This window comes from Microcosmobacter mediterraneus (assembly GCF_031846265.1).
GTDB lineage: Bacteria > Bacteroidota > Bacteroidia > Flavobacteriales > Flavobacteriaceae > Microcosmobacter > Microcosmobacter mediterraneus.
Window position 1 is genome coordinate 344326 of the sequence record NZ_JAVRIA010000003.1, and the last position, 49427, is coordinate 393752.

The following is a 49427-nucleotide window of genomic DNA, read 5'->3' on the forward strand; positions in this document are numbered from 1 at the left end:
CATTCTAAAAATCAAGACTATACTAAGGCCGATTTAATAATTAATGATTTTAAGGAAATCAACTTTAATAAAATTATGCTAAAGCTTTAGTGTCTTTCTTTTGAAGGAGATTAACTATAATAAAAATTATTAAAGCTGGCAATACCCAACCTAGATTCTGATTAGCTAAAGGAATAACTTCTTTAATTCCTGTTAAACTTTCTTTTGGTAAAAATGAACCTAAAAAATCTGGAATACTAAACAAAAAGGTTACAAAAATGACAGCTCTAAAAACAGCTTTTGAGGTGTATTTTTTTGGCACTACGTTCAATACAATAAGAGCTATAGTTAGTGGGTAAATAAACATTAAAGCAGGTATGGCAACAATTATAATATAGTGTACATCAAAGTGACCAACCAATACACCTAACAAACATGCAATAATAGCAGTAACAGTATATGCTAAATTTGACTCTTTAAACAAGCCTTTAAAAAAATCTGCTGTTCCTACTATTACTGAAACAGCTGTTGTAAAACAGGCTAATGAAATTAACACGCTCAAAAATATATTACCAATGTTTCCTAAGGTTTTTAAACCCAAACCTCTTAATAGTTCTGGTCTTGTAATCGAAGCATCGAATTCAGAATTATGGAGTGCACCAACAGCTATCATTCCTGCATAAATAATAAACAATCCAAATGCAGCGACTAATCCAGATTTTGCAATGATAGATTTTCGTTCCTCAAAAGTTGTACTCCCTTCAAGATTGAGTGAAATTATAACAACACCTCCAATTAAAATACCTCCTAATGCATCGTAGGTTTGATAACCCTCTAGCAATCCTGCTATTAAAGCAGGAGCCTCTAAAACTGAAGAATTTATTGTTTCTGGATGCGCAAATATTCCAATGGAAATGATTATCAAAAGAATAACAACAATTAAAGGTGTGAGATACTTACCGAGAATACTTAGAATGCTGTTTCTTTTCATAATAAAAATGAACGCAAGCCCAAAATAAATACTACTAGTTAATAAAGAATTTGTGCTAAAAAAGGGCTCAATTGCCATCTCATGTGTTACAGCTGCAGTTCTAGGAATTGGTAATGCTATAGCGATTAGATAGACACACAAACAGTATATTAAACTGAATAATGGAGATACTTTTTTACCAAAGTCCATCATTGTTCCTTGCAGTCTTGCATGACCAAACAAAGCAAGTAAAGGAATTACTACTGCTGAGACTATAAATCCAATAGCAACTAACCACCATTCTGGCCCTGAGTTAAAACCTAATTGTGGTGGCAATATTAGATTTCCTGCACCAAAAAAGCTAGCAAATATTGCAAAGCCAATTATTAAGATGGTCTTTTTATTATTCATTTATTAATTAGTTTTTCGTTTTAACTCTAAATCATGAAAATCAAAACTAAAATCGGTAATTGGTGCAATGTACTTCATACTTGCAGAAACGGCATCGCCTTTTTCATTGAATGTAAATTGTACAAAAACATCTGCATCAAAACTTCTGTTGTTCCATTTTGCCACATATGTTGTCGCATTATAAGGTAATAATTCACCGAACAATGCTGGTGAACGTTTACATTCAATTCTGTATTTGTAACCATTTACATGAGTGATAGTAACATCTCCAAACCAATCATCTGCATATGTTCCTTCAATTGATTTAGGTATAGGAAAGGTAGTGCTTTGCATTTGCTTAACTTTATTGTAAACGACTCTTTTTATACTATCATTATACTTAATATAATCTGCATTACGAGTTCCATATCTATCTAACCAATTTCTGTTTTCATAACCTAAGTAACTATCTTTAATAGTATTGGTTATGGTATTGAACGCAGACCCATTCATTTGGTTTGTTAAAACTACAATAGCTAAATCTAGCTCAGGAATCATCGTAAACTGGGTAACTGTTCCTAATAATCCTCCTGTATGATGCACTTGTTTATAGCCTCCTTTTACATCAGACACAAACCAACCCAAACCATAACCTCTAAAATGAGTGTTGTACCAATCTCCTTTTCTAACAGATAATGGTGTTTGTAATTGCCATAACTCATGAAATAAATCAGTGTCTAAAAGACGCTCTCCATCTTTGGTAACAGCATCATTCATTAAAAATTCCGCCCAAGTTAGCATATCTTCAATATTGCTCATAATACCTCCTGCTGCATTTGCTGTTTCGCTCCAGTCATGAGGAATCTGGATCACTTTCCCTTCTGTTCTTGTATGAGCATCAATCATATTTGTTCTGTCAGTAACACGATTATAAGATGCCTTACTAGATGTCATCCCAACGGGTTTCATGATTTTAGTTTCGATGAATTCTTCCCAAGACAATCCGCTTACACGTTTAAGAACTTCACCAGCGATGATAAACATATTGTTATTGTAAGCAAATTCACTTCTAAAAGAATTTTCTGGCTCTAAGTATTTTACATTATTAATAACATCTTGCACTGTAAAATCATTGCCTTCAGGAAAAAACATTAGATCTCCTGCACCTAATCCCATTCCGCTTCTATGTGTTACTAAATCTCTAACCTTAAACTGATCTGTAACCCAAGCATCATGTAATTGAAACTCAGGAATGTATTTACGAACAGGATCATCCCAGTTTAGTTTTCCTGCATCTACCATCATAGCTAATGCAAAACATGTAAATCCTTTACTATTAGATGCCACACCAACCATAGTGCTTTTATTCATTGCCTGTTTAGTTGTCAAAGACCTTACACCATGACCTTTAGCGTAAACTATTTGCCCATCTTTATAAACACCAACAGAAATGCCTGGAACGTCAAAAGTTTTAAGCGTGTTATTAATTAACTTATCTAATTCAGGTGCCGAAATTTGAGCATAACAAAACATGGATATACTAAAAAAGGCGAAAAGAAAAAAACCCTTAAAATTCATTGGATAATTGTTTTAGTGAATATCCAAATATAGTAAAATACAAGACTAATAAGTAAAGCATCCTCTATCTTTGCATTTATGATTAAACAACACAAAGGCATTAAAATTTTTTATGAAGATGAAGGCAAAGGCCCTGTAGTTTTATTATTACATGGCTTCTTGGAGACTAGTGCTATGTGGAAAGAAATCAAAAGCGAGATTATTAAAACCAATCGTGTTGTAACTGTTGATCTACTAGGACATGGTAAAACAGAATCTTTAAGCTATGTTCATTCCATGGATGATATGGCAGATGCAGTTTTTACAGTAATTAACCATTTAAATATTACAAAATTTAATGCTATAGGACATTCAATGGGTGGCTACGTAGCTTTAGCTATGGCAGAAAAGCAACCTAGTTACTTTGAAGGTTTGTGTTTAATGAATTCTTCGTTTGAAGCAGATACTGATGATCGTAAACAAATTAGGCGAAGAGCTATAGCTATGGCAAAAGTTAATTATAAGAGTTTAATAACCTTGTCTTTTGCAAATTTATTTGCTCCAGAGAGTACGGTTAATTTCAAAAAAGCGTATGATGATGCTTTAGTTATAGCATTACAAACTTCGGTACAAGGCTACATTGCTGCTCAAGAAGGTATGTTATTAAGACCAAACCGTTTTAAAACTTTTAAAACAATAAAAGGAAAAAAGTCAATTATCATTGGAAAAAAAGATACCATAATCGATAACGATTTAATAAAATTTTTAATTGAAAAAACAGACATAGAAATGTTAGAATTAGCACAAGGACATATGAGTCATATCGAAGATTTAAAGAATTTACTTACATATTTAATACATTATATCGAAAAATAAAAGTATTTAAACGTCTTTTTTTGATTTTTAATATATATTAGTAGTCCCAAATTTAACCAACATGAAAAATACGACTTCTAATGCTCCATGGACTTCTAAACTAAAGTGCTCAATTTTTGGGCATAACTATGAAGTTACGAAGAAAGTTACAAAACATGTTAAAGAATACACATGTAAGTGTTGTAAGCATCAATTAACAACAAATGGTAATGGTCGATTAACAGAATTAACACCTACATACAGAGATATAAATTCTATTTTAGAGAAGATTTATAACCGTAGAATGATGCATTTACAGAAAAAATCATTCACTTCATCGATTTATACTTTAAAAAACACTGCATAAGTTACTGATTCTGATTCATTTTATTACATTTAGAAACCCTCTAAATTAATAACTAAATTATTTTGTGTCGTGAAGCATGTTTATTGTTCATTATTTGGACATCAATTTGAAATCAGTAAAGAAGTTACTTACGCCGTTAAAGAATACAAATGCAAACATTGCAAAACAGAAGTTACCAATAATGGTAATGGCAATTTTGTAGAACTCACTCCTAAGTACAAAGAAATTAATTCAGTATTAGAGCGTATTCATTTACGTAGGCTAGCACGTAAGCAACAAACTATTCTTGATCATTAAGGGCATTCCAGCCTTGAGCCTTTAGAGGAATTGCAGTCTCAGCTCTCGTAATTAGATGTTTACCTTTGGCTTCTTCTGTAATGTAACCAATAACTGTAAAATTAGGATTGGCTTTAATCTTAGGATAATCATCCTGTGAAATAGTCATTAACAATTCATAATCTTCACCTCCATTTATAGCAATAGTTGTGCTATCTATATCAAATTCTTCACAAGTAGAAATTACTTGCGGATCTAATGGTATTTTATTCTCGTATAATTCACAACCAACTTTGCTTTGTTTACATATATGAAGAATTTCAGAAGAAATCCCATCACTAACATCAATCATTGATGTTGGTTTTACTTGGAGTTGTTCCAATAAATCTATAATATCCTTACGAGCTTCTGGTTTTAATTGACGTTCAACAATGTAAGCGTACATTGACAAGTCTGGCTGATTATTAGGGTTGACTTTAAATACTTCTTTTTCGCGTTCTAAGACTTGTAATCCCATAAATGCACCACCAATATCACCTGTAAGCACTAACAAATCATTTGGCTTAGCACCATTTCTATAAACAATTTTATCAGATTCTGCAATGCCTAATGCAGTAACCGAAATAAGTAATCCTGTAGTAGATGAAGTAGTATCACCTCCAACTAAATCCACGTTGTAATGCTTACATGCTGTATAAATACCTTCGTACAAATCCTCTAAAGCTTCTAAAGGAAATCTGTTAGATACAGCAATGGATACCGTAATTTGGGTAGCTTTAGCATTCATAGCATAAACATCGGAAAGGTTAACAACTACAGCTTTATACCCAAGATGTTTTAAAGGCATATAACTAAGATCAAAATGCACATTTTCAATGAGTAAATCTGTAGTTAAAACCGTTTGTGCGTTGTTAAAATTCAAAACAGCAGCATCGTCACCTATACCTTTAATTGAAGATTCTTGATTAATTTTAAAATTCTGCGTTAAATGGTCTATTAAACCAAACTCACCTAGTTTACTTAACGCTGTTTTCTTTGGATTTTTATCTTCTAACATACTACAAAAGTATTATGCTTTTTTGAATTATCTTTAAAAAATAAGAACCAAATAAAATTTACCGTAAATTGGTCAAAAATTGAAAAATGAAAATTAATGTCCCTAACTGTTTAAAAGCACTCTTATTTTTCACCTTTTTTGCTTTTAATCTTAGCTGTAGTAATGATGATGATGGAGGTGTTCCTGTTAATATAGACACCGATAATGATTCCATAGAAAATACTTTAGATAATTGTCCTAATACTGCAAACTCTGACCAAAATGATAATGATAACGATGGTATTGGAGATGTTTGTGATCCTGACGATGATAATGATGGTATTAATGACACCATAGATAACTGTCCTTTGACTGCAAATGCAGACCAAGAAGATTTAGATAATGATGGTATTGGAGATATCTGTGATGATGAAGTTTCTAATGTTCCTTTTCCATGTTCAAACGGAACAGCCAATGGGTTTCCTTGTAATGGCTTTGATTTAATGAGTCAGTTACCTATTAATTTACTGGGAGGTGCTGGAGCTGAAGGTAACGATTCTTGGGGCTGGACAGACCCATTAGACGGAAAAGAGTATGCGCTAGTTGGAACAACCTCTGGCTCAGCCTTTGTAGATGTTTCTGATGCTGCTAACCCAATTTTTCTAGGCACCTTACCAACTGCAACTGTAAATGATATTTGGCGAGATATTAAAACCTATAATAACCATGCTTTTATTGTTAGTGAAGCCTCAGGACATGGTATGCAAGTTTTTGATTTAACACGCCTGAGAAATGTTACCAACCCTCCTCAAACGTTTACAGCAGACGCAAACTACAATGCGTTTGGAAAAGCACATAATATTGTAATTAATGAAGATAGTGGATTTGCCTATGTTGTAGGCTCAAACACTTTTAGTGGTGGACCACATTTTATTAATATTCAAAACCCAACTGCGCCAATGGCAGCAGGAGGCTACAGTGATGATTCTTATTCTCACGATGCACAAGTAGTAACATATAATGGTCCAGATTCAGATTATACAGGTAAAGAAATTTTCATTGGAAGTAATGAAGATGAAGTAGTTATTATCGATGTATCTGATAAAAATAATCCTATTCAAATTTCGACTATTAGTTACAGTAATCTAGGCTATGCTCATCAAGGTTGGTTTACTGAGGATATGACTTATTTTTTACTAGGTGATGAAGTTGATGAAATTGATTTTGGAATTAACACAAGAACCGTTGTCTTTGATTTTACAGATTTAGATAACCCAACTTTTCATATGGATTATTTTGGACCTACATCAGCCATTGATCATAACGGTTATGTCGTTGGAAATATCTTTTACGTAGCCAACTATTCTGCTGGTCTAAGAGCAGTTGATTTGTCTAATATTGCCAATGGTGAAATGACCGAAATTGGTTTCTTTGATACATTTACACCTAATGACGATACTGTTTTTAATGGTGCATGGAATATCTATCCATTTTTTGAAAGTGGTAATATATTAGTGAGTGATATAGATGGCGGAATGTACATAGTGAGACCTTCAAACTAAGTAAATATGTTCCGTTACTTAAGAATATATTTAACCCTATGCTGCCTTACCTTAGTACTTTGCTGCTCTAATGATAGCACAATAATTACAACACAAAACGTCACTATTGATACTATCAGCACTTTTGGAGGTTCAAAAAATGAAAGTGGACAAAGTGTTGTAGCTACAAACGATGGAGGTTACGCTATACTAGGCTTTACACAAAGTACTGATGGTGATATTATTAATAAACAAAATGAAGATTTCGATTTTTGGCTATTAAAATTCGATGCAGAAAATCAATTACAATGGCAAAAAACCTTTGGTGGTACTAACGATGACAAAGGTGTAACTATTATACAAACTACTGAAGGCGGATTTGCAATATTAGGCTACAGCAATAGCAATAATGGTGATGTTTCCCAGAATTTTGGACTTCAAGATTTTTGGATTCTCAAATTGGATCCAAACGGAAACATAGAGTGGGAAAGAACATATGGTTTTCAAGGTGCAGATAGAGGTATTTCTCTAATACAAACTAACGATACAGGATTTTTACTATGTGGTATATTAGATGTTACAGCATCTGGTGGTGAGGGCAATACTTCTCGATTATATCAAAGGCATGCAGGTGGAGATTATTGGGTGTTAAAGTTGAATACTTCTGGTAATTTAGAATGGAGTAAATTCTTTGGTGGTAACTTTACTGATACTCCTGAAGGTCTAATTCAAACTTCAGACAATAACTATATTATTGTCGGAGGATCTGATAGTATAGATACTGATATTTCAGATAATAAAGGCAGTTACGATTTTTGGGTAATTAAAATCTCAACTACTGGTAATCTCATATGGGAAAAATCATTTGGTGGCTCACAGATTGATGAAGCTAGAGCAATTATTGCAACCGAAGATGGTAATTTCTTAATTGCTGGAGATACCAGAAGTAATGATTTAGACGTTTCTAATAACATAGGTGCAGCAGATTTGTGGCTAGTTAAAATTTCTACAGTTGGCGATCTTATTTGGGAGAAAACAATAGGTGGAACTAACTTTGATGTTGCACGAGATGTTATTAAATCTCAAAATAATGGTTACATCATTGCAGGTAGTTCTAGAAGTAGTGATCTAGATGTTGCAGAAAATAAAGGACAAAATGACGCTTGGATTATAAATGTTGATGATGAAGGCAATTTACTCTGGGAAAAAAGTGCTGGAGGCTCTAACATAGACTTTGCTTACAGTCTAGCACTACTTAACGATGGATCAATCATTGCAACTGGAGATAGTACCAGTAACGATGGAGACATAATCGAAAATAAAGGGTTTACGGATCTCTTAGTCTTAAAAATGAAATGAAAATGAAAAAGACCTACATCAGTCTAATCATTCTGGCACAACTTATTTTGTCTTGCTCAAACTCTAACGACAATTCAGTTCAGCAAGTATTTCCTATGTTTAAATTTACTCATAACTGGGATGGGCAAAATATAACAAACGTAGACTTTAACACCATCCAATTTACAAATGAAAATGGCGATGAATTAAGTATAGAGCGACTACGTTATGTTATATCTGATATTACTTTCACTTCCGAATCTAACCAAGTTTTAGTTATCAATAATTTCAATTTAGTGGATGTAACTAATAGTCAAAATATAGTTTATGAATTTGCGTCACAAGTTCCTGTTGGTACTTATCAAGTCTCTTTCACGTTTGGTTTAGATGATGAAGATAATGCTGAAAATTATGTGTATTTAAATTCTCAATCTTTTAATGTGCCAGATATGTTAGGTGGAGGCTACCATTACATGCAACTTGATGGTAAGTTTATCAATAGTTCAATGCAAGAACAAGGCTATAACTATCATGCTATTAGAGCAGTAGATAATCCTGGTGCTAACCCAACATTTCCTCAAGACACATTCTTTAATGTAAATTTAGGAACTATTACTATCACTGAAGGTACAGAAGTAGAAGTTAAAATGAATATAGCAGAGTGGTTTAAAAATCCTCATAGTTGGGATTTAAATGTTTTAAATCAGATGCTCATGCCTAATTCTGCAACACAAATTATAATATCAGAAAACGGTGAGTCTGTATTTAGTTTAGGAGAAGTTACGCCTTAAGTTTATTAATTATTTTGAAAAAGTTTTCTTTCGTCATATTACTTTTAAATCTTTATTTAAGTTGCTCAAAAGATTCTGCAGAGTATCAGCCTACTCCTCAACCCTTACAAATTCCGCAACTATTCTTAGACAATATTATTGCTCCTATTATTCCATCCGATAACCTTCAAACCGTTGAAGGTGTCTCTTTAGGTAGAAAACTATTTTTTGATACTATTCTATCTGGAGATGAAACAAAATCTTGTGCAAGTTGCCATGCACCTCAGCTTGCATTTTCAGATAACTTGCCAACTAGTGTTGGTGTAGATGGCATTTTTGGAGAACGTAATTCAATGCCTCTATTTAATTTGGCTTGGAACTACAATGAGCGTTTTGCTTGGGATGGAAAAGAACTAAGTTTAGAAAGACAAGCTGAAGAACCTGTTCAAAATCCAATAGAACTACATAGCAATTGGAATGATGTTATTAGTAAGTTACAATCGCATCCAGAGTATCCAGAACTATTTAGATTAGCATTTAACACCTCAACAATTACTAAAGAATTAACTACAAAAGCCATTGCACAATTTGAACGAACATTGATATCTGCTAATTCTAAGTTTGATCGATATTCATTAGGATTAACAAACCTAACAGCTCAAGAGTTAAATGGATTAAATGTATTTATGAGTGAAGATAAAGGGGATTGTTTTCATTGTCATGGTAATCCTAACAATCCGCTTTGGACTGATAATGATTTTCATAATAATGGCCTAGATTCAGAATTCACAGACTTAGGTTTAGGTGCAGTAACAGGAAATCCTAACGATAATGGAAAATTCAAAACACCATCGTTACGCAATTTACAGTACACAGCACCTTACATGCACGATGGAAGATTTACAACCCTTCAAGATGTTATTAATCATTACAGTGAAGGTCTGCAAAACTCAGCAACTATTGATCCGTTAATGAAAAAAATCGATGAAGGAGGTGTACAACTATCTAACTCTGATAAGGCAGACCTACTAGCCTTTTTACTCACACTTTCAGATCCTTTATTTATATCTAGCTTTAATCCTCAGGATTAATAATTTCACACATTTAAGTGTATTTCATCGAAAAAATAGGTAAATGGCAGATATTCTGATCTGAATTTTCTATTTTTCTATTCCCTAAATCTAATTAACTACATGACCACAAATGCATCAAGCGTACTAACGTGTGAAGTTTTTGGACATAATTTTAATCGTTCAAATCCACATGATCCTTCAGAAATTAAATGCTCTGCTTGCAACGTAAAAAAACGTTTAGACAAGCATGGAAACTTCAAAGCTCTTCCTTCTCTAAACAAAGAGGTGCATAGAACAGTACGCCAACTTTTTTTATTAAACAGAAGAAGAAAACGTATATCATTCTCAATCTAAAATCTTAAATTTTAGGTATTGTAGCAATAAAGAAAACTAATACAATTATGTATTAATATAATGTTAGGTTATATTGCTTAAGCCTACTTATATCGTATATTTGCAATCTATTTAGAAAGATTCTAATTATACAGTATGATTAAAGTTTCTGATACAGCCAAAAATAAAGTCGTTCAGCTTATGAGCGAAGATGGTTTTAACCCTTCAACCGACTACGTTAGAGTTGGCGTAAAAAGTGGAGGGTGTTCTGGACTGTCCTATGATTTAAAATTTGACAATGCCCAAATTGAAGGTGATAAAGTGTTTGAAGATAATGGAGTTAAAATCATAGTAGACAAAAAAAGTTTTCTATACTTAATTGGTACAACTTTAGAATACTCTGGAGGCCTTAATGGCTCTGGTTTTGTATTTAATAATCCTAATGCCAACAGAACCTGTGGTTGTGGCGAATCATTTTCATTATAAATTTTAAAGCATGTCGAAGTACACCGAAGATGACTTACGCGAAGAATTAAAAACCAAGGAATATGAATATGGTTTTTATACAGATATTGAGTCCGAAACATTTCCAAATGGTTTAAACGAAGATATCGTTAGAGCAATTTCTAAGAAAAAAGAAGAACCAGAATGGATGACTAACTGGCGTTTAGAAGCGTTTAGAGTTTGGCAAGATATGGAAGAGCCAGAATGGGCTAATGTTCATTACAATAAACCAGATTTCCAAGCCATCTCCTATTATTCTGCACCTAATAGCAAACCAAAATACGATAGTTTAGATGAAGTAGATCCTGAGTTACTTGCTACATTTGAGAAGTTAGGTATCTCACTAGACGAGCAAAAAAAATTGGCTGGTGTTGCTATGGACGTTGTTGTAGATTCAGTATCAGTGGCAACTACTTTTAAAAAGACTTTAGCTGAAAAAGGTATCATTTTTATGAGTATCTCTGAGGCTATTCAGGAATATCCAGAACTAGTAAAAAAATATATTGGAACTGTTGTTCCGCAAAAAGATAATTTCTATGCAGCTTTAAATTCTGCAGTATTTAGTGATGGTTCGTTCTGTTACATTCCTAAAGGTGTGCGTTGCCCAATGGAATTATCTACATATTTTAGAATAAACCAAGCAGGAACAGGACAATTTGAAAGAACACTAGTCATCGCAGACGAAGGCAGTTATGTAAGTTACCTAGAGGGTTGTACAGCACCAAGTAGAGACGAAAACCAATTGCATGCTGCTGTTGTAGAATTGATTGCTTTAGACGATGCAGAAATAAAATATTCAACGGTTCAGAATTGGTATCCTGGTAATGCTGAAGGAAAAGGAGGCGTTTTTAACTTTGTAACCAAACGAGGTCTTTGTGAAACAAATGCCAAAATTTCTTGGACACAGGTAGAAACAGGTAGTGCTGTAACTTGGAAATATCCGTCTTGTGTACTTAAAGGAAATAACTCAGTTGGAGAGTTTTACTCCATCGCAGTAACTAATAACTTTCAGCAAGCAGATACAGGTACAAAAATGATTCATCTTGGTAAGAACACTAAGTCTACCATCATTTCTAAAGGTATTTCTGCTGGGAAATCTCAAAATAGCTACAGAGGACTAGTACAAATTAGCCCAAGAGCAGAAAATGCTCGTAATTTCTCACAATGTGATAGCTTACTTATGGGAAATGAGTGTGGAGCTCATACATTTCCATACATTGAAGCCAAAAATAAGTCTGCACAAATAGAACACGAGGCCACTACAAGTAAAATTGGTGAAGACCAAATATTTTATTGTAATCAAAGAGGTATAGACACCGAAAAAGCTATTGCCTTAATTGTTAATGGCTTCAGCAAAGAAGTACTTAATAAATTACCAATGGAATTTGCTGTAGAAGCTCAAAAATTATTAGAAATCAGCCTAGAAGGTTCTGTTGGATAAAATCAGTTATTATGAAAAAAATCAATCTTATCTTATTATTAGCCTTAGTAATGCTTGCTTGTAAAAGCGAATCTAAAACTGAAACTGTTAATCTTGAAGAAAATAGAGCAAAATCTTATAATCAAGAAGATGGTTTAATTACAATATCAGGTAAATTTTTCTATGATGAAGTTAAGAATGCAGCCATCATTCAGAAAAATAATAATACAGTCTATGGTGTAGTTGTAGATGACAATATGAAATTACTTAATGAGCAAGTAAAACCATTAAAAATTAACACCTATGATATGGTACCTGTTACTGTACGTGTTAAACGATTTGAAAAACCAGAAAACGAGGAAGGCTGGCCATATAGAGTTGAGATTAAAGATATTTTAAAAATAGAAAAACCGTCAACAGAAGAAGAAGACGTTATTAAAATAGGAACAGAATAACTATGCTAAAAATAAAAAACTTACACGCTAGTGTAGAAGATAAAAGTATTTTAAGAGGAATCAATCTTGAGGTGAAACCAGGTGAAATACATGCTATAATGGGACCTAACGGATCAGGTAAAAGTACGCTTGCCTCAGTAATTGCTGGAAAAGAAGAATATGAGGTAGACGATGGGGAAATATTACTAAATGATGAGAACATTGATGAGTTAGCAGCAGAAGAACGTGCTCACAAAGGCATCTTTTTATCGTTTCAATATCCTGTGGAAATTCCTGGAGTTAGTGTTACTAATTTCATGAAAACTGCAATTAATGAAACTCGTAAAGCGAGAGGATTAGAAGATATGCCAGCCAATGAAATGCTAAAACTCATACGTGAAAAATCTGAACTCTTAGAAATTGACCGTAAGTTTTTATCACGTTCATTAAATGAAGGATTTTCAGGTGGTGAGAAAAAGCGTAATGAAATTTTTCAAATGGCAATGCTTGAGCCTAAACTTGCAATTTTAGATGAAACAGACTCTGGTTTAGATATTGATGCCTTACGTATTGTAGCTAATGGTGTTAACAAACTAAAGACTAAAGATAATGCAGTCATAGTAATTACTCATTATCAACGCCTTTTAGATTATATCGTGCCAGATTATGTACATGTTTTACATGAAGGACGTATCGTTAAGTCTGGATCTGCGGAATTAGCTCATGAACTTGAAGCTAAAGGTTACGATTGGATTAAAGAGGAAGTTAGCGCATAACCTTAGATTGTTTAAAATTAAAGAGATTCCTGCCTTCGCAGGAATGACAGAAATATGGAACTAAAAGATAAACTAATATCATCATTTCTTGCCTTTGAAAATCAGGTAAATGTCGATACTCCTATTCACGATATTAGAAGTGAAGCTATAAAAGCTTTTGAAACGCAAGGGTTTCCTACTAAAAAACAAGAAGCCTGGAAGTACACCTCTTTAAATACAGTTTTAAAAGAAGATTATAGCCTTTTCCCAAAAGAAGAAAATGCTATCGAGTATAAAGATGTAAAACGCTTCTTTATTCATGATATTGATTCTTACAAAATCGTATTTGTAGATGGTAAATACTCCTCGCATTTATCTGAGACCACACATGATGGTATAGATGTATGCTTAATGTCTGCTGCTCTTAACAAACCTAAGTATCGCATTGTAATTGAAAATTATTTTAATAAAATTGCGACAGAAGACAGTTTATCGTCTTTAAATACAGCATTCTCAAGTGAAGGCGCATATATTCATATAACCAAAGGAAAATTAGTTGAAAAACCAATACAGGTTATTCATTTTACAACAGGTCATGAAGATGCCTTAATGCTACAACCAAGAAATTTAATTGTAGTCGATGAAAATGCTCATGTACAAATCATTGAACGCCATCAAAGTTTAACAGAAAATGCTGTTTTAACCAATAGTGTTACTGAAATTTTCGCAAACAAAAGAGCTATTGTAGACTATTATAAAATTCAGAACGATAATCAATATGCATCTTTAATTGATCATACATTTATTAATCAAAAAAGAGAAAGTCATGTTTCTGTGCACACCTTCTCTTTTGGAGGAAAGCTCGTTAGAAATAATCTTAACTTCTTTCAGAATGGAGAACGCATAGACTCCACAATGAAAGGGATAACAATTATTGGAGACAAGCAACATGTAGACCATAATACCTTAGTGCATCATATAGAACCTAATTGCGAAAGTCACCAAGATTATAAAGGTATTTTTGAAGATAAATCTACAGGAGTTTTTAACGGTAAAGTAGTGGTTGAAAAAGAAGCTCAAAAAACCAATGCGTTTCAGGCTAACAACAATATATTATTAAATGATAAGGCTACAATTAACACCAAGCCTCAATTAGAAATTTTTGCAGACGATGTTAAATGTTCTCATGGGTGTACTATTGGTCAACTAGATGAGAGTGCTATGTTTTATTTACGCTCTAGAGGTATTCCAGAAAAAGAAGCTAAAGGTTTATTAATGTTTGCATTTGCTAGTAATGTTTTAGATAGTGTTAAAATTCCTGAGATAAAACAACGCATTACAAAAATTATTGCCAATAAATTAGGTGTAAATATTGGATTTGATCTCTAAGTATTAAATGATATTATTTCTAAAGGTTATTTAACCATGTTCAACGTTGAAAACATAAGAAAAGACTTTCCGATTCTACAACGAAAAGTTAATGGAAAACCTTTAGTCTATTTTGATAATGCAGCTACAGGGCAAACACCACAACTCGTTATTGATGTAATAGCAAACTATTATCAAAATTACAATTCCAACATACATAGAGGTGTGCACAGTTTAAGCCAAGAGGCTACAGATGCTTATGAAGCTTCGCGTAAAATAATTCAAAACCATTTTAACGCTAAAGAGGCCTATGAAATCATCTTAACTTCTGGTACTACGCATAGTATTAATTTAGTTGCTAACGGTTTCAGAACATTATTAACAAAAGGTGATGAAATTATCGTTTCTGCTATGGAGCATCATAGTAACATTGTACCATGGCAAATGCTCTGCGAAGCAACAGGAGCAGAGTTAAAAGTTATACCTATGAATATAGAGGGCGAATTAGTCCTATCTAACTATGATAATATCCTTTCAGATAAAACAAAACTTGTTTTTGTAAATCATATTTCGAATGCATTAGGCACTATAAATCCGATTAAGACCATTATTAAAAAAGCACATCTATTTGGTGCAGCTGTGTTAATTGATGGTGCCCAAGCTTGTCCGCATTTAATACCAGATGTTCAAGATTTAGATGTCGATTTTTATGTCGCATCTGCGCATAAAATGTGTGGTCCAACAGGAGTTGGCATGCTTTACGGAAAGGAAGAATGGCTTAAAAAATTACCACCTTATCAAGGTGGTGGTGAAATGATTGCTGAAGTTTCTTTTAATAAAACAACTTATGCAGATTTACCTCATAAGTTTGAAGCTGGCACACCTAATATCGCAGGTGTTATTGCTTTTGGTGCTGCAATCAATTATATGAATTCTATTGGATTTAAAGCTATAGAAGTCTATGAAAATGAGCTTTTAGATTATGCTACAACTCAATTACTTGGCATAGATGGCTTAACGATTTACGGAACCTCTAAAAACAAAACTTCAGTAATTTCATTTAATTTAGATGGTATTCATCCTTATGATGTTGGAACCCTTTTAGATAAAATGGGAATCGCAGTGCGTACTGGTCATCATTGCGCACAACCTATTATGGATTTCTACAATATTCCTGGTACTATTAGGGCATCATTTGCATTCTACAACACTAAAGAAGAAATTGACAACTTAGTTGAAGGTGTTAAAAAAGCACAGTTAATGTTGCAATAAAAGATAACTCTGGCATTTGTATTAGCTTGTTTAATAATTACCTTTAACGGAAAATAAACTTTATTATGAACTTAAAATTTTCAGTTATTCTTATTTGCTTAATGTTTATAACATCATGCGATAAAGAACCTAAAGATTTAACATTATACGTCTCTGGAAAAACTACTGATTGTAGTGCTTCTGAATCGCCTTGTTTAAAAATAAAAACAGATCTTAACGATAGCTGGACTGTTTATTCTGGAGAAATCATAGGTTTTTCTCATGAAATAGATCAAGATTTTACTCTAAAAGTTAAACCTGTCGATAATACTGAACATATTTTCAATGGAGATTTCGAACTTATTGAGCTTATAAACCAACATAAATCGCCTTTAGAACTTGGAGAAGGTTCATGGAATGTATTCTTTGTTCAAGAAATTGAGTCCTTTGACAGAGCACCTTTTTTAACCATTACAGAGGACCAAACTAGCATTCACGGAAGTACAGGATGTAATAAATTCAAATCTTCTCTTCAAGCAGAGCGAGGTTCCTTTGCTATAGGAGATGTAGCATTAACTAAAATGGCATGTCCTAATCCAGACGTTGAAACTTCTTTTGTAAAAATGCTACAAAAAAGTTCAACATACGAGATTTTAGATGACACCTTGCATTTACTCGCCGAAGATGGAACTATTTTAGTAAAAGCCAAACATCTAAATGTTAGGCAATAAAATTTTGGCTTCATTTTTGAAAATGCTATTATAAAACACTGCAACTATGAAACTAATATTAAGTCTATTGAGTATTCTTCTTTTAACAAAAGAGTGTGATCAGAAAAAAAATGAGACACCATCTAATAGTTCAACTACAGAGCAAGTAGTTGTCACAGAAGACATGATAACCAATGCACGTATGCAGACAAGCACAACTGTTTACTATGAAGCAAGCACACGTGGTTTTTATGAAAAAGTTTGGGTAACTAAGGACTCTTTATATACTACTAAAGATCGAGCAAATAAAGATGTTAATCGCTATGCATGTTCACAGCAAGATTGGGATGAGCTTATGCTAGCTATGAAAGAAGTTACGTTAGGTACGCTCAATGATATTGATATTCCTTCCAAAGCTTTTCAATATGATGGTGCAGCTATGGCAACTTTAAAAATACAAGAAGATGATGCCATTTACAGCTCGCCAATTTTTGATCATGGTAATCCTCCAAAACAGTTAAGTAACTTGGTTAAAAAAGTGTTATACCTTAAAGAAATGGCAGAAAAACAGTAAGTAAATTGTAATTTTGCACAAAGATTTAATATGACGATAGAGGCGATACAAAATGAAATAATTGATGAGTTTTCAATGTTTGAAGACTGGGAAGAACGTTATCAATACATGATTGATCTTGGTAAGACTTTACCACTAATTGATGAGAAATACAAACTAGATACCAATCTAATAAAAGGCTGCCAAAGTAAGGTTTGGGTGCATGCAGAAATGGATAATGATACAGTGCGTTTTACTGCAGATAGTGATGCTATAATTACAAAAGGTATTATTGCTATATTAATTAGAGTTTTTTCTAATCAGCATCCACAAAACATTATTGAAGCTAATACCGAATTCATTGATAAAATAGGTCTTAAAGAGCATCTGTCTCCAACAAGAGCCAACGGTCTTGTAAACATGGTTAAGCAGCTAAAATTGTATGCCATTGCCTACCAAACACAACTAAATTAATATGAGTGATACAGTTATAGACACCGAAGCATTAGGTGAAAAAATAGTACGAGTTTTAAAAACTATTTATGATCCAGAAATACCAGTAGACATCTATGAATTAGGTCTCATTTATGATGTTTTGGTCAATGAGGATTACGATGTAAAAATATTAATGACTTTAACGTCTCCTAATTGTCCTGTTGCAGAAACTCTTCCTTTAGAGGTTGAAGAAAAAGTAAAGTCGCTGGATGCTGTTAACAATGCAGAAGTAGAAATAACATTTGATCCTCCTTGGTCTCAAGATCTTATGAGTGAAGAAGCGAAGCTAGAACTTGGTATGCTTTAGCAGAAATAAATGTTTACATAGTTTCAATAAAAAAAGCCTCGATGGTTAGTCGAGACTTTAATGTTGTGGTTTTAGGTTTTGACCTTTATAAACAAACTCAAAAAAGCAATGATGAACAATATAGTGAACAAAGGTCATATCAAATATGATAAAAATTATCGTATTTTCAAAGTATAGAATCCCTTTTTAACTGCAAAAACCTAACTACAACGTTATAGTAATTAATCGCTTATGCACTTTTTAAATAGCAACATAGAATTCCCTGATATTTCTAAAGCATCCAAAGATGGTTTACTGGCTATTGGAGGTGATTTATCTGCCGAACGATTACTCTACGCTTACCAAAATGGTATTTTTCCTTGGTTTGATGACGAACAGCCTATTCTTTGGTGGTCACCAGATCCTAGATTTGTACTATTCCCAGAAGATCTAAAGATTTCCAAAAGTATGGTTCAAATACTCAAAAAGGATAGTTTTAAAGTCACCTTTAACAAAGCCTTTTCTGAGGTTATACTAAAATGTGCTAATCAAAAAAGAGCTGGACAAGAAAGTTCTTGGATTACCAATGGAATGATTGAAGCTTATAATAAGCTATTTAAACTTGGTTACGCTAAATCTGTAGAGGTTTGGCAAAACAATGTACTCGTTGGTGGATTGTATGGTGTGGATGTCGGAAACCAAGTATTCTGTGGCGAAAGCATGTTTACTAAAGTTAGTAATGCTAGCAAAGTTGGCTTCATAACATTTATTCAACAGCATGATTATAAGCTAATAGATTGTCAAATATATACCAATCACTTAGATAGTTTAGGAGCAAAAGATATTCCTAGGTCTAAATTTCTAACCTATTTAATTAATTAAACTTCATGGTATCTAAAACAATTGATTTCATGATCGTTAACCATTCCTGTAGCTTGCATATGAGCATAAATAACAGTAGTGCCTACAAACTTAAATCCTCTCTTCTTTAAGTCTTTGCTAATCATATCACTTAAAGGTGTATTTGCAGGAGCATCTTTATAATTTTTAAATGCATTTTTAATCGGTTTTCCTTCAGTAAATTTCCAGATATAATCACTGAAGCTACCAAACTCTTTTTGAATATCAATAAAAGCTAAAGCATTACTAATAGTAGCTCTTATTTTTAATTTGTTTCTAATGATGCCAGCATCTTGTAATAAGCTTTCTATTTTTATTTCGTTATACGTAGCAATCTTCTTATAATCGAAATTATCAAAAGCTTTCCTAAAGTTTTCCCGTTTTCTAAGTACTGTAATCCAACTTAAACCAGCCTGAAAGGTTTCAAGAATTAAAAACTCAAATAAAGTATTATCATCATAAACAGGAACTCCCCATTCCTTATCATGATAGGTTTCATATAAAGTATCACCAATACACCATCCACATCTATGCTTATTGTCGCCCATATTTTAAGTGTAAGTTTTCAGATTTATCTCTACTAATAACTAATCTTATTTAATATTTAAAAGTAAGACTTAAATTTGAATAAATTATGGAAATGACTCTAGATAAAACTATTGAATCTGCATTACAAAATAGTATTACGTACTCAGAATACAGAGACTTGGTTGCTTCTCAAGTTGAGCACAAAAAAACCAGTGGTGATAACCAATCTGAAGCTTTAATTAATTACACAATGCTTAACAACAGACGTATGAAGCGTTGGGATAAAACGGTGAAAATTAATGAAGAAGTAGTTTTAGATATTAAGAAATTTGACGGTAAATTAACTTGGCTAGTCCTAACTGAAAGTTGGTGTGGAGATGCTGCACACGTTATTCCTGTACTAAATAAAATTGCAGAACTCAATAACAATATTAAATTGAAGCTTGTCTTTAGAGATGATCATTTAGAGTTAATGGATCAATTCCTAACACATGGAGGACGTTCAATACCTAAAGTGATCGTAATAGAAGAAAACTCTAACGAGGTTATTGATAGTTATGGTCCAAGACCATCTACTGCCACAAAAATGGTCAATGATTACAAAAAACAACATGGAACTCTTACGCCAAAGTTTAAAGAAGATTTACAACGTTGGTATAACAAAGACAAAGGGCAAACTGTAATTTCTGATATACTAAAAACGCTAAACCTCTAGTTTTTACCTTTAAAATAAAAGGTAATTGATCCCAGTTGTGATGGATTAGATGCACTATCAAAGCTAACTATTTTAGCATAATCTAAAGCATGTTCTACTAAGCATTCATTAGTAGATGTAGATGAGGAATTAACGTAAGCGTCTGTTACTTTACCTTGTGAATTAACAGTAATATTAATAACCATTTTACCGCTTACTTCACACAAATAACGAGGTGTATCATAATCTTGAATCGTTCTACCTTTCAAAGAATAACTCATGGTACTATTAGCATTAGTTTTTTTCTTAGAAGCATCTTGCGTATGCATTGCCAGGCGATCTTTAACCTTCTGAAATGATGATTTTTCTTCTTTATTTATAGCATAGTTGCCTTGAGAAGTATTTGTAGTTGATGATTCTAATACGTCTGTATTCTCTGTCTCTCTAGCTTCTTCTATAGCTCTTGTAGTTTTTTCAAAATCATTTTCATTAATAGACTTAAAGTTTTTCATCATGTCTGCAAACTCTTGATCTTCATTTAATGCCGAATTGGTTTGCGGTAATTTATAGGCCAATTCCTCTAACAAACGCTGTTCTTTTTCAGCTTCAGTCTCAGGTTCAACTTCATAATAACTCTCAGAAATAAATGCGTTATGTCGTGTTAGATGAACACTAAATAGTGCAAAAACTAGAGTTCCTGTTAGAAGAACAGTAATAATTAAAGCCTTATGTTTATCAATTAAACTCAATACAATCAATGATTATTTAGTGTAATATATACGTAAATTTTGAAAAAATGGATGAAATACAGTAATTCTCAAGAAAGAGAATGGTATAAAAGTCCAGTTTTCAGCTATTGAGAATTCAATGTATTAATAAATTCTTCAGGAGAATAAGCGTCTACAACTTTAAATTCTCCTATTCTAGTTCGCCTTAATTCTGACAAATGTGCTCCAGAATTTAAAGCTTTACCAAAATCGTGCGCTAAGGATCTTATGTATGTTCCTTTGCTACAAACCACTCTAAATTGCACTTGCAAATTATCTATGCTTATAATTTCAAATTCAGAAATAGTTACCAATCTTGGTTGAATCTCTACAGTCTCTCCTGCTCTTGCGTGCTCATACAATCGTTTTCCGTCTTTTTTAATAGCTGAAAAAATTGGTGGATATTGTTCAATGTCACCAATAAATTTAGAAGTTGTTTCGGTAATTAAATGGTTTGTGATATGATCTGTATTAAACTTAGCATCTACCTCAGTTTCTAAATCATAAGACGGTGTTGTAGATCCTAAAGTAAAAGTTCCTGTATACTCTTTCTCCTGACCTTGGAAGGTATGAATTTGTTTGGTCATTTTACCAGTACAAATGACTAGTAAACCAGTAGCTAAAGGATCTAAAGTTCCTGCATGGCCAACTTTTATTTTCTTTATATCAAAAGCCCTGCGTATTTCCCAACGTAACTTATTTACTGCTTGAAAAGAAGTCCATGTTAAAGGCTTATCAATGAGTAAAACCTGTCCTGCGAGGAAATCTTCTTTGGTCATATCACTAATTTAAAAGCGAATATATTATCGCTGCTATTCCAACTAAAATACAGTAAAAAGCAAAATAAGACAGCTTGCTTTTCTTAACAAGCTTAATCATCCAAGTACATGCAAACAATCCTGAGACAAATGCAGCGATAAAACCTATAGATAGTGTAGTTATGTTTGCGCTTTCATAACTGAGTTCTCCACTAAAAATATCCTTAGCTATTTTACCAAATATCAAGGGTACAACCATTAAAAATGAAAATCGAGCTGCTTTAGTTTTATCGTTACCTAAAAGTACAGATGTAGAAATGGTAGCTCCAGAACGCGATATTCCTGGTAGCATAGCTATGGCCTGAGACACACCAATAATAAATGCATTAGAAAACGACACTTTTTTTGTAGTGTTTTTTGCCTTATCTGCTAATAATAGTAATGCTGCTGTAACAATAAGCATGCATCCTACTAATAGAATGTTACCTCCAAATAAGGCTTCTAACTGTTCCTCAAAGAATAACCCAACAATCACTGCAGGAACCATAGATAAAGCTATTTTAGAAACAAATTGCAAATCTTCATTCCATTGCAATTTTAGCACACCAGAAATTAGAGACCAAATGTCTTTTCTAAAAACCACGATAGTACTTAAAGCTGTTGCAAAATGAAGTACTACTGTAAATAAAAGACTTTCTTTTGGAATTGAATTATCGCCAAGTATGACTTTCCCTAATTCTAAGTGACCACTAGAGGATACAGGTAAAAACTCAGTAAGACCTTGAATAATGCCTAAAACAATGGCGTCGATTACTTCCATGAGGTCAAAGGTATCAAAATACTAATTTGAAGTGACGTTTATTTTTTGGAATTTTTCTTAGGATTAAGAAGAATAGCATACACCTGAATTCCGAAACCAATAAGCACTAAGGTTGGTGCTAAGCGAATACGTCTCCAGCTAAAGATTGAGTCATCAAATACATTAGGATCATCACTTCCACCTCCTGCCATAAGGATAAACCCCAAAGCAATACAAGCCAAGCCTATAAACATCCATTTATAGTTTTTTTTACCAAAAACAAATTCACCTTTAGAAATTTCTTTACGCTTTTTTTCACCCATAATTACTCGTCTTTGAACTCGGTAAATATAACCCCATCATCTAATGTTAATTGAGATATATGTTCGGAAGTTACTCCACCAAGAACTTTAGCTAAGTGCAAAGTAACGGTTTTATTTAAAACTTTTCTCTTAAGAGAATCTAAATTTAGTCCTTGCTCTAAACCTCTATTGATGTAATAAAAGTCTGTTCCAGCATCATGGAATACAATATCGTTAGAGGTACCTTCTGTTATTTTTGTAACTGTGATTGTTTTCACCACACAATCTTCTGGCTTTGTATTTTGAATGATACACGATTTTAATAACACAAAAGCAATAATAATAAATGCTAAAACTGAAGCAATTGGTAATAGACGTTTCATGATTGGCGGTTTTATTTGTAACGAATTCTATGTTAGAATATTATTCAATAATCTCTATCTTTCCAAATGGTAAGAAGGGTTTGTTAAGAAGTCCTATGTAAAATTCAATTTTAATAGTGTCGTTTTTTTGTATGAACAATAAATCTTCAGATGAAAATTTATTTTTAGTACTAAACCAAACTTTATAATTATACGATCCTAATCCAACTCCATTTTCTCCTTCGCTATTATTTCTATATGTTACAACGAATTTATCTTGAATTTTTTCTTTTGAATAAGATTTATTAAGATAAAATGCTGACTGATCTTTGACAAGAGCAATAAACATTAACAGCATAAAACCACAAAAAGTTCCGTAAGAAAAACTTTTCATAATTCTAATAAATTTATCTTTTTCTTGAGAATTTTTTAAAACAAAAACAAAAACCGAGACCAAAGTTATTATAAAAATGAGCACATAAACTTTTACACTTATTTCAAATTCACTTGAACCTATATAATCTTTGAAAAAATAGTCTAATGTAGATAACAAGACCATATACAAAAACGGTAAACCAATAATACGATCTGAAGAATTTTTCAAATTAACTAATAATATAACTGATCCGTTTTCAAATTTAAAAAACGTTGTGTGGCAATATATGTACTAATCCAAGTAATAAGAATACCTAAACCAAAAATACTTGCAAAAAGGCTTACAATTAATATTGGTTGTTTAAGCAGCTCTAACTCTGGGAAATATCTATCTAAATAACACAATACTATAGCCATACCAATTAAGGCTACAATAGCACCAATAACACCTAATTGTATACTCTTCCAAACAAATGGTTTTCTAATAAAGCGTTTTGTAGCGCCAACCATTTGCATCGTTTTTATAATAAAACGCTTAGAATATACAGCTAATCTTATGGAACTATTGATAAGTAATACTGCTATTAAAGTAAATAAACCGCTCAGTAACAAAACCCAAAACGATATTCGTTTTACATTACTATTCATTAGTTCTACCAGATCATTATCATATGTTACATCATCAATAAATGCCTTGGCTGACAATTCTTGTTCAATCTCAAGTAGTTTTTCTGAAGTTACATAATCTGCTTTTAAACTAATATCTATAGAATTCTTTAATGGATTTGTTCCTAAGAAATCAAGAAAATCCTCTCCATATTCACCCTCAAGAGATTCTGCAGCAGCCTCTTTAGAAACATAAGTAACAGATTTTGTGTGTTCAGCCATTGCCAAACTCTTTTTAAGTTGATTTATTTCAACCTCTTTGGCATCATCTCTTAAAAATACATTAACAGTAACATCCTCCTTAAAATAGTCGGCTACTTTTTTTGCATTAATAACCAAAAGTCCTAAGCAACCCAAAAGAAAAAGGACGAGCGCTATACTAATAACAACTGAAACATAAGAAGAAATTAATTTTCGTTTTTGATATCTATCAAATGATGAACTCATAAAGGCTTTGTAATTGGAGTAAAAATAAAAAACTAATTCTATTAGCTAAGGAATAGAACGTTTAAACTTTCAACATTGTTATAATAACATTAAATTTGCGGCTTTATTAGTAGGAAATCAGTAAGATGACATACAACTTCAACGAGATAGAACAAAAATGGCAAGACCATTGGGCAAAACACGAAACGTTTAAGGCTGAAAACAATTCAGATAAACCTAAGTACTATGTTTTAGACATGTTCCCTTATCCAAGTGGTGCAGGTTTACATGTTGGTCACCCATTAGGTTATATTGCTTCAGATATTTATGCTCGTTACAAACGTCATAAAGGTTTTAATGTCTTACATCCACAAGGTTATGATAGTTTTGGCCTACCTGCTGAGCAATATGCTATACAAACTGGTCAACATCCTGCTGTTACAACCGAAGAAAATATTAAAACGTATCGTCGTCAATTAGATCAAATAGGATTTTCTTTTGATTGGTCTCGCGAAGTGCGAACAAGTGATCCAAGCTATTACAAATGGACACAGTGGATTTTCATTCAATTATTCAACTCATATTACTGTAATATAGATCATAAGGCTGAAAATATTACAGAGCTGATCAAAGAATTTGAGCGTGCAGGTAACACACATGTTAATGCAGCTTGTGATGAGGATACGCCAAGTTTTTCTTCGGAAGACTGGAAGGCTTATTCAGAGCTTGAAAAGCAAGAGATTCTTCTAAAATATAGATTAACATATCTCGCTGAAACAGAAGTTAATTGGTGTCCTGCCTTAGGAACCGTTTTGGCTAATGACGAGATTGTTAATGGTGTTTCAGAACGTGGAGGTCATCCTGTAGTACGAAAAAAAATGACCCAATGGAGTATGCGTATTTCAGCTTATGCTGAACGTTTATTGCAAGGTTTAGATACCATTGATTGGACAGACTCTCTAAAGGAAAGTCAACGTAATTGGATAGGGAAATCCGTTGGTGCATCAGTCACCTTTATGGTTAAAGATTATGACGCAAAAATCGATGTGTTCACCACACGTCCTGATACCATTTTCGGCGTATCTTTTATGACACTTGCTCCAGAACACGAGTTAGTTTCACAAATCACTACAGCAGAACAGAAAGCAGAAGTTGAAGCATACGTAGAAGCCACTGCAAAACGCAGTGAACGTGATCGTATGGCAGATGTAAAAACCATTTCTGGTGTGTTTACTGGAGCCTATGCAGAGCATCCTTTTACTAAAGCACCTATTCCTATTTGGATTGGTGATTATGTGCTAGCTAGCTACGGAACAGGTGCTGTAATGGCTGTACCTTGTGGTGACCAACGCGATTGCGATTTTGCTAAGTATTTTGGGATTGACATTCCTAACATTTTTGAAGGCGTAGATATTTCTGAAGAAGCCTTTGCATCTAAGGATAACGTGAAAATTGCCAATAGTGATTTCCTCAACGGAATGAACTATAAGAAAGCAACCAAACGTGCTATTTATGAGTTAGAGCAGATTGGACAAGGCAAAGGCAAAACCAATTACAGATTACGTGATGCTGTATTTAGCAGACAACGCTATTGGGGCGAACCGTTCCCTGTGTATTATGTCAATGGTATGCCGCAAATGATTGCTGCACAGCATTTGCCTATTACATTACCAGAAGTTGAAAAGTACTTACCAACCGAAACAGGTGAACCACCTCTAGGAAATGCAACCGTTTGGGCTTGGGATACATCAAAAAAAGAAGTTGTTTCTAATGATCTAATAGATAATAAAACTATTCACCCTTTAGAGTTAAACACCATGCCTGGTTGGGCAGGAAGTTCACAGTACTTTAATCGTTATATGGATCCTCATAATGAGGATGAAATCTTCTCTAAAGACGCCATTGATTATTGGCAACAAGTAGACTTATATATTGGAGGAAGCGAACATGCTACAGGTCATTTATTATACGCACGTTTTTGGCAAAAGTTTATGTTTGATTTGGGCTTAGTCCCTGTCGATGAGTTTGCTAAAAAATTGATTAATCAAGGGATGATTTTAGGAACGAGTGCGATTGCTCATAGAGTTTATTGCCATACATCGTCTTTAAAAAATGAAAAAGAAAGAGTAAAAGGAGTTTACACATCTAATATTTACGTTTCAAAGAAAATATCAGAAGAAATTGAAGAAGATAACTTTAAAGAAATTAACAAAGATATATACGATATAATTCATTCAGGATTATTAGATGAGATCAGTAATTTTAATTTTAATAATTCTGAGGAGAAAGTAGGCGAAGAAATTTTCCATATTTCAACTAATCCAACTCATGTTAATGTCAATTTAGTTAATTCTTCAGATGAGTTAGATATTGAGGCTTTTAAAAACTGGCAACCTGAATTCAGTAATGCTAGTTTTATTGGTGATTCAGGGAAAGTTTTGACACCTAGAAGAATGGAGTTTGTTTCTGATTTTAAAGTATCTAGAGAAGTAGAAAAAATGTCAAAGCGCTGGTATAACGTAGTTAATCCAGACCATATTTGTGAACAGTATGGCGCAGATAGTTTAAGATTATATGAGATGTTTTTGGGCCCTTTAGAGCAATACAAACCTTGGAATACAGCAGGTATTTCAGGAGTACATAGTTTCCTTAAAAAGTTGTGGAAGTTGTATTATGATGATACTAGTTTTAAAGTGACTGATGCGACACCAACAAAAGACCATTTAAAGACGCTACACAAAACCATTAAAAAGGTTGAGGAAGATATTGATAACTTCTCATTCAATACGTCGGTTTCTACGTTTATGATTGCAGTAAATGAGTTGACTGCTCAGAAGTGTACATCAAGAGAAATCTTAGAACCTCTCTTGGTATTAATATCACCTTATGCACCTCATATTGCTGAGGAGCTTTGGGAAGCTTTAGGTCATAAGCAATCTATTTCCACTGCACCTTTCCCTGTGTTTGAAGCCAATCATTTAGTAGAAAGTAGTAAAGAATATCCGATTTCTTTTAATGGTAAAATGCGCTTTAAGTTAGAGTTATCATTAGACCTATCTAAAGATGATATTGAAAAAGCGGTCTTAGCAGATGAACGTACACAAAACCAATTACAAGGACGCGAGCCTAAAAAAGTGATTGTGGTTCCTGGAAAGATTGTAAATATAGTAGGCTAATTTATGTTACTAAAGCTTAAAAGAGGAGATAAAATTGGTATATTCTTCTTTGTTGCTTTTGTGATTAGTACGTCTCTAATTTATCTTTTTGAAGAACAGTTCGTATCGTATAAATGGAAAACGGAACAATCTCGTCGATATAAAATGGTAGATGATCTCATAGAGAGTCAAACTCTTATTGGTCTATCTAAACAAGAGGTTCTAGTTCTTTTAGGACAACCCAATACAACCATTTTAAACAAAAAAGATGCCTTTGTATATAACATTGGTAAACAACCCAGTTTTGTAGAAACCAAACGAGAGCATTTGCTTGTTATTTTTATAAACAACCATGTAGACGATGTTACATTAGCTTTTGAATAATGTATAGGAGATAAAATACGAGTTGCATTATTAATCTGATTACTAATGTTTTATTGCGAGATCAACAAAATGAATCCGTTAAAATCCGAATATCATAAAAATTAAAAAATCTAGATTTAAGTGATCTCGTATTTCAAAAATTCAAATTAAATTTAAGTCCAATTACTAATCTAAACCATAATAACTAGATGACAATTGGAATCCCTAAAGAAATCAAGAATAACGAAAATCGGGTTGGTATGACACCAGCTGGTGTTTTCGAACTTACTAAAAATGCTCATACTGTTTTTGTTCAATCCACTGCTGGAAATGGCAGTGGATTTTTTGATGAAGACTATCAAAACGCTGGTGCTACAATTTTAGATACTATTGAAGAGGTTTATGCCTCTAGCGATATGATTGTAAAAGTAAAAGAACCTATAAAACAAGAATATGCATTGGTAAAACCTAGTCAAATTCTGTTTACATACTTCCATTTCGCCTCAAGCGAAGCCCTCACTAAAGCCATGATAAAAAGTAAAGCTATTTGCATTGCGTATGAAACGGTTGAGAATAAAGATGGTTCACTCCCTTTATTAACACCTATGTCTGAAGTTGCAGGACGCATGGCCATTCAACAAGGTGCTAAATATTTAGAAAAGCCAATTAAAGGACGAGGAGTATTACTTGGAGGTGTTCCAGGAGTTCCGCCAGGAAAAGTCTTAATTTTAGGTGCTGGAGTTGTTGGAATTCAAGCTGCTAAAATGGCTGCAGGCTTAGGTGCTCATGTTACAATTATGGATATTGACATGAATCGTCTAAGACATGTCAATGATATAATGCCAAATCATGTGGTCACTGAATTTTCTAGCGAATTTAATATAAGACAACGTATTAAAAATCATGATCTTATCGTTGGAGGTGTTCTCTTAAAAGGTGCTAAAGCTCCCAAACTTATCACTAAAGAAATGCTTAAAGATATGCGACCGGGAACTGTAATCGTTGATGTTGCAGTAGACCAAGGTGGTTGTATTGAAACTACAAAACCAACCACACACGAAGATCCTACGTTCATCATTGATGATGTTGTACATTATTGTGTTGCAAACATGCCTGGAGCTGTACCATATACTTCAACATTGGCTCTAACAAATGTAACATTGCCTTACATATTAAAATTAGCAAATAATGGATGGCAAGAGACTTGTGCGTCTAACCCTTCGTTATACAAAGGACTCAATATTGTAAATGGAAAAATTGTATATAAGGAAATCGCAGAAGCGTTTGGATGGAATATAGAAGCTATAGCTTAATAAAATCCCATTGTAGAGTGTTCTTGGAGTCGTATTAAGGTCGTATCTTTGCTAAGTTATGAAACGATTGCTCTTTATTTTAGGTCTTGTGTTAGGGATACTATCATTTACTTGTTCCTCTTCAGAAAACAGTACCATAGAAGATCCTTTTGTCAATATTAATGAAGAGATTGAAAACAATACTTTCCCTGAACCAAAAAACTTTAGATTATTAGCTTTAGGTGACAGTTATACCATAGGAACAGCAGTTTGTGAAACATGCAGATATCCTGAACAGTTAAAAGATAGTTTAGTAACATACTTTAATGAAGACGACACATTTAGCTTGGATATTGTTGCACAAGGTGGTTGGACAACGACACAATTAATTGGTGCTGTAAACAGTACTGATTTGCTAGAAGAGTACGATTTAGTAACGCTTCTTATTGGTGTTAATAATCAATTTCAAGGTAAACCTTTTATAACCTATCAACTTGAATTTCCTGAATTGGTTGGCATGGCTACTACGCTAGCTGAAGGTGATGCAAATCGTATTATTATTATTTCCATTCCAGACTACGCAATGACACCTTTTGGTATGGCCTTCGATGATGGAAATATAGCTTCAGAAATAGACATGTATAACAATTATGCTTCAACATATGCAGAACAAGCTGGAATTACGTTTATAAATGTCACGGATATTTCTAGAACTATTTTAGAGTTTCCTGAACTCATTGCAGAGGACGGCTTACATCCTTCTGAGTTAGCCTACAGTAAATATGTAGAACGAATTTTACCTGCTGCTTTAGAAAAATTAGGATACGAAGCCGATTAACTTTCTGGTGCTAATTTAACTTTAAGCCCTTCCATTTTGGGTGTCATTTGTATTTGGCAACCTAATCGACTATTATCTTCTACATAAAATGCTTCGGCTAACATCGCATCTTCATCATCTTGCATTTCTGGTAATTCATGTTCAGATAACACATAGCATTGACAAGAAGCACACATCGCTATGCCACCACAAATACCAATAGTACCTTCTGGAGCAAGCTCATAAGAACGCACCACTTCCATGAGGTTCATTGCCATATCAGTAGGTGCTTCTATATTATGCTCAACACCTTCTCGGTCTATGATAGTAATATTAATGTCTTCAGAATCCACTATTCAATTTTCTTAACAACAGCTTTCTCTGCAGTTTTACTTGTTCCGTCAAAACCATGCACTCCACTTACTGTCGTGTATTTCATTACATATTTCTTGCCAGGATTGATAATTTGATATGCTGATTGACACATAAGCGTCGCTTCATGGAAGCCACAAAGAATTAATTTTAATTTTCCTGGATAAGTATTCACATCGCCTATGGCAAAAATCCCAGGAATATTTGTTTGATAATCCAACGCATTATTCACTTTAATCGCATTCTTTTCAATCTCTAATCCCCAATTTGCAATTGGCCCAAGCTTAGGTGACAAGCCAAATAATGGGATAAAGTGATCACATTCAATTTCAAATTCCTTTTCTATGTGCTGGGCTTGTTTTACAACAACAGCATTAACTTTTTCATCACCAACAATTCCAATGACCTCTGCAGGTGTCACTAAATTAATTTTACCCTTATTTTTTAAATCTTGAACTTTCTCCACAGAATCTAAATGCCCTCTAAACTCATTTCTACGATGAATCAAAGTCACTTCGGAAGCAATATCGCTTAAGAATATACTCCAATCTAGTGCTGAGTCGCCTCCACCTGCAATCACTACCTTTTTATTGCGATAGATTTCAGGATCTTTAATGATATACTCCACACCTTTATCTTCAAAATCAGTGATATTATGAATTAAGGGTTTACGAGGCTCAAAGCTTCCCAGTCCTCCAGCTATTGCAACAACAGGTGCTTGATGCTGAGTACCCTTATTTGTAGTCACAATAAAAGACCCATCTTCTTGCTTGTCTATAGTTTCAGCACGTTCTCCAAGGGTAAAACCAGGTTCAAACTGCTTGCATTGTTCTAATAGTTTATCAGTAAGATCTCCTGCCAAAATCTCGGGATAAGCAGGAATATCGTAAATAGGCTTTTTAGGGTAAATCTCAGAACACTGACCTCCAGCTTGTGGCAAAGCATCTATAAGGTGACAGCGTAATTTTAATAATCCAGCTTCAAAAACCGTGAATAATCCTGTTGGACCAGCGCCTATGATAAGTATGTCTGTTTTAATCATGAAAATAAATTAACACCCAGAATCAATTAGGCTTCAACATTAATGACCTCTTCAATTTGAGGTGCATATTTTTTAATGGTCATTTCTACTCCAGAACGTAATGTCATTTGGTTAACACTACAAGAGATACAAGCACCTTCTAGTTGTACTTTTACAAATTTATCATCTTCGATAGAAAGTAGTGATATATCTCCTCCATCACTCTGTAAAAAAGGGCGAATTTCGTCTAGTGCTTTTTCCACGTTCAATCTAATTTCTTCTGTAGTCATACGCTATCTTTTTACAGCAGAGCATCCTGCCATTGTTGTAATTTTTATCGCTTCTGTTGGTGGTAAATTGGTATTTCGTTTTACAACTTCTTGCACAACGTTTTGCGTTATTTTTTCAAATGCGTTTTCTAAATACGTTGCAGATTGCATTGCTGCTGGTCTACCAAAATCTCCAGATTCTCTTATACTTTGTATTAAAGGAACTTCACCTAGAAAGGGTATTTCTAAATCTTTTGCTAAATTCTTTGCACCTTCTTTTCCGAATATATAATATTTATTTTCTGGTAATTCTTCTGGTGTAAAATAGGCCATATTCTCAACGATACCTAAAACTGGGACATTTATACTATCTTGTTGGAACATAGCAACACCTTTTTTAGCATCTGCTAAAGCTACATTTTGAGGTGTACTCACAACAACAGCACCAGTTATTGGCAACGATTGCATGATGCTTAAATGAATATCTCCTGTACCTGGTGGTAGATCTAATAATAAAAAATCGATCTCATCCCAAGCTGCATCAAAAATCATTTGATTAAGTGCTTTTGAAGCCATTGGACCTCTCCAAATTACAGCCTGATCTGGTTTAGTAAAAAAACCAATGGATAGAACTTTTACACCATAATTTTCTATAGGTTTCATTTTAGATTTTCCGCCAATATTAACTGCTAGAGGTTTTTCATCTGCAACATCAAACATTATAGGAATTGAAGGCCCATAAATATCTGCATCTAATATGCCAACTTTAAAGCCCATTTTAGCTAAGGTTACTGCTAAATTGGCCGTAATTGTAGATTTACCAACACCTCCTTTACCAGAAGCTACTGCAATAATATTTTGAATACCTGGAATTGGCTTTCCTTTAATTTCGTTTTTAGGTTTTACTTTAGGCGCATCAACTTTTACATTGATTTTAATCTTAGCTTTCTCGTAAACTTTATTATGAATAGTCTTTAAAATTTCAACTTCAGTTTTCTTTTTTGCTTGAAGACTTGGGTTTTTAATTGTAATATCTACAATAACCTCATCTGCAAAAGTAACAACGTTGGTAACTGCTCCGCTTTCTACCATATTCTGTCCTTCACCAGGAACGGTTATCATAGATAAAGCATTCAATATATCTTGTTTATTGAGTTTCATTTATTAAGATTAATTCTAAATGCAAAGATACTGCGAATACTTTGTAATTTGAAGTGATTTTATTGAAATGGTTAATAGTTAAATATGAAGCTTCAATCTAATTCTGAAGGATCCCAAAAGATCTTTTCTAAATTTTGAATTTGATTATCAACTACTTCAACACCTTCATTCTCTAAAAGTTGTTGCATAAGATTGGTACCATCAAAATGATGCTTACCTGTAAGTAAGCCTTTTCTGTTCACTACACGATGCGCAGGCACATCCTTTCCTCCAGATCCATTCATGGCATAACCTACCATTCTGGCACTTTTAGCAGCACCTAAATATTTTGCTATTGCTCCATAACTAGTAACTCTACCATGTGGAATTTGCCTAGCAACATTATAAACACGATCAAAAAAATTAAGTGTTTCTTGCTTCACAATTACAGTTCCTTAATAATATTTATGAGTGTAAATAAGGCCACAACTCCTGTAATACTTCCTATGATGTAATTCATACTTTTTTGAGTAGTGAATTTTTTACCCTTAATTTTTTCGAAAAAGAAAATATAAACGTATAGCATAACAAAGGTTCCTGTTGCAGCACCAGCGACATACGATACAATGCTAATTTTATCGAACTTTAACCACCCAAAAGAAGCGATTGTAATCGTCATATATGCTTGATAGGGAATTGGAAATACATTAAGACTGGACAATAACATACCTTGAAAAAAACGAGAGTGCTTACTTTTCATTTTAGGCTCAGCAAGTTGCTGTTGGGTTTCCTTTTTCGCTAAAATTAAAAAGTAAATAGTGATAAGAACAAATAACACAAAAGCAACACGTTGCAAAATTTCTACCACTTCTGGATGGTTAGTTAAATATCTTGCAAAAATTGCAGCAACATAGGTTTGTAAGCAGACTACAACACAAACTCCAATTGAGAAAACCACACCTCTATTGTAACCTTCTTTTAGGCTAATTTTTGCAGCTGTCATATTAAGTAATCCTGGTGGAATTACACCAACTAAAGCAATAATTAAACCAAGAAAAAAGACAAGTGTTATGTCCACTTTATTTTATTTTGAACCTAATATACGTAATTGGTTTGTTTTGTTCTAAATATTGTGACTCGTAAAAGGTTTGAATCGCTGTAACTTCTTCTGGACTTCCTTCTTGTTTATAGATATTATGATTAGAATATAACACCTCATGTCCTTCGCCATGTAATAACCCAAGCGTGTAACCATGCATAAACTCACTATCGGTTTTTAAATGCATAATACCATCTGGCTTTAGAATAGATTTATAACGCTTTAGAAAGTTAGTATTGGTCATTCTGTGTTTGGTGCGCTTATATTTTATTTGTGGATCTGGGAAGGTAATCCAAATTTCATCAACTTCATTTTTGGCAAAGGCATACTCTACTAATTCTATTTGCATTCTTATAAAAGCAACATTAGTTATTTGCTCTTCTAATGCTGTCTTTGCTCCTCTCCAAAAACGTGCGCCTTTTATATCAATTCCAATAAAATTATGATTAGGATAGCGTTTTGCTAAGCCAACACTATACTCTCCTTTTCCACAACCTAATTCTAAAACTATTGGATTATCATTCTTAAAAAAATTAGTTCTCCATTGACCTTTTAATTTGAGATTGTTTTCTATGAGTTCTTTGCGTTTAGGCTGAAATACATTAGAAAAAGTTTCGTTTTCTTTAAAACGTTTGAGTTTATTTTTACTTCCCACAAGAATTTAACTTTACATGCTCTTAATAATAAGACAAAACTAAGGAAACATTTTAGGTTTATATTTGAATTTAATATGAACTTAAAGAGAGAACTATTAATTGCACCTTTAAATTGGGGATTAGGACATGCAACACGTTGTATTCCGATTATTAATGCGCTACTAAAACATAAAATTACGCCTGTAATTGCTAGTGATGGTGCTGCACTAAGATTACTTGAGAGGGAATTCCAAGATTTAGAGTTCATTGAATTACCTTCTTATAATATTACCTATTCTAAAAACGCGAAAAACTTTAAACTTAAAATGATTAAAGATTCGCCTAGAGTTTTAAAAGCTATAAAAAAAGAACGTAAACTCATAAAATCCCTTGTTAAGGAAAGATCATTCTGTGGTATAATTTCGGATAATAGACTTGGTGTTTATAGTAATGAAATACCTTCGGTTTTTATAACTCATCAACTGAATGTGCTAAGTGGCTCTACAACTTGGCTTTCTAGTAAGCTACATCATAATTATGTTAAAAAATTTAATCAATGTTGGGTTCCTGATCATATTGGCACTCCTAATTTAAGCGGTAAATTAGGCCACTCTAATACTTTTTATAGTAAACTAAAATATATAGGACCAATTAGTAGGTTTGAGAAAAATAATAGTCCTAATACTTATAAATTATTAGTCTTACTCTCTGGTCCAGAACCTCAGCGTACAATTTTAGAGCAAAAAATACTCAACTTACTTACAAAGTATAAACATGATGTTTTAGTAGTAAGAGGTGTTGTTGAACAACAGGTTGAAACAGAAAAAAAAGGTCGTATAACTATAATCAATTATATGACATCAAAGGATTTAGAAGCCGCTATATTAAAAAGTGAAATTATATTATCTAGATCTGGTTATACAACGATTATGGATTTAGCTAAACTTAATAAAAAGGCATTTTTTATTCCAACACCTGGACAATATGAACAAGAATATTTAGCCAAGAATTTAGATGAGCAAGGTTTAGTTCCAAGTTGTTCTCAGGAGGAATTTAATCTAGATGAATTAGACAGAGTAAAAGATTATTCTGGGTTAAAATCTTTTGATTATGTTATTAATTTTAAAAAACTATTCAGCCTTTTCGAGGGTAAATGAAAATTCACTTCCAACGTTTAGTTCGCTTTCTACGTAAATTTTTTCACCATGAGCTTCAATAATATGTTTTACAATTGAAAGTCCCAATCCAGATCCTCCTTCTTTTCTAGAACCACTCTTATCTACTCTGTAAAAACGCTCAAATAATCGCGGTACATGTTCGGAATCTATACCTTCACCATTATCTGTTACTCTTACAATTACTTTATTTTTAATTAGGTTTTCAATACTCACTTCTGTAGTTCCTTTTTCTCTTCCATATTTTATGGAATTAACTATAAGATTAGTAAGCACTTGCTGTATTCGCTCTCTATCGGCTTTAACCATAATAGGTTCATTATAATCTAAATCGAAGGTTAATGTAATATTCTTTTTATTAGCCCTCATTTCAAAAAGATCATATACATTTTGGGTAAGCTCAATGATATCAAATACTTCAAAATTTAATCTTAAATCACCAACCTCTAGCTTGGTTATCATGTCTAAATCTTTGACGATATAAATAAGGCGTTCTACACCTTTACCAGCTCTAGATAAATATTGTTTTCTAATTTTAGGATCGTTCATTGCACCATCTAACAGTGTTAAGATATAGCCTTGAACTGTAAATAATGGTGTCTTTAATTCGTGGGACACGTTGCCTAAGAATTCCTTTCGGTATTCTTCTCGTACTTGTAAAGCTTCTATTTCAATTTTTTTATTCCTTGCATATTTATCTATTTCTTTGGTAAGCGTTCCCATATCTGTAGTTATAGATTGGCTTCTTAAAGAGCTAGATTCTAAGAGAGTAAGGTCATCGTAAACGCGTTTTACTCTTCTATAAATAAAGCGCTCTACTCTGAACTGAATAATAATAAAACAAACAACATATGTAACTAGGATATCTAAAATAATCCACCAGCTTAGTAGCTCGTAGTAATATAAAAAAGCACTCATTAAGAGTGCTAATATTGTGGTAATAAAAAGCGAAGTCTTAATCGCAAATTTATATGTCTTTTTAAAACTCAAAAGAAGATAATTAAAGGCTTGTATTTAATCTACAAATTTGTAACCTACGCCTTTAACCGTTTTAAAAGAATTGTTACCAATTTTTTCGCGAAGTTTTCTAATGTGTACATCAATAGTTCTACCACCGACAACGACTTCATTTCCCCAAACTTTATCTAAAATTTCTTCGCGCTTAAATACTTTACCTGGCTTTGATGCTAACAAAGATAGCAATTCAAACTCTTTTCTTGGTAAAATGATTTCTTTTCCTTTATTGGTGATTTTATACTCCTCTCTATTAATAATCAGTCCTCCAACTTTTAGCACTGGATCAGATGTATCTTCTTCCTTGAGACGTCTCAATAAGGCTTTAACTTTACTAACAAGAACCTTAGGTTTTACAGGCTTTGTAATATAATCATCTGCTCCAGCTTCAAACCCAGCTACTTGTGAGTAATCCTCACCTCGTGCAGTTAAGAAGGTTATGATGGTATGTTGTAATTCAGGGATTTTACGAATGTGTTCACAAGCTTCAATACCATCCATTTCAGGCATCATAACATCCAAAACAATAAGGTGTGGTTGTTGCTTTTTTGCAATTTTAATACCTTCTAAACCATTCTCAGCAGTGTAGACTTGATAACCTGCAGCGGTTAAATTGTAGCCTATGATTTCTAGAATATCTGGTTCATCATCTACCAATAAAATCTTAATATCTTTCTTTTTCAAGAGTCTTATTTATTAATTATTCTTGAAAGTAAAGATACGCATTAAACATAATTTATTTAAGCTACTTTAATTTGGTAACAATATGCTAACATTGATAAAATAATTTCTAAACTTATTTCGATCTAGCTATACCTAATGTTATTTTATTGTAAAAACATAATTAATAGCCTAATAGAATCCTACCAGCTCAGTTTTATGCTTATATTTGTATGCTTAATTTTTTACAACAAACATATTATGAAAAAACTTTACTTTTTATGTGTTGCACTAGCTGTAACATCTTTGTCTTTTGGACAAGCTTTAATAAATGAATTTCAGCCAAATGCTGCTGGAACAGATCCAGATCCAATGCCATTTGAACTTAAAGGAACGCCAAGTGCCTCCTTTTCTGGATGGATTTTAAGTGTTGAAAGTGATCCAGGTGGTGGTACAGGTACTGTAGATAGAGCGACTCAAGTTTCTGGAACATTTGACGCAAATGGTTTATTAGTAGTTAATATTCCTGATTTAGAAAACCCGTCTTTCACTGTAATATTATGTGAAAACTTTACTGGTACTGCTGGTACTACAGATTTTGATACTGATAATGATGGTGTTGCTGATGATATTTCCACAGTTACTAATGTGTATGATGCTATAGGTATTCCAGATAACACAGGTGATGAAGCACTTCTTTATGGTGCTCAGTTAGGTGGTCAAGATTTTACTTATACAGGAGACGAGCCTGGTTTAGTATTTAGAGATGGCGTAACTAATGATTGGTATGCGCTTAACGAACCGTTTGATGGTACAAGTGTATATGCATTAGACGCTAGTACTGTTATGGCATCTGATTTTAGCCCTGCTGTAGCTTTAGCTGGAAATTTCGGAACAGCAAATCCTGTTTATTCTGCACCAACAGATCCAACAATTACTATTACATCACCTTCAGATGGAGCTACTTTTGCTCCAGGTACAACGTCTGTTGATATTGATTATACTGTGTTAAACCCAACAGGTGGAACAACTATTGATATCACTGTAAATGGTACAACAACAAGTGATATTATGGCTAATCCATTTACTATTATGACTATGGATGGTGAATCTTACACGGTTGTTATAGAAATGGTTGATGGTGGAGTTTTAGATTCAGACACCATTACTTTTAGTGTAAGTGGTTTAGAACAAGTGGCTAATGTTGCTGCCTTAAGAGCTGGAACAATTGGTAACACTTATGAGCTTACAGGTGAAGTTTTAATTACATATTTAACAAGCTTTAGAAATCAGAAACATATTGAAGATACAACTGGTGGTATTTTAATTGATGATAACGCAGGGACTATAACATCGCCATACGCTTTAGCAGATGGTATTACTGGTTTAGTCGGCACTTTAGGAGAATTTAATAATACATTACAATTTGTGCCAGTTGAAGATCCTGGTACTGCATCATCTACAGGAAATACCTTAACACCACAAGTTGTTTCTTTTGCAGACTTAAATGCAAATCCTGAAAATTACGAATCAGAATTAGTACAAGTTATTGCTGTTGATTTTGATAATACTGATACTAATTTTAATAATGGATTAGAAATAGAAATGACGCAAGGCTTAGATATTTTTAATTTTAGAACAGCCTTTAATGAAGACTACAGTAGCGGTACTATTCCTACAACAGCGTCTGATGTTACTGGTGTTATTTTAGATCGTTCAGGAAGTTATTTCTTAATGGCTAGATATGCTTCAGACTTTTCTTTTAATGTATTATCTGTTGAGTCTTTTGAAACAAACGCATTCTCTATGTATCCTAACCCAACAAGTACTGGTTTTGTAAATATCTCTTCTAATAACGCTGAAGCATTTACAGCAGAAGTTTATGATATTTTAGGAAAGCAAGTGAAAAACCAAACGGTTTCTAACAACAGGTTAGATGTTTCAGATTTAGTATCTGGAATCTATATTGTTAAGTTAACTCAAAACGGTGCATCTACAACTATGAAATTAGTGATTAGATAATCCTAAAAATTCAATATTTTAAAAGCGTTGCTAATCGGCAACGCTTTTTTATTTTATATACTTTTGCTTTAGAATTAAATTCATGGATTTAAAAGAAGCTATTTTCAAAATTAAAACCAAAGAAGACTTTGAAAGTTTAGCGCTTAGTGTATTTAAATTTCAGTATAAAAACAACGTTGTATATCGTTCTTTTTGTGACCTTCTTTACAAAAATCCTTCAGATATAAGACGTTTAGAAGATATTCCTTTTTTACCTATTCAGTTTTTTAAGTCACATAAGGTTTTAACGGCTAACAATAATATAGAACAAATCTTTACCAGTTCAGGAACAACAGGAAATATTACGAGTAAGCATCATATAACAGATATAGAAATTTATAAAAAAAGTTTTCGTAATGGTTTTATTCAACATTATGGAGCTATAGAAGATTATGCGATTTTAGCTTTATTGCCTTCTTATTTGGAGCGTAAAGGTTCCTCTTTAATATATATGGCTGAAGATTTCATAACGCAATCTAAGCATAAAGAGAGTGGATTTTATCTCAATGATTTTGAACAACTTTCTGAAACGCTTCAAAAATTAGAAGATCAAAAACAAAAAACGCTTCTACTAGGAGTTTCTTTTGCTTTATTAGGCCTTATTGAATATAGAACGTTTAAACTAAAGCATACTATTGTTATGGAAACTGGAGGTATGAAAGGCAGACGAAAAGAAATCATTAGACAAGAACTACATAGGATTTTAAAAAACGGTTTTGGAGTGAGCAAAATTCATAGCGAATATGGTATGACAGAACTTTTAAGTCAAGCTTACTCTCAAGGTGATGGTATTTTTAAGTGTTCTAAATGGATGAAAGTATTAACAAGAAACACGGAAGATCCTTTATCAATTCAGTCTTCTAATAAAACAGGTGGTCTAAATATTATTGATCTAGCCAATCTAAACTCTTGCTCTTTTATTGCAACACAAGACCTTGGTTCTGTTTACGATGATGGTACTTTTGAAGTTATTGGTAGGTTTGATAACTCTGATATAAGAGGCTGTAACTTAATGGTACTTTAAAAAAGTGTAAGTAATCCTAAATTAAAACGACTTAATAAGCGACTATAATTAGAATATAAAAATCTATGAAAAAGAGAGATTAATCTTATTATAGTTGGTTGGTTGATTTAAAAACGCCTGAACTCTCAATGAGCTCAGGCGTTTACTTATTGTAATAATTAATTATTCTGGTCGATCTATATTGTTTGCATCAAACTCAATTTTTTTGTTCACTTGTAAATTTAGGTTGGACATTGCGGATAAAACTTCAGTTATAGACTGCAAAAGCTCGTCTCGTTTAGGGTTATCGAGGTTAAGCTCATTATGAAGCTTTAAAATAGAGGTCTCAACAACAACGATTCTAGATTTTACAGGTTTAGAATTTACCGTTTCAGGGATTTCAGCTTTAAGATCATTGATTAGGGCTTTTATAGTTTCTTTGTCTGCTTTAAAAAAAGAAAATTCAGCCTCCTTGAGTAATTCTATCTGAGACATTAACTCTTGATACTTTGGCCAATCGTGTATTAATTCTTTAGCTTTTATATCTAAAATATAATCCTGATACTCTAACTTTTCAATAGTGATTTTGGAAATTACAGATTGTGTCTTTTCTTCTTGGGATACATCTTCAGAAGATTCGTTTTGCTTCTCTTCACAAGAAACAATAAGAACTAATACTAAAAACCAAATTATTTTTCTCATTGAAATAATAGCAATTTAACTGACCGCTAATATATTAAACTATTTAATGACCAGATAATTATTCTTTAACTGTGATTTTATTAGATTTTAAGAAAAAAAGGATCTTATTCTTATTATTTTTGAGTCATAAAATACTTCATTATAAATGGCTTCTAAAATTTTAATCATTGGTGCTTGTGGTCAAATAGGTACTGAACTTACCACAAAATTACGAGATACTTATGGAGTAGAAAACGTAATTGCTAGTGATATTAATACTAGAAATTTAGATCTTGTTAATTCTGGTCCTTTTGAAATTTTAGATGCAAAAAACTTTAATGCTATACATGATTGTTGTAAAAACTACAATATTAAAACCGTGTATTTAATGGCAGCTTTGCTCAGCGCCACAGGAGAAAAATATCCTATGGAAGCATGGGATTTAAACATGAATTCTCTTTTTCATGTACTTAATTTAGCCAAAGACAATATTATAGATCATATATTTTGGCCAAGTAGTATTGCTGTTTTTGGTCCTACTACACCTAGGATTAATACACCTCAACATACCATTTGTGAACCTACAACAGTTTATGGTATTACTAAGCAAGTTGGTGAGCGTTGGTGCGAATACTATCACCAAAGATATAAAGTAGATGTAAGAAGTGTTCGTTATCCTGGTATTATAAGCTGGAAAACTCAACCAGGTGGAGGCACAACAGATTATGCTGTAGATATTTTTCATAAAGCGGTTGAGCAAGGTAGTTATGAGTGTTTCCTAAAAAAAGACACCGAATTACCTATGATGTACATGGATGATGCTGTAGATGCTACACTTCAATTAATGCAGGCTCCAAAAGAAAATATAACTATAAGGTCTTCTTATAATTTAGCAGCTCTTAGTTTCACTCCTGAGATTTTAGCGGCTATGATAACTAAAGAAATACCTGAGTTTAAAGTGACCTATAAACCCGATTTCAGACAAGATATAGCTGACTCTTGGCCTTCCTCTATTGATGATACTTTAGCCACTAGAGACTGGAATTGGAAACCAAACTATAACCTTGAGCAAATGACCAACATCATGCTCAAAAATTTAAAATAAATTTCATTTACTAAGTGCTACTTAGCTCTTAAGGTTAAGTTTTACTACTTTTGTTTTACATCAATTAACTTAAAACATGAATACAATTAAATTTTTACATTCGTATTGGGCATATTTAGTATTACTAATTTTAGTATTAGCTACAGGTAATGCGATAATAAAATACTTTGGTAAGAAAGAATTTGGAGCTTCAGATTTTAGAGTGTCTTTATTTGCTCTAATCGTTTCGCATATTCAATTTTTGCTAGGTATAATTTTATGGTTTGCTATGGATTATATTGGTACTATACAAGAAACAGGAATGGCAGAAGTTATGAAAATTAAGGCTCTAAGATCTAATATTATTGAGCATCCTACTACAATGCTTATTGCTATAGTACTCATTACAATAGGATATTCTAAGCATAAAAAACAATTAACTTCTAACGGAAAATTTAAGACTCTATCTATATTTTACACATTAGCTCTAATTTTAGTACTAGCTAAAATTCCCTGGGACATATGGTTTAAGTAAATAAAAAAAGGCAACATTTTGTTGCCTTTTTTTATAATTCTATTTTTCTTTTTTACTTAGACGTGTCTTCTTTAATAACGTAAACATAAACAGGGAAGTGATCACTAAATCCTCCAGTGAATCCTCCATCAGAGAAACTACGTTTCGGGTAACCTTTCCAACGACCTCTTTTATTCGTTAAATAGGTTTTATTATGAATTCCTGCTCTAAAAAATCGGTAAGACGAATAATCTTTTTCAAGTAAAGGTTTTGTTATTAAAATCTGATCAAATAAACTCCAAGCATCTCGCCATGCTGTTGTACCTAAACCCTCTTTTTTAAACATATTTTCATAAGGATTATAAATACCTTTCAGCTTTACTTTGTCTCTATCATTCTCTGCTTGCAGAACCTCTTTAACACTGTCGTTGGTTGGATCATCATTTAAATCTCCCATCGTAAAAATTTTAGCATATGGGTCTTCAGCTTGAAGAGAATCTATAAGTTGCTTACTCAACTTTGCTGCACCAACACGCTTAGATCTACTCCTTGCCTCACCTCCACTTCTGGATGGCCAGTGATTAACAATAACATGAATTGGATCTCCATCTAATTGACCACTTACCAATAATTGGTCTCTGGTAAAAACACGTTTACGGGTTTGGTCATCATAAATTTTTAACTCGTGGGTGCTATGACTTGTTGGTCTAAACAACGCCTTTTGGTATAATAACGCAACATCGATTCCTCGTCTATCTGGAGATTCATAATGAATAATTCCGTAATCTTTAGCTAATAGTAATGGATGGTTTACAAGATCCACTAATACTTGTCTGTTCTCAACTTCGCATACACCTAAAACTGCAGGTGTATTTTTTGCCATATCTGTTCCAATATCTGCAACGACTCTGGCCATACTGTTAATTTTTTTCTTGTAAACTTCCTTAATATCAATCTTCATCTCCATTATTGGACTAGCCTCATCAAACTTTAACGGATCATTGATGGTATCAAACAAATTTTCGAGGTTGTAAAAGCCAATAGTATGGATTTTATAGCGCTTCTTTTCTTGAGAAAAAGAGCCTTGAACAATCAATAGACTCAATATAAACAACGTAAGCTTTATGGATTTCATTCTTAGTATATTATGTTAATGTTATTTTGTAAACAAAACTCGCGCCAAAAGTATAATATTATTATAAATAACTTAAATTTGCACGCCTTAAATAATTATTATTTAATGTAAAAGACAATTAACTTTAATTTCACATGAAAAAAAACTTTTTTAATTTTTTGATGCTTGGGATTTTGCTAACGCTGTCTTCTTTTGCGCAACAAACCAAAATTATTGGTAGTGTAAAAGATGCTGTAACCAATGAATCCATTCCTAATGTAGTTATTACTATAGAGGAAACGTCTCAAACAACAAAAACAAACGCAAAAGGTGAATTTAGTTTTACAGAAAATGTTCCTTTAGGAGAACAAGTTCTTAAGCTTGAAAAGCAAGGTTATTTAACCGCTAGATTCCCAATCGTTGTAAACGAAGGAGGTACAGTAAACATTACAGATATGTTTATGCAAATTGATGTTACTGATACTCCAGATTTATTTTCAATTACACTCTCAGATGATGAATTATCTGGCGATGATGCAGGAGCAGATAATATTTCTGGACTTTTATCATCATCTAGAGATATCTTTAACCGAACTGCAGCTTTTGAATTCAGTTCATCATTCTTTAGACTTCGAGGCTTAGACTCTGAAAATGGTAAAGTAATGATCAACGGTGTTGAAATGAACAAAATGTTCAACGGAAGACCTCAATGGAATAATTGGGGCGGAATGAATGATGTACTTAGAAACCAAGAGTTTACTAATGGCCTAATGCCTTCTGCTTTTAATTTTGGTAGTGCTTTAGGAACAACAAATATAGATACCAGAGCTTCTCACTATAGAAGAGGTGGTCGTGTAACCTATTCCTCTTCTAATAGAAGTTATACTAACCGTTTAATGGTTAAATATTCATCTGGTCTTGTTGAAGGTGGTTGGGCTTACTCGTTTTCCTTAGGAAGACGATGGGGAGATGAAGGTTACCAAGACGCAACATTCTATGAAGCAAATTCTTTCTTTGCAAGTGTTGAAAAGAAAATTAACGACAAACACAGTATTAACTTCACTGGAATGTATGCACCAGTTAGAAATGGAAGATCTTCATCTAACACCCAAGAAGTTTTTGATCTTAAGGGTATTAAATACAATGAGTTTTGGGGATTTCAAGATGGCCAAAAACGTAACTCTAGAGTTCGTAGAATTGAAGAGCCAATAATAATGTTAAACCATTATTGGACTTTAAATGATAAAACATCAATAAATACAAATGTGGCTTATCAGTTTGGTGAGTTTGGAGGTAGTAGATTAGATAATAATGGTACTGATTTAATTACTAATTCTTCAGGTTCTATCTCTTATGAAGGTGGTGGAGCAAATCCTAGCCCAACCTATTATCAAAAACTTCCATCGTACTTATTAAGAGAATTTCCTGATGATCCAGGGATTGCATTTGGCGCACAACAACAATTCTTAAATGATGGTCAAATAGATTGGGACGCAATGTATACAGCTAATATTTCAAATGCTCAAGGAGGTGGAAATGCACGTTATGCATTATATGAAGATCGTAACGATGATAAAAGTTTAACTGTAAATTCATTTATAACAACAGACCTTACAGAAAAAATTCAATTAAATGCTGGTATAAATTTCAGACGTCTCAAATCTGAAAACTTTGCTGAAATTATTGATCTTTTAGGTGCAACAACATATTTAGATGTTGATGGATTTGCAGAAAGTGATCCTACACGAGCACAAAACGATTTACAAAATCCTAATAATTTAGTTGGTGTTGGTGATAAGTTTAGATATCATTTTAACATGTTTGCTAACGAGATCGGAGGATTTGCTCAGGCATTATTCAAATACAATAAAGTTGATTTTTATTTAGCAGCTAATGTTACAAATACTTCTTATCAAAGAGAAGGGTTATTTGAAAATGGTGCTTTCCCAGGTGATCGCTCTTTTGGTAAAGGTGAAAAAGTTAATTTTACTGGCATTGGTGCTAAGGTAGGTGCAACTTACAAAATAACTGGTAAGCATTTAATAGACTTTAACGGAGGTTATTTAACAAAAGCACCTACACTTAGAAATACATTTTCTAACTCTAGAGAAAATCACGACATCGTACCTAATATCACAGAAGAAAAATTATTGTCTGCTGATTTAAGTTATATCTACAGGTCACCAATTATTAAAGCAAGGTTAACTGGTTTTTATACAAAAATAGAAGATGCAAATGAAATTTCGTTCTTCTTTGCTGATGGTATAGGAAATATCAATGCAACCTCAGATTTAGAATCTGCAGCAGCAGATGATTCTAACTTTGTACAAGAAATACTTCAAGGTATAGATAAGCGTCATATAGGAGCCGAATTAGGTATAGAAGCGCAAATAACACCAACAATAAAACTTAAAGGTGCAGCCTCATATGGCCAATATACTTACGATAATAATCCAAACTTATATATTGCATCAGAAGATTTTGCTGCATTTGCAGTAGGTCAATCTACTTTAAAAGATTACAGATTAGCAGGTGGTCCACAAAAAGCTTATTCAGTTGGTTTTGAATACAGAGATCCAGATTTTTGGTTTTTCGGAGCTACAACAAACTTCTTTGATGATACCTTTGTAGATATTAGTCCATTAAACAGAAGTGCAAACTTTTATACAGATGTAGATGGCCAAGTTTTTACAGATTACGATGAAGATGAGGCAAGAGAATTATTACGCCAAGAAGAGTTTGATACTTATATGACCGTTAATTTAATTGGTGGGAAATCATGGAAAATTGGTGACTATTTTGTTGGTTTCTTTGCGAGTATAAATAACTTGTTAGACAAAGAATTTAGAACAGGTGGTTTTGAACAAGGTAGAAATGCTAACTTTAGACAATTACGTGAAGATAGAAGCCTTGGCACTCCAGTTTTCGGAAATAGGTATTGGTATGGTAGAGGAGCAACGTATTTCCTAAATGTATACTTTAGATTTTAAAAACAAGAATAAACTTTTAATAATTATATAACGATGAAATGAACCTATAAATATTATATGGTAAATTACATTAGACTTAAAGAAACAAAAAATTAGAACAGATGAAACAGTCAAACAAATTTTTAACTTATATCAGCTTAGCAATAATGATACTTACTGTATCTTCTTGTGTAAATGATGATGATTACAGCATTCCTCCTATCGATGTAGAGAGTGTTAATCCAGCTACTGAGTTTGCATCACTTTTTAATGGTGTAATGACTAACGCAACTGAAACAACATTTAACGCTGTAGTAGGACGTTATGAGCAAGCTGTTGTTGATGGTGATCAGATAGGTGTATTTTCAACTGAATTCGACACACCTCAATATATAACAGGATACGTAGTTTCTAGTGACGAAGGTGGTAACTTCTTTGAAGAAATTATCGTTCAAAATTCAGTAGATGATCAAGACCCAGATGGTGATACAAGACAAGGTATTAAAGTAGAAATAAACACACGTTCACTTTCCGATACTTACGATTTTGGCCGTAAAGTATACATAAAATTGAATGGTCTTGTAGTAGGAGAATCTAATGGTGTATTAACTTTAGGAAGAGCAGAAGGTAACGATGTAGGACAAATACAAGAATTTGAATATAGAAACTTTGTCGTTAGAGATGCAGAAGTGGCAACAATTACTCCTAAAATGGTTAATCCAAATGATTTAACTGAAACTGATGAAAACACTTATGTTCAGTTATCCAATATGCAAATAAACAGAAATCAACTAACGCTTACTTTTGCCGGTGAATCTTCAGATGAATTTGATGGTTTTAGAAGTTTAGAAAGTTGTGAAGGTGGTGGATCTATAACGCTACAAACAAGTACTTTTGCAGATTTCAAATCGTTACCAGTGCCTCAAGGTGCAGGAAGTATATCTGGAATATTTACAAGAGATTTTGGCGATGACCTTAACGTGTTTGTTATTAATTCTATCGCAGATATCGATATGGTTGGTGAACGTTGCGATCCAGATTTCTTAGAATGCTCAACATCTGGAAACGGTACTTCAACTATTTTTGATGAAAACTTTGAATCTTTTGGAACATTTGATTCTGAAGGTTGGATTAACTTAAACATAAATGGCGGAAATGTTGATTGGGGCGAAGGAAGTTTTAGTGGTAATGCCTATGCTCAAATTTCTGGATTTAGCTCAAACGAAAACCCAATTACGGTTTGGTTAGTAACACCTATGATAGATCTTACAGGAACTACAGGAGCAAATTTATCTTTCGATGTGCAAACAAATTTTAATAACGGTAATATTCTTTCTGCGTTTATAACAGATGATTTTACTGGTGATGTTACTACAACAGAATGGCAAATTCTTGATGTTTCAATTCCTGAAGGTAGCTCAACTGGTTTTGGTAACTTCGAATCTGTTGGTCCAGTAAATATTTCTTGTTTATCTGGAGAAGTTTATGTAGCATTCTTCTATGAAGGTGCCGATCCTGGTCCTACAACACGTTATCATATAGATAATGTTGAAGTAAAAGTAGACTAATTTAAAATTTTTATACATTACAGCCGCATTATTAATAATGCGGTTTTTTTTATGTTCGATATTCTATTTTTTAACGTCTTTAATTATTATAAAACGTCATTAAAACGTAAGGCAAATAAAGTTGCAGTAATTTATATTTCTTTACTTCAAATTACGTCATTTATATTATTTGGTATTCTTTTTAGGCTCTTTTGTAACCAAATGAATATCTCTGTACTATCTTCTGAATCCTCTTGGGCATTTTCAATAATGGCTTCAATCTTTATATATTTTAATAATTGGATGACCTACACAGGTAAAAAAAGGATAAAAATAAAACCAAGTATTAAAAACGCTACCAATTACAATATTTGGTTATTATGGTCTTTACCAATGGCTATAACTTTTCTATGTGTTTTATTATGGAATAAATTATAGTTTAATTTAAATGCATGTATAGCTTTTCGTCGCCTATTTTTACACTTAATCTATTAAGGAAATCTATACACCATTCAAAAAAGGTTTTTTATTAACTTCAAACTTTCCTTCAATATTTAGTGTTCTACTTAAAAATTGAAAGAAAGAAATTAACTAACTTAATAAA

Annotated in this window: 54 protein-coding genes (1 of these 54 running past the window's edge); 32 read left to right on the top strand and 22 right to left on the bottom strand. The window is 32.9% G+C overall.

Annotation, left to right across the window (positions count from 1 at the left end):
- Positions 1–90: the 3' portion of an HAD family hydrolase gene (locus RM697_RS07960; RefSeq protein ID WP_311427337.1), read on the top strand. It extends 567 nt beyond the left edge of the window; the window shows 90 of its 657 coding nt (coding positions 568–657); its start codon lies off the left edge, out of view; it ends in the stop codon at positions 88–90.
- Here RM697_RS07960 and brnQ read toward each other — a convergent pair.
- Positions 74–1360: a branched-chain amino acid transport system II carrier protein gene (brnQ, locus tag RM697_RS07965; protein ID WP_311427338.1), complete on the bottom strand. Its 1287-nt coding sequence runs from the start codon at positions 1358–1360 to the stop codon at positions 74–76. The two genes, RM697_RS07960 and brnQ, sit on opposite strands and share 17 nt — an antisense overlap.
- A 3-nt stretch (positions 1361–1363) precedes the next feature.
- Positions 1364–2917: a serine hydrolase gene (locus tag RM697_RS07970; protein ID WP_311427339.1), complete on the bottom strand. Its 1554-nt coding sequence runs from the start codon at positions 2915–2917 to the stop codon at positions 1364–1366.
- Positions 2918–2995: 78 nt separating this feature from the next.
- On the opposite strand from RM697_RS07970, the gene RM697_RS07975 reads away from it, so the two are divergent.
- The 3 genes from RM697_RS07975 (at position 2996) to RM697_RS07985 (ending at position 4415) form a co-directional block, all read left to right on the top strand.
- On the top strand, positions 2996–3772 hold the full coding sequence (locus RM697_RS07975; protein WP_311427340.1) for an alpha/beta fold hydrolase: 777 nt from the start codon (positions 2996–2998) through the stop codon (positions 3770–3772).
- 61 nt (positions 3773–3833) lie between these two features.
- The gene (locus RM697_RS07980; protein WP_311427341.1) at positions 3834–4118 is read left to right on the top strand and encodes a DUF1660 family phage protein; all 285 of its coding nucleotides are present in this window, start codon (positions 3834–3836) and stop codon (positions 4116–4118) included.
- 69 nt (positions 4119–4187) lie between these two features.
- A complete protein-coding gene (locus RM697_RS07985) occupies positions 4188–4415 on the top strand; it encodes a DUF1660 family phage protein (protein WP_311427342.1) in 228 nt (75 codons plus the stop codon).
- Here RM697_RS07985 and thiL read toward each other — a convergent pair.
- The gene (gene thiL, locus RM697_RS07990) at positions 4399–5451 is read right to left on the bottom strand and encodes a thiamine-phosphate kinase (RefSeq protein WP_311427343.1); all 1053 of its coding nucleotides are present in this window, start codon (positions 5449–5451) and stop codon (positions 4399–4401) included. The genes RM697_RS07985 and thiL overlap by 17 nt on opposite strands.
- Before the next feature lie 86 nt (positions 5452–5537).
- On the opposite strand from thiL, the gene RM697_RS07995 reads away from it, so the two are divergent.
- From RM697_RS07995 to aat, 15 genes are all read left to right on the top strand, one after another.
- Positions 5538–6992: a choice-of-anchor B family protein gene (locus RM697_RS07995; protein WP_311427344.1), complete on the top strand. Its 1455-nt coding sequence runs from the start codon at positions 5538–5540 to the stop codon at positions 6990–6992.
- A gap of 6 nt (positions 6993–6998) precedes the next feature.
- The gene (locus tag RM697_RS08000) at positions 6999–8330 is read left to right on the top strand and encodes a hypothetical protein (protein WP_311427345.1); all 1332 of its coding nucleotides are present in this window, start codon (positions 6999–7001) and stop codon (positions 8328–8330) included.
- 2 nt (positions 8331–8332) lie between these two features.
- Entirely contained in the window at positions 8333–9100 is a 768-nt protein-coding gene (locus RM697_RS08005; RefSeq protein WP_311427346.1) for an MbnP family protein, read from the top strand.
- Positions 9101–9114: 14 nt separating this feature from the next.
- Entirely contained in the window at positions 9115–10170 is a 1056-nt protein-coding gene (locus RM697_RS08010; protein WP_349254588.1) for a cytochrome-c peroxidase, read from the top strand.
- Positions 10171–10641: 471 nt separating this feature from the next.
- On the top strand, positions 10642–10971 hold the full coding sequence (locus RM697_RS08015) for a HesB/IscA family protein (protein ID WP_311427347.1): 330 nt from the start codon (positions 10642–10644) through the stop codon (positions 10969–10971).
- Between the two features lie 10 nt (positions 10972–10981).
- A complete protein-coding gene (gene sufB / locus RM697_RS08020; protein ID WP_311427348.1) occupies positions 10982–12430 on the top strand; it encodes a Fe-S cluster assembly protein SufB in 1449 nt (482 codons plus the stop codon).
- Positions 12431–12441: 11 nt separating this feature from the next.
- Entirely contained in the window at positions 12442–12864 is a 423-nt protein-coding gene (locus RM697_RS08025; protein ID WP_311427349.1) for a hypothetical protein, read from the top strand.
- A 2-nt stretch (positions 12865–12866) separates the two neighbouring features.
- Positions 12867–13619: a Fe-S cluster assembly ATPase SufC gene (gene sufC / locus RM697_RS08030; RefSeq protein ID WP_311427350.1), complete on the top strand. Its 753-nt coding sequence runs from the start codon at positions 12867–12869 to the stop codon at positions 13617–13619.
- Between the two features lie 54 nt (positions 13620–13673).
- Positions 13674–14987, top strand: coding sequence for a Fe-S cluster assembly protein SufD (sufD, locus tag RM697_RS08035; RefSeq protein ID WP_311427351.1), 1314 nt, complete (start codon positions 13674–13676; stop codon positions 14985–14987).
- A 36-nt stretch (positions 14988–15023) separates the two neighbouring features.
- Positions 15024–16238: an aminotransferase class V-fold PLP-dependent enzyme gene (locus RM697_RS08040; protein ID WP_311427352.1), complete on the top strand. Its 1215-nt coding sequence runs from the start codon at positions 15024–15026 to the stop codon at positions 16236–16238.
- A 65-nt stretch (positions 16239–16303) separates the two neighbouring features.
- Complete coding sequence (locus tag RM697_RS08045; protein ID WP_311427353.1) at positions 16304–16948, top strand: META domain-containing protein; 645 nt, start codon at positions 16304–16306, stop codon at positions 16946–16948.
- Between the two features lie 46 nt (positions 16949–16994).
- The gene (locus RM697_RS08050) at positions 16995–17501 is read left to right on the top strand and encodes a hypothetical protein (RefSeq protein WP_311427354.1); all 507 of its coding nucleotides are present in this window, start codon (positions 16995–16997) and stop codon (positions 17499–17501) included.
- A gap of 30 nt (positions 17502–17531) precedes the next feature.
- Complete coding sequence (locus tag RM697_RS08055) at positions 17532–17954, top strand: SufE family protein (RefSeq protein WP_311427355.1); 423 nt, start codon at positions 17532–17534, stop codon at positions 17952–17954.
- Between the two features lies 1 nt (position 17955).
- Entirely contained in the window at positions 17956–18282 is a 327-nt protein-coding gene (locus tag RM697_RS08060) for a DUF59 domain-containing protein (RefSeq protein WP_311427356.1), read from the top strand.
- 231 nt (positions 18283–18513) lie between these two features.
- Positions 18514–19143: a leucyl/phenylalanyl-tRNA--protein transferase gene (gene aat, locus RM697_RS08065; protein ID WP_311427357.1), complete on the top strand. Its 630-nt coding sequence runs from the start codon at positions 18514–18516 to the stop codon at positions 19141–19143.
- Here aat and RM697_RS08070 read toward each other — a convergent pair.
- Positions 19140–19709, bottom strand: a complete 570-nt coding sequence (locus RM697_RS08070; RefSeq protein ID WP_311427358.1) for a DNA-3-methyladenine glycosylase I — start codon at positions 19707–19709, stop codon at positions 19140–19142. The two genes, aat and RM697_RS08070, sit on opposite strands and share 4 nt — an antisense overlap.
- Before the next feature lie 92 nt (positions 19710–19801).
- Between RM697_RS08070 and RM697_RS08075 the strand changes: the two genes are divergently transcribed.
- Positions 19802–20404, top strand: coding sequence for a thioredoxin family protein (locus RM697_RS08075; protein ID WP_311427359.1), 603 nt, complete (start codon positions 19802–19804; stop codon positions 20402–20404).
- Here the strand turns inward: RM697_RS08075 and RM697_RS08080 are convergent.
- The 7 genes from RM697_RS08080 to RM697_RS08110 all read right to left on the bottom strand — a co-directional run bounded on the left by RM697_RS08080 (position 20401) and on the right by RM697_RS08110 (position 24859).
- The gene (locus RM697_RS08080) at positions 20401–21132 is read right to left on the bottom strand and encodes an energy transducer TonB family protein (protein WP_311427360.1); all 732 of its coding nucleotides are present in this window, start codon (positions 21130–21132) and stop codon (positions 20401–20403) included. The two genes, RM697_RS08075 and RM697_RS08080, sit on opposite strands and share 4 nt — an antisense overlap.
- Before the next feature lie 104 nt (positions 21133–21236).
- A complete protein-coding gene (truB, locus tag RM697_RS08085) occupies positions 21237–21929 on the bottom strand; it encodes a tRNA pseudouridine(55) synthase TruB (protein ID WP_311427361.1) in 693 nt (230 codons plus the stop codon).
- Positions 21930–21933: 4 nt separating this feature from the next.
- Positions 21934–22728 carry an undecaprenyl-diphosphate phosphatase gene (locus tag RM697_RS08090; protein WP_311427362.1) on the bottom strand — a complete coding sequence of 265 codons (795 nt, stop codon included), beginning with the start codon at positions 22726–22728 and terminating at the stop codon, positions 21934–21936.
- A 38-nt stretch (positions 22729–22766) separates the two neighbouring features.
- Positions 22767–23030 (bottom strand): DUF3098 domain-containing protein, encoded by a 264-nt coding sequence (locus tag RM697_RS08095; protein ID WP_311427363.1) that lies wholly within the window; start codon positions 23028–23030, stop codon positions 22767–22769.
- 2 nt (positions 23031–23032) lie between these two features.
- Positions 23033–23392 (bottom strand): hypothetical protein, encoded by a 360-nt coding sequence (locus tag RM697_RS08100; RefSeq protein WP_311427364.1) that lies wholly within the window; start codon positions 23390–23392, stop codon positions 23033–23035.
- 40 nt (positions 23393–23432) lie between these two features.
- The gene (locus tag RM697_RS08105; RefSeq protein ID WP_311427365.1) at positions 23433–23975 is read right to left on the bottom strand and encodes a hypothetical protein; all 543 of its coding nucleotides are present in this window, start codon (positions 23973–23975) and stop codon (positions 23433–23435) included.
- Between the two features lie 5 nt (positions 23976–23980).
- Positions 23981–24859 (bottom strand): cell division protein FtsX, encoded by an 879-nt coding sequence (locus RM697_RS08110; protein WP_311427366.1) that lies wholly within the window; start codon positions 24857–24859, stop codon positions 23981–23983.
- 125 nt (positions 24860–24984) lie between these two features.
- On the opposite strand from RM697_RS08110, the gene RM697_RS08115 reads away from it, so the two are divergent.
- From RM697_RS08115 to RM697_RS08130, 4 genes are all read left to right on the top strand, one after another.
- Positions 24985–28014, top strand: a complete 3030-nt coding sequence (locus RM697_RS08115) for a leucine--tRNA ligase (RefSeq protein ID WP_311427367.1) — start codon at positions 24985–24987, stop codon at positions 28012–28014.
- Positions 28015–28017: 3 nt separating this feature from the next.
- Positions 28018–28377, top strand: a complete 360-nt coding sequence (locus tag RM697_RS08120) for a hypothetical protein (protein WP_311427368.1) — start codon at positions 28018–28020, stop codon at positions 28375–28377.
- A 188-nt stretch (positions 28378–28565) separates the two neighbouring features.
- Entirely contained in the window at positions 28566–29669 is a 1104-nt protein-coding gene (ald, locus tag RM697_RS08125) for an alanine dehydrogenase (RefSeq protein ID WP_311427369.1), read from the top strand.
- Between the two features lie 58 nt (positions 29670–29727).
- Positions 29728–30486, top strand: a complete 759-nt coding sequence (locus RM697_RS08130; RefSeq protein ID WP_311427370.1) for an SGNH/GDSL hydrolase family protein — start codon at positions 29728–29730, stop codon at positions 30484–30486.
- Here the strand turns inward: RM697_RS08130 and RM697_RS08135 are convergent.
- The 7 genes from RM697_RS08135 to trmB all read right to left on the bottom strand — a co-directional run bounded on the left by RM697_RS08135 (position 30483) and on the right by trmB (position 35021).
- Positions 30483–30818: a 2Fe-2S iron-sulfur cluster-binding protein gene (locus tag RM697_RS08135; RefSeq protein ID WP_311427371.1), complete on the bottom strand. Its 336-nt coding sequence runs from the start codon at positions 30816–30818 to the stop codon at positions 30483–30485. The two genes, RM697_RS08130 and RM697_RS08135, sit on opposite strands and share 4 nt — an antisense overlap.
- Entirely contained in the window at positions 30818–31879 is a 1062-nt protein-coding gene (locus RM697_RS08140) for an NAD(P)/FAD-dependent oxidoreductase (protein ID WP_311427372.1), read from the bottom strand. Before RM697_RS08140 ends, RM697_RS08135 begins: the two co-directional genes overlap by 1 nt.
- Positions 31880–31905: 26 nt before the next feature.
- Positions 31906–32148 carry a NifU family protein gene (locus RM697_RS08145; protein WP_311427373.1) on the bottom strand — a complete coding sequence of 81 codons (243 nt, stop codon included), beginning with the start codon at positions 32146–32148 and terminating at the stop codon, positions 31906–31908.
- Positions 32149–32151: 3 nt separating this feature from the next.
- The gene (locus tag RM697_RS08150; protein WP_311427374.1) at positions 32152–33288 is read right to left on the bottom strand and encodes an Mrp/NBP35 family ATP-binding protein; all 1137 of its coding nucleotides are present in this window, start codon (positions 33286–33288) and stop codon (positions 32152–32154) included.
- Positions 33289–33380: 92 nt separating this feature from the next.
- Positions 33381–33710: an MGMT family protein gene (locus RM697_RS08155; protein ID WP_311427375.1), complete on the bottom strand. Its 330-nt coding sequence runs from the start codon at positions 33708–33710 to the stop codon at positions 33381–33383.
- A 2-nt stretch (positions 33711–33712) separates the two neighbouring features.
- Positions 33713–34345: a LysE family transporter gene (locus tag RM697_RS08160; RefSeq protein WP_311427376.1), complete on the bottom strand. Its 633-nt coding sequence runs from the start codon at positions 34343–34345 to the stop codon at positions 33713–33715.
- Between the two features lies 1 nt (position 34346).
- Entirely contained in the window at positions 34347–35021 is a 675-nt protein-coding gene (gene trmB / locus RM697_RS08165; RefSeq protein WP_311427377.1) for a tRNA (guanosine(46)-N7)-methyltransferase TrmB, read from the bottom strand.
- A gap of 75 nt (positions 35022–35096) precedes the next feature.
- On the opposite strand from trmB, the gene RM697_RS08170 reads away from it, so the two are divergent.
- Positions 35097–36158: a glycosyltransferase gene (locus tag RM697_RS08170; RefSeq protein WP_311427378.1), complete on the top strand. Its 1062-nt coding sequence runs from the start codon at positions 35097–35099 to the stop codon at positions 36156–36158.
- Here the strand turns inward: RM697_RS08170 and RM697_RS08175 are convergent.
- On the bottom strand, positions 36132–37094 hold the full coding sequence (locus RM697_RS08175; protein WP_311427379.1) for a sensor histidine kinase: 963 nt from the start codon (positions 37092–37094) through the stop codon (positions 36132–36134). The two genes, RM697_RS08170 and RM697_RS08175, sit on opposite strands and share 27 nt — an antisense overlap.
- Positions 37095–37190: 96 nt before the next feature.
- A complete protein-coding gene (locus RM697_RS08180; protein WP_311427380.1) occupies positions 37191–37874 on the bottom strand; it encodes a response regulator transcription factor in 684 nt (227 codons plus the stop codon).
- Positions 37875–38111: 237 nt separating this feature from the next.
- Here RM697_RS08180 and RM697_RS08185 point away from each other — a divergent pair, with 237 nt between their 5' ends.
- A complete protein-coding gene (locus RM697_RS08185) occupies positions 38112–39872 on the top strand; it encodes a T9SS type A sorting domain-containing protein (RefSeq protein ID WP_311427381.1) in 1761 nt (586 codons plus the stop codon).
- Between the two features lie 82 nt (positions 39873–39954).
- Positions 39955–40935 carry a LuxE/PaaK family acyltransferase gene (locus tag RM697_RS08190; protein ID WP_311427382.1) on the top strand — a complete coding sequence of 327 codons (981 nt, stop codon included), beginning with the start codon at positions 39955–39957 and terminating at the stop codon, positions 40933–40935.
- Positions 40936–41097: 162 nt separating this feature from the next.
- On the opposite strand, the gene RM697_RS08195 is transcribed toward RM697_RS08190, so the two are convergent.
- Positions 41098–41616 carry a hypothetical protein gene (locus RM697_RS08195; RefSeq protein WP_311427383.1) on the bottom strand — a complete coding sequence of 173 codons (519 nt, stop codon included), beginning with the start codon at positions 41614–41616 and terminating at the stop codon, positions 41098–41100.
- A gap of 145 nt (positions 41617–41761) precedes the next feature.
- Between RM697_RS08195 and RM697_RS08200 the strand changes: the two genes are divergently transcribed.
- A complete protein-coding gene (locus RM697_RS08200; RefSeq protein ID WP_311427384.1) occupies positions 41762–42700 on the top strand; it encodes an NAD-dependent epimerase/dehydratase family protein in 939 nt (312 codons plus the stop codon).
- 76 nt (positions 42701–42776) lie between these two features.
- Positions 42777–43214, top strand: coding sequence for a hypothetical protein (locus RM697_RS08205; protein WP_311427385.1), 438 nt, complete (start codon positions 42777–42779; stop codon positions 43212–43214).
- Between the two features lie 52 nt (positions 43215–43266).
- On the opposite strand, the gene RM697_RS08210 is transcribed toward RM697_RS08205, so the two are convergent.
- Positions 43267–44328, bottom strand: a complete 1062-nt coding sequence (locus RM697_RS08210) for an endonuclease/exonuclease/phosphatase family protein (protein WP_311427386.1) — start codon at positions 44326–44328, stop codon at positions 43267–43269.
- 134 nt (positions 44329–44462) lie between these two features.
- Here RM697_RS08210 and RM697_RS08215 point away from each other — a divergent pair, with 134 nt between their 5' ends.
- The 3 genes from RM697_RS08215 to RM697_RS08225 all read left to right on the top strand — a co-directional run bounded on the left by RM697_RS08215 (position 44463) and on the right by RM697_RS08225 (position 49261).
- Entirely contained in the window at positions 44463–47297 is a 2835-nt protein-coding gene (locus RM697_RS08215; RefSeq protein WP_311427387.1) for a carboxypeptidase regulatory-like domain-containing protein, read from the top strand.
- A gap of 101 nt (positions 47298–47398) precedes the next feature.
- Positions 47399–48844, top strand: coding sequence for a DUF5689 domain-containing protein (locus RM697_RS08220; protein WP_311427388.1), 1446 nt, complete (start codon positions 47399–47401; stop codon positions 48842–48844).
- Positions 48845–49045: 201 nt separating this feature from the next.
- Positions 49046–49261, top strand: a complete 216-nt coding sequence (locus RM697_RS08225; protein WP_311427389.1) for a hypothetical protein — start codon at positions 49046–49048, stop codon at positions 49259–49261.
- Positions 49262–49427 lie beyond the last annotated feature (166 nt).

Coding starts and splice junctions, on each gene's coding strand:
- RM697_RS08075 (WP_311427359.1), top strand. CDS start 19,802: ATGACTCTAGATAAAACTATTGAATCTGCATTACAAAATAGTATTACG.
- RM697_RS08130 (WP_311427370.1), top strand. CDS start 29,728: ATGAAACGATTGCTCTTTATTTTAGGTCTTGTGTTAGGGATACTATCA.
- ald (WP_311427369.1), top strand. CDS start 28,566: ATGACAATTGGAATCCCTAAAGAAATCAAGAATAACGAAAATCGGGTT.
- sufB (WP_311427348.1), top strand. CDS start 10,982: ATGTCGAAGTACACCGAAGATGACTTACGCGAAGAATTAAAAACCAAG.
- truB (WP_311427361.1), bottom strand. CDS start 21,929: ATGACCAAAGAAGATTTCCTCGCAGGACAGGTTTTACTCATTGATAAG.
- brnQ (WP_311427338.1), bottom strand. CDS start 1,360: ATGAATAATAAAAAGACCATCTTAATAATTGGCTTTGCAATATTTGCT.
- RM697_RS08100 (WP_311427364.1), bottom strand. CDS start 23,392: ATGAAACGTCTATTACCAATTGCTTCAGTTTTAGCATTTATTATTATT.
- sufC (WP_311427350.1), top strand. CDS start 12,867: ATGCTAAAAATAAAAAACTTACACGCTAGTGTAGAAGATAAAAGTATT.
- sufD (WP_311427351.1), top strand. CDS start 13,674: ATGGAACTAAAAGATAAACTAATATCATCATTTCTTGCCTTTGAAAAT.
- RM697_RS07995 (WP_311427344.1), top strand. CDS start 5,538: ATGAAAATTAATGTCCCTAACTGTTTAAAAGCACTCTTATTTTTCACC.
- RM697_RS08045 (WP_311427353.1), top strand. CDS start 16,304: ATGAACTTAAAATTTTCAGTTATTCTTATTTGCTTAATGTTTATAACA.
- RM697_RS08090 (WP_311427362.1), bottom strand. CDS start 22,728: ATGGAAGTAATCGACGCCATTGTTTTAGGCATTATTCAAGGTCTTACT.
- RM697_RS08170 (WP_311427378.1), top strand. CDS start 35,097: ATGAACTTAAAGAGAGAACTATTAATTGCACCTTTAAATTGGGGATTA.
- RM697_RS08140 (WP_311427372.1), bottom strand. CDS start 31,879: ATGATTAAAACAGACATACTTATCATAGGCGCTGGTCCAACAGGATTA.
- RM697_RS08195 (WP_311427383.1), bottom strand. CDS start 41,616: ATGAGAAAAATAATTTGGTTTTTAGTATTAGTTCTTATTGTTTCTTGT.
- RM697_RS08145 (WP_311427373.1), bottom strand. CDS start 32,148: ATGACTACAGAAGAAATTAGATTGAACGTGGAAAAAGCACTAGACGAA.
- RM697_RS08070 (WP_311427358.1), bottom strand. CDS start 19,709: ATGGGCGACAATAAGCATAGATGTGGATGGTGTATTGGTGATACTTTA.
- RM697_RS08005 (WP_311427346.1), top strand. CDS start 8,333: ATGAAAAAGACCTACATCAGTCTAATCATTCTGGCACAACTTATTTTG.
- RM697_RS08215 (WP_311427387.1), top strand. CDS start 44,463: ATGAAAAAAAACTTTTTTAATTTTTTGATGCTTGGGATTTTGCTAACG.
- RM697_RS08040 (WP_311427352.1), top strand. CDS start 15,024: ATGTTCAACGTTGAAAACATAAGAAAAGACTTTCCGATTCTACAACGA.
- RM697_RS08120 (WP_311427368.1), top strand. CDS start 28,018: ATGTTACTAAAGCTTAAAAGAGGAGATAAAATTGGTATATTCTTCTTT.
- RM697_RS07970 (WP_311427339.1), bottom strand. CDS start 2,917: ATGAATTTTAAGGGTTTTTTTCTTTTCGCCTTTTTTAGTATATCCATG.
- RM697_RS08055 (WP_311427355.1), top strand. CDS start 17,532: ATGACGATAGAGGCGATACAAAATGAAATAATTGATGAGTTTTCAATG.
- RM697_RS07980 (WP_311427341.1), top strand. CDS start 3,834: ATGAAAAATACGACTTCTAATGCTCCATGGACTTCTAAACTAAAGTGC.
- RM697_RS08015 (WP_311427347.1), top strand. CDS start 10,642: ATGATTAAAGTTTCTGATACAGCCAAAAATAAAGTCGTTCAGCTTATG.
- thiL (WP_311427343.1), bottom strand. CDS start 5,451: ATGTTAGAAGATAAAAATCCAAAGAAAACAGCGTTAAGTAAACTAGGT.
- aat (WP_311427357.1), top strand. CDS start 18,514: ATGCACTTTTTAAATAGCAACATAGAATTCCCTGATATTTCTAAAGCA.
- RM697_RS08000 (WP_311427345.1), top strand. CDS start 6,999: ATGTTCCGTTACTTAAGAATATATTTAACCCTATGCTGCCTTACCTTA.
- RM697_RS08095 (WP_311427363.1), bottom strand. CDS start 23,030: ATGGGTGAAAAAAAGCGTAAAGAAATTTCTAAAGGTGAATTTGTTTTT.
- RM697_RS08115 (WP_311427367.1), top strand. CDS start 24,985: ATGACATACAACTTCAACGAGATAGAACAAAAATGGCAAGACCATTGG.
- RM697_RS08175 (WP_311427379.1), bottom strand. CDS start 37,094: ATGAGTGCTTTTTTATATTACTACGAGCTACTAAGCTGGTGGATTATT.
- RM697_RS08200 (WP_311427384.1), top strand. CDS start 41,762: ATGGCTTCTAAAATTTTAATCATTGGTGCTTGTGGTCAAATAGGTACT.
- RM697_RS08185 (WP_311427381.1), top strand. CDS start 38,112: ATGAAAAAACTTTACTTTTTATGTGTTGCACTAGCTGTAACATCTTTG.
- RM697_RS08220 (WP_311427388.1), top strand. CDS start 47,399: ATGAAACAGTCAAACAAATTTTTAACTTATATCAGCTTAGCAATAATG.
- RM697_RS08225 (WP_311427389.1), top strand. CDS start 49,046: ATGAATATCTCTGTACTATCTTCTGAATCCTCTTGGGCATTTTCAATA.
- RM697_RS08210 (WP_311427386.1), bottom strand. CDS start 44,328: ATGAAATCCATAAAGCTTACGTTGTTTATATTGAGTCTATTGATTGTT.
- RM697_RS08025 (WP_311427349.1), top strand. CDS start 12,442: ATGAAAAAAATCAATCTTATCTTATTATTAGCCTTAGTAATGCTTGCT.
- RM697_RS08150 (WP_311427374.1), bottom strand. CDS start 33,288: ATGAAACTCAATAAACAAGATATATTGAATGCTTTATCTATGATAACC.
- RM697_RS08110 (WP_311427366.1), bottom strand. CDS start 24,859: ATGAGTTCATCATTTGATAGATATCAAAAACGAAAATTAATTTCTTCT.
- RM697_RS08190 (WP_311427382.1), top strand. CDS start 39,955: ATGGATTTAAAAGAAGCTATTTTCAAAATTAAAACCAAAGAAGACTTT.
- RM697_RS08060 (WP_311427356.1), top strand. CDS start 17,956: ATGAGTGATACAGTTATAGACACCGAAGCATTAGGTGAAAAAATAGTA.
- RM697_RS07975 (WP_311427340.1), top strand. CDS start 2,996: ATGATTAAACAACACAAAGGCATTAAAATTTTTTATGAAGATGAAGGC.
- RM697_RS08205 (WP_311427385.1), top strand. CDS start 42,777: ATGAATACAATTAAATTTTTACATTCGTATTGGGCATATTTAGTATTA.
- RM697_RS08050 (WP_311427354.1), top strand. CDS start 16,995: ATGAAACTAATATTAAGTCTATTGAGTATTCTTCTTTTAACAAAAGAG.